The sequence below is a fragment of the Enterobacter sp. BRE11 genome (assembly GCF_031844285.1).
In the GTDB taxonomy this organism is placed as follows: Bacteria; Pseudomonadota; Gammaproteobacteria; order Enterobacterales; family Enterobacteriaceae; genus Pantoea.
Window position 1 is genome coordinate 1 of sequence record NZ_JAUZUX010000011.1, and the last position, 55,981, is coordinate 55,981.

The following is a 55,981-nucleotide window of genomic DNA, read 5'->3' on the forward strand; positions in this document are numbered from 1 at the left end:
AGCCTGAGCGCTGGTTTTTTTTACGCCAAAAAGTGAGGAAATTCACCATGTTTTTGGCGGTGGTTGCGGATTTTATTCATTATATTCAAACAGATAAGCTCTGGCACGCTTCTTGTAATAAAGCTGTAGAATTCACAAGAGGAGTAAAAACGTGGAAATTCTGTTTGTGCTGGGCTTTTTCCTGATGCTTCTGGTGACAGGCGTCTCGCTGCTGGGCGTGCTGGCGGCGCTGGTCGTCGCGACGGCAGTGATGTTCATCGGCGGCCTGTTTGCGCTTGTAATCAAATTGTTGCCCTGGCTGGTGCTGGCGCTGGTTGCCGCCTGGGTGTATCGCGCTTTTTACGGCGACGGTGGCGAACGGGCGCGTCGTAGGCTGCGTCGTAAAATCAGCAAGTTAGAACGACGCCGCGGCTATTAATTGCGGGTGCGATCACAGACTGACAGATTGCTTATGCTCGTTTCGCAATTAAACATATTTTTTACTTATGTTTTCTGCCAGGATGATCGCCGTTGAGTCGACATGAATTCATCGCCGCTGTCCCTACACCAGCGCGAACGATAAAAAGAAAAGGGGCTTCCTACGGGAAGCCCCGTTTGCGTTCAGGCATCAGGGAATAAGCAGGCTGGATCCCTGAGTGCTGCGGCTTTCCAGCGTGCGGTGCGCTCGCTCCGCCTCTTTCAGCGGGAACTTCTGCTGTTCCGGCACCTCAACCTTAATTGCGCCGCTGGCGAGCAGCGAGAAGAGATCGTTGCTCGCCTGCTCCAGCTCTTCGCGGTTGGTGATATAGCCGTAGAGCGAAGGACGGGTGACGAACAGCGAGCCTTTCTGGTTGAGAATGCTCAAATCTACGCCGGTCACTGGCCCGGAAGCATTACCAAAACTCACCATCAGCCCCTGACGACGCAGCGAATCCAGAGACGCTTCCCAGGTATCTTTGCCCACCGAGTCATACACCACCGCGACTTTTTTGCCGTCGGTCAACTGGCTGACGCGCTCGGCGATATTCTCTTCCCGGTAGTTGATGGTCGCCCAGGCGCCTGCCGCTTTCGCCAGCTTCGCCTTTTCCGCCGAACCGACGGTGCCGATAAGATGCGCGCCGAGCGCTTTCGCCCACTGGCAGGCGATCAGACCGACGCCGCCCGCCGCCGCATGGAACAGAAAGGTCTCGTCCGGCTTCACCCGGTAGGTCTGGCGCAGCAGATAGTGCACGGTCAGCCCCTTCAGAAAGCTGGCGGCAGCCTGGTCAAAGCTGATGGCATCCGGCAGCAGCATCAGGCGATCTTCCGCCACGTTGTGCAGTTCGCTGTAGGCACCCAGCGTCGCCTGGCAATAGACCACGCGATCGCCCGGCTTAAAGCGCGTGACCGCGCTGCCGACGCGCTTCACCACGCCCGCCGCTTCGGTGCCAAGGCCTGACGGCAGTGCGGGAACCGGATAAAGACCGCCGCGCACGTAGGTATCGATATAGTTAATGCCGATGGCGCGGTTCTCTACCTGCACTTCGCGTTCACCAGGATCGGCAGGATCGACATCTACCCACTGCAAAACCTCAGGCCCGCCCTGCGCGGTAAACTGAATACGCTTTGCCATTTTTACTCCTGTGATTGTTCAACATGAGGCGTGAGAGGTGCGCCGCCATAAGGTATACTGGCGCGTCCCCTCAGAAGATCGGTATTGCATTCACTATGGCAGGAAATAAACCCACCAACAAATCGAACGACACGTCCGACCGGCAGCTGGAAGGTATTAAAATGCCGCCGCACTCGATTGAAGCGGAGCAGTCGGTGCTGGGTGGGTTGATGCTGGATAACGAGCGCTGGGACAATGTTTCCGAGCGCGTCGTGGCGGAAGATTTCTTCAACCGCTCGCACCGCCTGATCTTTTCCGAGATGCAGCGTCTGCTGGAAGCGGGCCAGCCCATCGACCTGATCACGCTCTCCGAGTCGCTGGAAACGCGCGGTGAGCTGGAGATGGCGGGCGGGTTCGCCTATCTGGCGGAGCTGGCGAAAAATACCCCCAGCGCGGCGAACATTGGCGCCTATGCGGATATCGTGCGCGAACGCGCGGTGGTGCGCGAAATGATCTCGGTAGCGAATCAGATTGCCGACGCCGGTTACGATCCGCAGGGACGTAACAGCGACGAACTGCTCGACTTCGCGGAGTCCAACGTTTTTAAAATCGCCGAGTCGCGCGCCAGCAAAGATGAAGGGCCGAAGAACATCCAGGAGGTGCTGGAAGCTACGGTTTCGCGTATCGAATCCCTGGTCTCGACGCCGCACGACGGCGTGACCGGCGTCGACACCGGCTATCAGGACCTGAATAAAAAGACCGCCGGCCTGCAGCCGTCGGATCTGATTATCGTCGCGGCGCGACCGTCGATGGGTAAAACCACTTTCGCCATGAACCTGTGCGAAAACGCCGCCATGCTGCACGACAAGCCGGTGCTGATCTTCAGTCTGGAGATGCCCAGCGAGCAGATCATGATGCGTATGCTGGCGTCGCTGTCGCGCGTGGATCAGACGCGCATCCGTACCGGCCAGCTTGACGATGAAGACTGGGCGCGTATCTCCGGCACCATGGGCATCCTGCTGGAGAAGAAAAATATGTATATCGACGACTCCTCCGGCCTGACGCCGACCGAAGTACGCTCGCGCGCGCGACGCGTCTTCCGCGAAAACGGCGGGCTGAGCATGATCATGATCGACTACCTGCAGCTGATGCGCGTGCCGTCGCTCTCCGACAACCGTACGCTGGAGATCGCCGAAATCTCTCGCTCGCTTAAGGCACTGGCGAAAGAGCTCAACGTGCCGGTAGTGGCGCTGTCGCAGCTCAACCGCTCGCTGGAGCAGCGCGCCGATAAGCGTCCGGTCAACTCCGACCTGCGTGAATCTGGCTCTATCGAGCAGGACGCCGACCTGATTATGTTTATCTACCGCGACGAGGTTTACCATGAAAACAGCGATCTTAAAGGCATCGCCGAGATTATTCTGGGTAAACAGCGTAACGGTCCTATCGGTACGGTGCGCCTGACCTTTAACGGCCAGTGGTCGCGCTTCGACAACTATGCCGGTCCGGCTTACGACGACGAATAACCCCCTCTGTCGGCATGCACGATCTGTGCATGCTGCCTCGCATCATCAGAAAATAGTGTTGGACAACCTCGCCGTTAATCAGGTTATCTGTATTACAGCGCACGATTACGCACTGGAAGCAGCATGACTCATGTAGATGATTACGATCTGAAAATCCTGACCTTATTGCAGTCTAACGGCCGCCTGACCAACCAGGAGCTGAGCGATTTAGTGGGCCTGTCGGCTTCGCAATGTTCGCGTCGCCGCATTAACCTTGAACAGGCGAATTTGATCCTTGGCTATCATGCGCGTCTGTCGCCTGATGCGGTTGGACTGGGCATGGTGGGTCTGATTGAGGTGCGGCTGATTAACCACACCGCTGAATACGTTGACAGCTTTCACCGCATGGTTGAGCAAGAAGAGGCGATTGTCGACGCCTACAAAACTACCGGCGACGCCGATTACCTGCTGAAAGTCGCCGTAGCGGATCTCGCCTCGCTGAGCGCGCTGATAAGCCAGCTGGTGGCGGGCCATCAAAGCGTGTCGCATGTAAAAACCTCGGTGGTGCTGGGGCGCCTGAAAGAGAACGGGCTGATGATGGCGCCAGCGCACAAAATGCGCCAAAAGAGTGCATGATGTGCTTAATTGGTGCAGCCGTGCGCCAGATAATGCAAAAAATATGCGTCGAAATTCGAATTTGTGCATGAATTGACGGTTTATCCGCAAGGCGTGCACAAAAACAAGCAACAAAAGCGCCTTAGTTATCAACTGGATAATTACTTGCACCTGCCGAAGGCGACTCAACGCTGACGGTATGGTGCGTTTTTTGCATCTTAAGGCCACGCTTTATTTCGCTGAGAGTGCAATAAGATTTCCTATGGATAACGTCGTAGAACCTACCCGCATCCCCCATTCGCGTATCGAAGACGCGCTGGCCATTCTGCTCGGCACGCTGATGGTCTCCTTCGGCGTCATAATGCTCAAGCAGGCGGGCGCGCTAACCGGCAGCACCGCCGGCATCGCCTTCCTGATCAGCTACCTGTCGCCGCTCTCGTTCGGCAGCGCCTTTTTCCTGATCAACCTGCCGTTTTACTGGCTTGCAGTGCGCCGCATGGGTTGGGAATTCACGCTGAAAACTTTCTGCGCAGTGGGGCTGGTGTCGCTCTTTACCCATCTGCATCCACTCTTTGTCCACTTTTCCGCGCTCAATCCCTTTTATGCGACACTGTTCGGTAACGTAATCATGGGCATTGGGTTTATAGTGTTGTTTCGTCATAAAGCCAGCCTGGGTGGGATCAATATCCTGGCGCTGTGGCTGCAGGATCGCATTGGGCTGCGCGCCGGCAAACTGCAAATGGCTGTCGATACCTGCGTCGTGCTGGCGTCGCTGTTCGTCGTCAGCGGGCCGATGCTGCTGGCGTCGGTCGCGGGCGCAGTGATCCTTAACCTGATTATCGCCATGAACCATCGTCCCGGACGGTACATGGTTTAATGCTGCATACACCTCTGATTTTTACGACCACACATGGAGATCTGCACCGTGTTTCAAAACGTTGATGCCTACGCCGGCGATCCGATTCTGTCGCTAATGGAAACCTTTAAACAGGATCCGCGCACGAATAAAGTGAATCTCAGCATCGGCCTCTACTACGACGAGCAGGGCATTATTCCTCAGCTGCAGGCGGTCGCCGCCGCAGAAGAGCAGCTCAAGGCCGAGCCGCAGCAGGCGTCGCTCTATCTGCCGATGGAAGGCCTCAACGCGTACCGCAACGCCATTGCGCCGCTGCTGTTCGGCGCTGAACACCCGATGCTGAAGGCGGGCCGTATCGCGTCGATTCAGACGCTGGGCGGCTCCGGCGCGCTGAAAGTCGGCGCGGATTTCCTCAAGCGCTACTTCCCAAACTCCGGTGTCTGGGTCAGCGATCCAACCTGGGATAACCATGTGGCGATCTTCAACGGCGCAGGTTTCGAGGTTAAGAGCTATTCGTGGTACGACGCCGAGACCCACGGCGTAAAATTCGACGCCTTCCTCGCCGCGCTGAAAGCGCTGCCGAAGCAGAGCATCGTGCTGCTGCACCCCTGCTGCCATAATCCGACCGGCGCCGACCTCACTGACGCGCAGTGGGATCAAACCGTTGAGGTACTGAAGGCGCAGGAGCTGATCCCGTTCCTCGATATCGCCTACCAGGGCTTCGGCGCGGGTATGGAAGCAGACGCCTATGCCATTCGCGCTATCGCCGCCGCAGGCCTGCCGGCGCTGGTCAGCAACTCTTTCTCGAAAATCTTTTCGCTCTATGGCGAACGCGTCGGCGGCCTCTCTATCGTGTGTGACAGCGCCGAAGAGGCGGGACGCGTGCTGGGCCAGCTGAAAGCCACGGTGCGTCGCAACTACTCCAGCCCGCCGAACTTCGGCGCGCAGGTGGTGGCGCGCGTCCTCAACGATGATGCCCTGAAAGCGAACTGGCTGGCGGAAGTCGAGGCGATGCGCCTGCGTATTATCGCCATGCGCAAAACCCTGGTGGACGTGCTCAGCACCGCGCTGCCTGGCAAAAACTTCGACTACCTGCTGAAGCAGCGCGGCATGTTTAGCTACACGGGCCTGAGCGCGCAGCAGGTCGATCGGCTGCGTGAAGAGTTCGGCATCTATCTGGTGGGCAGCGGCCGTATCTGCGTCGCCGGACTAAACAGCAATAACGTGCAGCAGGTCGCGCAGGCGTTTGCCGCCGTGATGTGATCTCTCCAGGCGGGAGAGGGACCGAGCAGGCAGGGATGCCGAGTTTGCGTCTTTGCCATCTGCCTCTGACACCTGCATCCCTGTGCTGTTTCACAGGCAAACCGTCCGCTCAGGCTGACGGTTTTTTTTCGCCTTCAGGTTTACCTTTTCGCGACTTATTGCACACTTAAACGGTGTAACCAACTCAGGAACAAGGCATGTGGCATCAACAAACGCTCACGCTCGGTGAGAAATCACGCGGTTTTCATCTGGTCACTGACGAGATCGTCGGCCAAATTCCGGCGCTGGCTCAGGTACAAATTGGCCTGCTGCACCTGCTGCTGCTGCACACCTCAGCGTCGCTGACGCTGAATGAAAACTGCGATCCCACGGTGCGCAGCGATATGGAAAACCATTTTATGCGCCAGGTTCCGGAAGCGGCGTCTTACCAGCACGACTATGAAGGCCGCGACGATATGCCGGCCCATATTAAATCCTCCACGCTTGGCGTATCGCTGCTGCTGCCGGTTCAGCGCGGCAGGCTGGTGCTGGGCACCTGGCAGGGCATCTGGTTAGGGGAACACCGCATCCACGGCGGCGCGCGGCGCATTGTCGCCACTTTACAAGGGGAGTCGAAATGAATACGTCAGATCTGCTGACTTACTGTATGAGCAAACCGGACGCGGAGCAGAGCGTGCACAGCGACTGGAAAGCGACGCAAATTAAAAGCGGCGGGGTGCTGTTCGCCATGGTGCATGAGGTTGAGGGGCGTCCGGCGGTGTCGCTGAAAACGACGCCTGCGCTGGCGGACCTGCTGCGCGAGGAGCACAGCGACGTCTTTCCCAGCGAGCATCTAAATAAGACGCACTGGAGCACGCTGCTGCTGGACGGATCGCTGAAAGATTCGCAGATCTATTATCTGGTGGATGCCTCTTATCAGCAGGCTGGCGCGACCCGCGCGGCGGGCGTCTAAAAGAGGCGCACGGCCTGAAGCCGCGCGCCGGGTGTCGCTTACGCCGCCGCTTCGTCGCGCAGCGTATTGATATCGATAACAAAGCGGTACTTCACGTCGCTTTTCAGCATACGCTCGTAGGCGTCGTTGATCTGATTCATCGCAATCAGTTCGATATCAGACGTAATGCCGTGTTTGCCGCAGAAATCGAGCATCTCCTGCGTTTCGGCGATGCCGCCGATCAACGAACCGGCGATACTGCGGCGCTTCATGATCAGGTTAAATACCTGCGGCGCCGGGTGATCGTGCTCCGGCGCGCCGACCAGCGTCATATTGCCGTCGCGCTTCAGCAGGGCGATAAACGGGTTGAGATCGTGCTGCGCCGCCACGGTATTCAGGATAAAATCGAAGCTGTTGGCGTGCTGCGCCATCTGATCCGCATCTTTCGAGATCACCACTTCATCCGCGCCCAGGCGCTTGCCGTCTTCGATTTTTGACGGCGAGGTGGTGAACAGCACCACATGCGCGCCCATCGCGTGCGCAATTTTCACGCCCATATGGCCCAGGCCGCCCAGGCCGACGATACCGACTTTTTTGCCCGGACCGACGTTCCAGTGGCGCAGCGGCGAATAGGTGGTGATGCCGGCGCACAGCAGCGGCGCGACGCCTGCCAGATCCAGATTTTCCGGCACGCGCAGCACGAAGTTTTCATCAACGACCACCGCCGTTGAGTAACCGCCGTAGGTGACGTCGCCGGTTTCGCGATCCTGGCCGTTATAGGTGCCGACAAAGCCGACTTCGCAATATTGCTCCAGCCCTTCCTGACAGCTCGGACAGCTGCGGCAGGAGTCGACCATACAGCCGACGCCAACCAGATCGCCAACGTTATATTTGCTGGCGTGGCTGCCGACAGCGGTCACGCGGCCAACGATTTCATGTCCCGGCACGACCGGAAAAAGGGTGTTTTTCCACTCGTTGCGGGCCTGATGCAGGTCAGAGTGACAAACGCCACAGAACAACACGTCAATCTGTACATCATGCGCGCGCAGCTCGCGCGGTTTGTAATCGAACGGCGCCAGTGGGGATTTCGCGTCCTGAGCAGCATAGGCGTGCGTAATATTCATGGTGTCTCCAGGTTCGTTGTGTCGTGAATAGCGTTTTGAGTTCGGCGCGCAAAGCGCCGCGGTAAGAGGGCGCAGCCAGCAGGGCGCGCCAGTGAGAACCGTTAAAAGAATAGTGACAGAAGGCCAGCGCGGCTATGCCTATACATGCCTGAATCTTGCCTGATTCTGTTTTTATCGGAGGGAATATGCAGAAAAAAGGCCCGCTTGCGGCGGGCCTGAGAGGAGCAGTATAGGCTATGCGGGACGCTTCGCTTTTCGCTCTACGCCAGCCGCTCGCAGGAAATGTAAGCTAGGCGCTCTTTTTCGCCAGCAGCGGCTTCAGGAAGCGCGCGGTATGCGATTTCTCGCACTCCGCTACCGTTTCCGGCGTACCCGCGACGAGGATCTCGCCGCCGCCACTGCCGCCTTCCGGGCCGAGATCGACAATCCAGTCCGCCGTTTTGATTACGTCAAGGTTATGCTCAATCACCACGATGGTATTGCCCTGGTTGCGCAGCTGATGCAGCACCTCCAGCAACTGGGCGATATCGGCGAAGTGCAGGCCAGTGGTCGGCTCATCCAGAATGTAGAGCGTCTGGCCGGTGCCGCGTTTCGACAGCTCGCGTGCCAGCTTGACGCGCTGTGCTTCGCCGCCGGAAAGCGTCGTCGCTGACTGACCGAGACGAATATAGGAGAGCCCGACGTCCATCAGGGTCTGCAGCTTGCGCGCCAGCGCCGGAACGGCGTCAAAGAACTCGCGCGCCTCTTCGATGGTCATCTCCAGCACTTCGTGGATGCTCTTGCCCTTGTACTTAATCTCCAGCGTCTCGCGGTTATAGCGCTTGCCTTTGCACTGGTCGCAGGGCACGTAGATATCGGGCAGGAAGTGCATCTCGACCTTCAGCACGCCGTCGCCCTGGCAGGCTTCGCAGCGGCCGCCGCGCACGTTAAAGCTGAAGCGGCCCGGATTGTAGCCACGCGAACGCGCTTCCGGCACGCCCGCAAACAGCTCGCGCACCGGCGTAAAGATGCCGGTGTAGGTCGCCGGGTTGGAGCGCGGCGTACGGCCGATTGGGCTCTGGTCGATATCGATCACTTTGTCGAAATGCTCAAGCCCGTTAATCTCGCGGTAGGGCGCCGCTTCACCGGTGGTCGCACCGTTCAGGTGGCGCTGCGCAATCGGGAACAGCGTATCGTTGATCAGCGTCGATTTGCCCGAGCCGGAAACGCCGGTGATACAGGTAAACAGGCCGACCGGCAGCGTCAGCGTCACATCTTTCAGGTTGTTGCCGCGCGCGCCGCTGAGCTTCAGCGTTTTGGTCGGATCGCCTTTCACGCGCTCCTGCGGCACGGCAATCTCGCGCTTGCCGCTAAGGAACTGGCCGGTCAGCGACGCTTCCACCGCCATGATCTCGTGCACCGATCCTTCCGCCACGACCTGGCCGCCGTGCACGCCAGCGCCAGGGCCGATATCGATCACGTGGTCCGCCGCGCGAATGGCATCTTCGTCATGCTCAACCACAATCACGGTATTGCCGAGATCGCGCAGGTGGATCAGGGTGCTGAGCAGGCGCTCGTTGTCGCGCTGATGCAGGCCGATTGACGGCTCATCCAGCACATACATCACGCCCACCAGTCCGGCGCCGATCTGGCTCGCCAGACGGATACGCTGCGCTTCGCCGCCGGAAAGCGTCTCCGCGGAGCGCGACATCGACAGGTAGTTCAGGCCGACGTTCACCAGGAAGCTCAGACGGTCGCCAATCTCCTTCAGCACCTTCTCCGCGATTTTGGCGCGCTGGCCGCTCAGCTTCAGGTTGCGGAAGAAATCCATCGCGTGGCCGATGCTCATATCAGAGATGGTCGGCAGATTGGTGTTCTCGACAAACACGTGGCGCGCTTCGCGACGCAGGCGGGTGCCCTCGCAGCTGGCGCAGGCGCGATTGCTGATGAACTTCGCCAGATCCTCGCGCACTGCGGTGGATTCCGTCTCTTTATAGCGGCGCTCCATATTGTGCAGCACGCCTTCAAACGGATGGCGACGTACTGAGGTATCGCCGCGGTCGTTAATGTACTTAAACTCGATATTTTCTTTGCCAGAGCCGTAAAGAATCACCTGCCGCGCTTTATCGCTCAGGGTATTGAACGGCGCTTCGACGTCGAAATTGAGGTGCTCGGCCAGCGAACGCAGCATCTGGAAATAGTAGAAGTTGCGGCGATCCCAGCCGCGGATGGCGCCGCCGGCCAGCGACAGCTCACCGTTCTGCACCACGCGGTCAGGATCGAAATATTGCTGTACGCCCAGACCGTCACAGGTCGGGCAGGCGCCTGCCGGGTTGTTAAACGAGAAGAGGCGTGGCTCCAGCTCGCGCATGCTGTAGCCGCAGATGGGGCAGGCGAAATTAGCGGAGAAGAGCAGCTCTTCCGCGTTCGGGTCGTCCATATCGGCGACAATTGCCGTGCCGCCGGAAAGCTCCAGCGTGGTTTCGAAGGATTCGGCGAGACGCGTTGCCAGATCCTCGCGCACCTTGAAGCGATCGATCACCACTTCGATGGTGTGCTTTTTCTGCAGCTCCAGCTTCGGCGGATCGGAGAGATCGCACACTTCACCGTCGATCCGCGCGCGAATGTAGCCCTGCGCCGCCAGGTTCTCCAGCGTTTTGGTGTGCTCACCTTTGCGATCTTTCACCACCGGCGCCAGCAGCATCAGGCGTCGCCCCTCATCCTGCGCCAGCACATTGTCCACCATCTGGCTGACGGTTTGCGCCGCCAGCGGCACGTCATGATCCGGGCAGCGCGGCTCGCCGACGCGGGCGAACAGCAGACGCAGATAGTCGTGGATCTCGGTGATGGTGCCGACCGTCGAGCGCGGGTTGTGTGAGGTGGACTTCTGCTCGATAGAGATCGCGGGCGACAGACCTTCAATATGGTCGACGTCCGGCTTCTCCATCAAGGAGAGAAACTGACGCGCATAGGCAGAGAGCGACTCTACGTAGCGGCGCTGACCTTCCGCATAGAGCGTATCAAACGCCAGAGAGGACTTGCCGGAGCCTGAGAGGCCGGTGACCACTATGAGTTTGTCGCGAGGGATGATCAGGTTGATGTTTTTCAAATTATGGGTGCGGGCACCACGAACTTCGATCTTATCCATTCACCTTTCCCGGATTGAGCAGCACGCCGCGTGTCTTGCGGACACGATTAGCGTAAACAGGGTATTATGGCACAAAAAATAGACTGATTAAATATCCAGTATTTTTTGCATTTTGGGTGTAAAATGAGCGCTTCTGCGAGACGGCTCGAAAGTGGGAACGCCTGGCAGGACGTGGTAGAATTGATCGTTTAGACTCTTAAGTATCAACTCATCGGGAGAGAGCAACATGGCCAGTCGTGGCGTAAATAAAGTGATTCTTGTCGGGAATCTGGGTCAGGATCCGGAAGTGCGCTACATGCCGAATGGTGGCGCGGTTGCCAACATTACGCTGGCCACGTCGGAAAGCTGGCGTGACAAGCAGACCGGTGAAAACAAAGAGATTACCGAGTGGCACCGTGTGGTGCTCTTCGGCAAGCTGGCGGAAGTCGCTGGCGAATATCTGCGTAAAGGCTCGCAGGTGTATATTGAAGGCCAGCTGCGTACCCGTAAATGGCAGGATCAGAGCGGCCAGGATCGTTATACCACCGAAGTAGTGGTTAACGTTGGCGGCACCATGCAGATGCTGGGCGGCCGTCAGCAGGGCGGCGCCAGCGCAGGCGGCGCGCCGATGGGCGGCGGTCAGCAGAGCGGCGGCAACAACAACGGCTGGGGCCAGCCGCAGCAGCCGCAGGGCGGCAATCAGTTCAGCGGCGGCGCACAGTCGCGCCCGCAACCGCAGAGCGCGCCGGCGAGCAACAACAGCGAACCGCCGATGGATTTCGACGACGACATCCCGTTCTGATTGTTGCGCCATCGCATCACGATCGTAGGCCCCGTTTACGCGGGGCTTTTTTTCGCCTCTTTAAACGGCGGCAAAACCGCTATCGTCAGCCTCATCTAAACCGCAGCACAGCGCCTGCGGGAATCGCCCGGCAAAATGGGGCTAATCAGCCCATCGGGTTAATATGTCTGCCGTGCTGATGACCTGCGGCACATTTCCCGGCAGAGACAAACCTGCCCACACCTCATTGTGTTGCCCAATCAGCTGCTCCGCACTGGCGTAGGTGCGATCCGCCGTGGTGTGCGCATCGGCGGCGACGGTAATGCGATAGCCTGAGCCCGCGCCGACTTTAACGGTGGTATCGACACAGTAATCACTCGCGCAGCCGCAAATCACAAAACTATCGACGCCGAGCTGCGCCAGCACGGTGGCCAGTTCGGTTTGCCAGAAGCTGTCGCAGGCGGTCTTCGTCACGTAAAGCGAACTTGCCGGCTGGTGCAGCTCCGGCAGCAGTTCAAACGCCTCGGTGCCTGGCTGCATCTCGCCTTCACGGTGAGTGATGAAGATTGCCCGGTCGGCTGCGTCCGTCATTTGATTGATGCGCGCGACACGTCCGGCGCGATCGAAGCGCGGCGTGGCGAAAACGCCGTTTTGCATATCGACAATGACAAGCACTCGCTGGGCCATCTTCTTTCTCCTTGTGAACGGTGCGCTTCAGTGTCAACCAGCCGTGGCGAAAGAGCAAAACTCTTTTGCAATTCGCCAGCCTTCGCTGGCATGCTGAAAGCCTGTCTGGTTAACGAGGAGATTAAGGTGGAGGGCGTTCCGGCTATTTTTCCCTGCGAAAAAGATCGCGCGCAGTTTCGCCAGTTTGCCGAGCTGCCAGGCGTAGAACTCTACCAGGCGCATATCACCCGCTATGCTTTTGAGCCGCATACGCATGAGGCTTTCGGCATCGGCACTATTGAGGCAGGCGCGCAGCGATTTCGCTATCGCGGTGCGCAGTACACGGCGCCGACCCATTCGCTGGTCATGATGAATCCCGATGAGCTGCACACCGGCGAGTCCGCCTGCGACGAGGGCTGGCGTTACCAGATGATTTATATCCAGCCAGATGAAATGGCGCAGCTCACCGGCGACCGCGGCTGGTGGTTCAGCGATGCGCTGCGCACCGATCCGCATCTGGCACGGCCGCTGTCGCAGGCGCTGTCGGCGCTGTGGCTGGCCGATAGTTCACTGGCGCGGCAAAGCCTGCTGGGCGAAGTGCTGGCACAGCTGCGACCGCTGGCGCGCATGGCGCAAAAAGGCAAAGAAGAGGGGAGGCACCGCTTTGACCAGGTGCGCGATTATCTGCGCGACAATCTGGCCGAGCCGGTGAGGCTGGAAGAGCTGGCTTCGCTGGCAGGGCTCTCGCCGTGGCATTTCCTGCGCGCCTTCCGCGCCCACTTTCACGTGACACCGCATCAGATGCTGATGGCCTATCGGCTATATGAAGCCAAGCTGCTGCTGGCGCGCGGGCTGTCGGCCGCCAGCGTGGCGGCGAACGTCGGCCTGAGCGACCAGGCGCATCTCACCCGCGCCTTCGCCCAGCGTTACGGCATTACGCCGGTGCGCTATCAAAAACAGGTGCGCAGCGCTTAGGGCGAACCGCAATCTGCTACAAGATTTTTCCCTGCTTTTTCCGCCACACTTCCTGAAGCACTTTAATAAAGGAAGAGATGATGTTAGCTGGCGTGTTGTTTGCCCTTGCCGCAGGGCTGATGTGGGGACTGATATTTGTTGGGCCGCTGCTGGTACCGGACTATCCTGGCGCGCTGCAGTCTGCCGGACGCTATGTCGCGTTTGGTCTGATCGCGCTGCCGCTCGCCTGGCTGGATCGCCGTCGCCTGCGTAAGCTGCTGCCTTCTGACTGGCGCGAAGCGCTAAAGCTGTCGCTGGTGGGCAACCTTCTTTATTACTCTTTGCTCGCCAGCGCGATTCAGCGCACCGGCGCGCCGGTATCCACCATGATTATCGGCACGCTGCCGGTGGTGATGGCGATTACCGCCAACCTTCTTTACGGCCATCTGGAAGGACGCCTGGCCTGGCGCCGGCTGGCGCCTGCATTACTGGCGATCTTCGCCGGTCTGGCGTGCGTTAATATCGCCGAGCTGCGCGGGCAGGAGGGCGAGTGGGATTTAACCCGCTACCTGAGCGGCATCGCGCTGGCGGTGCTGGCGGTGGCGTGCTGGACCTGGTATCCGCTGCGCAACGCGCGCTGGCTGCGCACCCATCCGCAGCATAAGCCATCCACCTGGGCGACAGCGCAGGGGATCGTGACGCTGCCGCTGGCGCTGGTGATGTATGCGCTGGTAAGCGCCCAGCTGGCGTGGCAGCAGCCGAACTTTACGCTGCCGTTTGGCCCGCAGCCGCAGCGGTTTCTGCCGCTGATGCTGATGATTGGCCTGCTCTGCTCCTGGCTCGGCACCCTATGCTGGAATGCTGCCAGCCAGCGACTGCCGACGGTTTTCATGGGGCCGCTTATCGTCTTCGAAACCTTGTCCGGCCTGCTGTGGACCTTTATCTGGCGGCAAAGCTGGCCGCCGCTGCTGACGCTGAGCGGTATTTTCTGCCTGATCCTCGGCGTGATTTGGGCGATGCGCATCAAGCCTGCGCCGCTGTTGGCTTCGATTGAACATTAATTCCCCGGACAGCACCCTCTTTAACAGACGCTGACCCGTTGATTTCACCCCGTTTTAAGAATAATACGCAGAGCGGAGCGGCAAAATTTGCCGCTCTTTTGCTAATAAATCGCTAAAGCCGCCGCGTGCAGCGTAATAAAAAGCGATCCCGATCTCATTTTTCTCTCTTCTGAACGCGCACTTAACGCCTTTTTCCAGCCGTTATCACCTCTTCCGAACGGCCCTGTTTCATTCTAAACAGGCATTAAAGCCTTAATCAGTGGCGAACAATTCGCCATTTTGCTGCATATTTATCTTATGCCGGAGCGTTTTTATTGGTGTTTGGCCCTGAGAATAGCGTCTGATAAACCACCTTTTTTTCCAGAAAGAGGATGGCTATTAAGAATAATTCCCAATGAGAAAATTTACGAAACTTTAGCTTTGGCGATCTTTAGGCTGAATAATCTTATATGATTTGGCATCCGGATAAGAAAAGCGATAAGCACTGATAAACCATTCAGCCAGGAAAAATCCTGGCGTTTTTTTACCGCTCCGCTTATTCAGAGTTGATTAAATATTCTCCACTGGATGCAAACTTAGTGCCAGCCTATGTTGAAGTAAAAACGGCTGCTATCAGAAAAGCTGTTCAACGCGGCTTACTGGAAAAAGAGGATTTTAGCGCCGTGCATTAACATGCCTGATGCAAAGCAGGAAGCACCAATCTCATCGAAATGAGATTGGGCAAGAGGAGAAGTAGCGAGAAATGCGAGACTTTTGCTGGTGTTTATCAAAATTACCGTAAAAAATGAAAATCGATCCGGCTGCAAATCCATCAGGAATGCATGGAGCGAAAATTAAAGCCACGAATGGTATCTTAAAGTGTCATCATCTCTTCTGGTAAGAACAATCTCAGCGCTATGTCAGTTTACAGCAGTATTATTGGTTTTATCGATTTTCCGAACCTGATGGATAGTGATAAACGCTGCGGCTAATATCGAGCAGGCGGCAGCTGCGGCGCGTGCCGATGTCGAACGTGCTCTGCAGAAAGTTGACCGCCTGACGCTTCTCGTTGGTAGTAAAGAAGTTCTTCAATACGCTTTGCAGCATCTCCTTATCTGAGTTGAGCGTTTGCAGCTCGCGGGTAAGTGTTTGTAGTTTATCTTCTAACTCTTTGATTCTTCTTCCTTCTTCCGAAGACAGGCCGGAGAATTTCTTTTTCCAGCTATAGAAGGTGGCCTCAGAGATCCCCAGCTCGTCACAAATCTCCCTGACTTTAACCCCTGATTCAGAAGCTTTAATGGCATTTGTGATTTGCTCTTCGCTATATCGTGACTTTCTCATAAATGCTCTTACCTTTCTTATCGATTAATGGATGAGATGTACTGTATTAATATCTGGCACTGTAAATAAACTATTAATGCAGTATTAAAGTGCGCGATTAGAATTGCGTAGGTTAAATTAAGATATTTAGAATAAATATCATCATGGGATAAATCTTATTTTATTCTTATCCGATGGGCGCACCTTCCTGGTGGGGGATTTTTGTTATAGATTCTTCCCATCCCAAATACGAAAAATTTCTACGTACATTTGATATTTAGCACAACGTACTTGCTAAATTCACAGGGAAATGACTTACGAATGGGTTCTGTTTTCATCGTGAAATCGATTCCAGTTTAGCCATTCTGAGCCAAATTTAATCAGAATTATCCTGAAAAAATTCACCGAATCGTGTTCTGATTCTCATTTTTCGGACCAGCCTGGTTTGAAATCTTTAAATAACGCCAGGCCCACTGAGCGCTTGTTAATTCGTTACAGGGACGTTGTACCGAAGCGGTTGAAGTAAGTAATGCAAAGGATGAGTCAATGAAATTAAGCGTAATGTCTAATGCCGCCTGGATGATGTCTGAGAAGATCGTCTCGGTTTTTGGCGTCATATTTGTGACCTCCTACGTGGCGAAATCATTCGGGCCAACCGTATTTGGTCAGATGGCGTTTTCTACCTCTTTATTTTCAATGGTCCAGACCGTCGCCATCTTCGGTACCGAAACTATCTTGTTTAAGCGGATCAGCAAAAGCGCGCCGAAGGGGCTGCGTCTGATGAACGTAGCACGCACGCTGCGCATGATTTTGCTGTTGGTCACCGCGGTACCGGTGCTGGCCTGGGTGTGGTTTACCATGCCGCAAAATTTTCTGGCGTTCACGCTGGCGTCGTTCGTCGCTTCGGTATTCGTGACGCAGGATACTTTCAGCGTTTACAACAACGCGCGCCTCGCTTCCCGGCTCAATACCGTGGCGAACTCGCTCGGCATGCTGCTGAGCTTCACCATTAGCTTCGTTATCGCCTGGCTGCGTCTGAATCCGGCATGGCTGACGCTCTCTATCGTGGCCGTGACGCTGGTGCCTTACGTTATCAAGCGATACAACTTTTACCGCGAAGCGCAGGATATTGCGCCGCCGCAGGAGAAACGCAGCGCCTATCTGCGCTATCTGATGTACGCCGGCTTGCCGCTGGCGATCTCCAGCATCTTTATTTCAGTACAGGTAAAAGCGGCGCAGATGTTTTTAGCCGGCATCGCGTCGGCAAGCGACCTCGGGCTCTTTGCGGCGGCCAATACGATTGCGGCTTCGTGGATTTTTATCCCCGTGGCGCTCATAACTTCATGCTTCACTGAAATCTTCAGAGAACGCGGCGAAGTGGCTATTAAGCTGGCAGCGCGGCTTAACGGCTATGTCATGGGAGTTTCACTGATGATGCTGCTGGTTATCGCGCTGTTCGGCGAGAAAATCATCATCGCTTTGTACGGTTCAGAATACACACAGTCAGGAAGTCTCATTACGTTGTTGTCAATGGCGACCTGTTTCTCCGCTATGGGCACCGTAGCCTACCGCTACATGGTGAAAGAGGGTGGTTTCAACTATCTGTTGAAGAAAATCATCTGCCTGATGGTTATCAGCCTGCCGCTTTCATGGTGGCTGATCCAGGGCTACGGCATTATGGGCGCCGCATGGAGCGTCTTCGTGTCGGAACTCTTGTCCCTCACCGTAATGAATTACTTCTTCAAAAACGGCGTCATTCAAAGAATTCAGGTTTCCTCACTCAACTACAAAACCTACAAATGAGGTCAGATATGTTTAAGTTGAAAGATGAACTCAGAAGAAGTGTGCAGTACTTCATTAAGAAGATGCCCTGGGCATACCAGGACCGCATTTACTACTTCCACAAGTTCAAAAAATTGCCCAACTTGCGTCAACCTAAGGTCTTCAACGAAAAGGTGCTGTATCGCAAGTTCGTCTATGGCGACTACCAGATTTACGGCCGCCTTTCAGATAAGTATTCGGTGCGTGACTATATCGCCGAGAAGATTGGCAACGAGTATCTGATTCCGCTGGTGCATGAGTCGACCGATCCGGCATCGTTGAACAGCCTGCAATGCTGGAAGGGCACGGTGATCAAGCCGAACCACGCTTCCAACATGGTAGAGATCCTGCTGGAAGAGCCGGACGCGCTGCGCAAGCAGCAGATTATCAACAGCTGTTATAAGTGGCTGAAAACCGACTTCGCCAACGAGGCGCGCGAGATCCACTATCGCTATATCAAGCCGCGTATTCTGGTCGAGAAGTATATCGGCGACGGCAAAACGGCGCCGATTGATTACAAGTTCCATATGTTCAACAAGCGCGACGGCCGCTTTGAATATGTGCTGCAGGTGATCTACAACCGCTGCCAGCCGCAGCTCTCGATGAATTTTTACGTCAACAATCTGACCGAAGCGTTCCACAAGATTCGCGATACCGGCCTGGATGTAACGAAAATCGCTGACTCGCTGCAGCACGCGCTCGATCTGAGCAAAAAGCTGGCGAGCGATTTCGACTATGTGCGTGTGGACTGGTATATCCACGAAGATCATATCTACTTCGGCGAGCTGACCTTTACGCCGGGCGCAGGTCTGGTGACGGGACTGGATCGTGGGCTTAATCAGATGATGGGAGATATGTGGATTCAGGATCGCCGCGGCACGCAGATACCGGGCGTTTCGGTGCAGGACGTGAACATCCCTGCGCTGTTGAAGAAAGTTTGAGTCACACAGCAAAATAAAAAACCCCGCGCTGCGGGGTTTTTTATTACAGGCGGCTAACGAAGCCAAAACGAAGCTGGCATGGGCCGAAGAGCAAAGCGTCCCGCGCCATGGAAGGCGCGGGCCGAGCGAGCATGGATGCGTTAAGCGACTTTGCGATCGGGCCATGCCAGCTTCGTCAGCTCTGTGTAACCATAGCAAAATAAAAAACTCCGCTATGCGGAGTTTTTTATTGGCTAACGATTAAGGCATCGGCCAGTCGGGCGGGGTCTGGCTCATCACCTGAATAAAGGTATCCTTAGTCACCAGCATAAAGTGATGCACGTTTTCCATGCTCAGCGAGATGCCCAGCAGCCCCATCACGAACCAGCAGGTCATGCCGAGGCCGACGCCGCCGCACATAAACGCCATCACGTGATGGCTGCTCTGACGGAATTTAATTTTAAGGGTGCTGGCAAAAAACATCATGATTGCGCTGAGCAGTTCCCAGCGCATGACAATCAAGCTGGTGGTTAGGGTCGCCATCGACTTAAGCCTCTGAATCTAAGTGATTATCCCTGACGGTTACCGGACATCACTGGCGACGAAAAGCGTGGTCAGGGAAAGGCTTTTCGCCGTCATAAAGGGTGTAATGTGTGAGATGTGTCACATTATATCACCAGATTTGATTTTTTGAACAAACTTTGTACCTGGTATGGTAGAAAGTTTTTATCGCAATGTTGGCGGTGACATGAGGCTATCAGGCGAGGAAAACGGCAAGGTGCGCCCGCTAAGGGCGCCTGGGGCTTAGCGAACCGGGCAGCATTCCCCGGTGGTGCGCTGGGTATAGCTTGTCGCAGGTTCGCTGCAGTCGAAGCTCAGCATGCGTGGGCGCTGAATCGCCTGGCGACGCATAAAGTGGCGATAGGCGGTTGGCGTCTGCGAAAACTGACGGCGGAAAACGCGGGAAAAGGTCTGCTGTGAGTCATAGCCATACTGCATCGCGATATCAAATACCGGACGCTGCGTCTGGCGCAGCGCTTCCGCCGCCAGCGTCAGGCGACGTTCACGAATATAGCCGCCCAGCGTCTGTTTCGTCACGGTACGGAACATACGCTGCAGGTGCCATTTTGAGTAGCCAGACCTGGCCGCCACTTCATCGATAGAGAGCGTCTTATCCAGGTTTTGGTCGATCCAGCGCGTCAGGGAGTGAATGATCTCTTCTTGCATCATAATCTCGTCCTTTAGTTCTGAGGGATTCGTTATTTGACGGAGGCGAGTATAATTCCTCAAGTTAACTTGAGGTAAAGAGCCAGATGAAAAAAGATCGCAACTACCCGAAACCGGTTCTGACACCGGGCGAAGTCGCGCGCCGCAGCGGCGTGGCGGTCTCCGCGCTGCACTTTTATGAGAGCAAAGGGCTGATCTCCAGCACGCGCAACGGCGGCAACCAGCGCCGCTACAGCCGTGACGTGCTGCGGCGCGTCGCCATTATCAAAATCGCTCAGCGCATCGGCATTCCGCTCGCCACCGTCAGCGATAGCCTGATGCATATTCCCGCCAACAAGCGCATGTCGACCCACGAATGGGATGCCCTGAGGCAGCACTGGCGCGAGGAGCTGGATAAGCGCATTGAAACCCTGACGCGCCTGCGCAACGACCTCGACGGCTGCATCGGCTGCGGCTGCCTGTCGATGCGCGACTGTCCGCTGCGCAACCCCGGCGACCGGCTGGCGCAGCAGGGTTCCGGCGCGGTGCTGCTCGATCCGGAGCAGGATGAGAAAGGCGAGCCGCCGCGCTAAAGAGGATGAGCGCTATACTTGCCTGACATTCATAACAGGAATTCACTATGATTACCGTCCACCACCTTGAGCAGTCGCGCTCGCACCGCGTGCTGTGGCTGCTGGAAGAGCTGGAAGTGCCTTACCAAATCAAACGCTATCAGCGCGAGGCATCAATGCTGGCGCCGGAGGCGCTGAAAAAGGTCCATCCGCTCGGCAAGTCGCCGGTCATTACCGACGGCAACCAGGTGGTGGCTGAATCAGGCGCCATCCTTTCTTATCTGGAAGGCAAATATGACAGCGAACAGCGACTCACCTCTCTCGACGAGCAGGCGCGTCTGCAGGCGAATTACTGGCTGCACTACGCCGAAGGATCGCTAATGCCGCTGCTGGTGATGAAGCTGATCTTCGGCCGCCTCGGCAAGGCGCCGGTGCCCTGGCTGCTGCGTCCGGCGGGCGCGGCGCTGGGCAAGGGTATGCAGAAGGCCTGGCTTGATAAGCAGCTGGAGCCGCATCGTCAGATGATCGAGCACCATCTGGCCGCTCAGCCCTGGTTCGCCGGCAAGCGCTTCAGCATTGCCGATATTCAGATGAGTTTTCCTTTGCTGGCGCTGCAGTCGCGCGGCGGCCTGGAAGATATGCCCGCCACGGCGGCCTGGCTTGAAAGCGCACAGCAGCGCGCCGCCTGGCAGCGCGCCGTTCAGCAGGGCGGCGAGGTAATACCCGGCGGCTAAACGGCAAAAAAGCCCGCAACATCAGCAAGTAACGCGGCGACGTCCCTGATGCCGACGCCGCACCCACCTTCAGCCACTCTTTACACACCCTTTTGTATCCTGAATTAAGGCAAGGAAGCAGTTGAAAATCGGCTGCCAAACGCCGGATAATCCTCTGCCTTTTATCTCTCCGCATAGCGGAGAGTTATCCGCCGCGAAGTAAACGTTTGCCTGCCGTCTGGCGCGCCATTGCGCCGGATTGATAACCAGGGATTTTGCAGGCAGCGACGCAGGGCGTTTCACACAACAAAAAATTCTTGAGGCTCAACTATGTCATACGAATCACGCTCGTCCGCTGGCAAGCTGGACGCCTGGTTCTCTGTTTCTGCACGCGGCAGCAGCGTCCGGCAGGAAATTCTGGCGGGACTGACCACCTTCCTGGCGATGGTCTACTCGGTGATTGTGGTGCCCGGCATGCTGGGCAAAGCGGGCTTTTCGCCTGCGGCGGTCTTCGTCGCCACCTGTCTGGTCGCCAGCGTCGGTTCTATCGTGATGGGAGTGTGGGCTAACCTGCCACTGGCCATCGGCTGCGCCATCTCGCTCACCGCCTTTACCGCCTTTAGCCTGGTACTTGGCCAGCATATCAGCGTGCCGGTGGCACTCGGCGCGGTCTTCCTGATGGGGCTGCTGTTTACCTTTATCTCCGTGAGCGGCATCCGCGCCTGGATCTTGCGCAATCTGCCGATGGGCGTGGCGCACGGCACCGGGGTGGGCATCGGCCTGTTTCTGCTGCTGATCGCCGCCGACGGTATCGGGCTGGTGGTGAAGAACCCCGCGCCCGGCATGCCGGTGGCGCTGGGCCACTTCACCTCGTTTCCGGTGATGATGTCGCTGCTGGGGCTGGCGGCGATTGTCGGGCTGGAGAAGCGCCGGGTGCCAGGCGGCATTCTGCTCACCATCATTGCCATCTCGATTCTCGGGCTGATCTTCGATCCAGCAGTGAAGTTTCAGGGGCTGTTCGCCTTGCCCAGCCTGCGCGACAGCCAGGGCGAGTCGCTGCTGTTCAGCCTGGATATTATGGGCGCGCTACAGCCGGTGGTACTGCCGAGCGTGCTGGCGCTGGTGATGACGGCGGTGTTCGACGCCACCGGCACCATTCGCGCGGTGGCGGGGCAGGCGAACCTGCTGGATGAGAAGGGCCAGATCATCAACGGCGGACGCGCCCTGACCACCGACTCGGTCAGCAGCCTGTTTGCTGGCCTGGTCGGCGCGTCGCCTGCGGCGGTCTATATCGAATCCGCGGCCGGCACGGCGGCGGGCGGCAAGACCGGTCTGACGGCGATTGTGGTCGGCCTGCTGTTCCTGGTCATTCTGTTTATGTCGCCGCTCGCTTATCTGGTGCCCGCCTACGCCACCGCGCCCGCGCTGATGTATGTCGGCCTGCTGATGCTGAGCAACATAGCAAAAATCGACTTTGGCGATTTCGTTGACGCGATGTCTGGTTTGGTTACGGCAGTATTTATCGTGCTGACCTGCAATATCGTCACCGGCATCATGCTTGGTTTCGCTACGCTGGTGGTCGGCCGCCTGTTCGCGGGCGAGTGGCGCAGGCTGAACGTGGGCACCGTCGTCATCGCGGCCGCGCTGGTGGTTTTTTATGCCGGAGGCTGGGCGATCTAGTTGTAAACGCGGGCGGGGCCAGCCTCGTCCGTTACATTCTCCTGATTTTTGACCCGCCGCACGCGTGACGTGTCACTCTCTGCGCACTTTGCTTTACACTTTAGCGCTCACAACATTTTTTCTGACTTTACGATTCGCCTAAGGAAAGCATGGAAATCTTCTTCACTATTCTCATTATGACGCTGGTGGTGTCGCTCTCCGGGGTGGCCGCGCGCATCTTGCCGTTCCAGATCCCGCTGCCGCTGGTGCAGATCCTCGCTGGCGCGCTGCTCGCCTGGCCGACCTTCGGCCTGCATGTCGATTTCGACCCGGAACTCTTCCTGGTGCTGTTTATTCCGCCGCTGCTGTTTGCCGACGGCTGGAAGACGCCAATCAGCGAGTTCCTGCATCATGGACGGGAAATTATCGGCCTGGCGCTGGTGCTGGTGCTGATTACCGTGGTCGGCATTGGCTACCTCATCTACTGGACGGTGCCAGGCATTCCGCTGATCCCCGCTTTCGCGCTGGCGGCGGTGCTGTCGCCCACGGACGCCGTGGCGCTCTCCGGCATCGTCGGCGAGGGGCGCATTCCGAAGAAAATCATGTCGATCGTGCAGGGCGAGGCGCTGATGAACGACGCCTCTGGCCTGGTCTCGCTGAAGTTCGCCGTTGCGGTGGCGATGGGCACCATGGTCTTTACCTGGGGCGGCGCCAGCGTCGAGTTCCTCAAAGTCGCGATCGGCGGCCTGATTGCGGGCGTGGCGGTCTGCTGGCTCTACGGTAAATCGCTGCGCCTGCTGAGCCGCTGGAGCGGCGACGATCCGGCGACGCAAACCGTGCTGCTGCTGCTGCTGCCGTTCGCCTCCTACCTGATTGCGGAACATCTCGGCGTTTCCGGCATCCTGGCGGCGGTTGCGGCGGGCATGACCATTACCCGCTCCGGCATTATCCGTCGCGCGCCGCTGGCGATGCGCCTGCGCGCCAACAGCGTCTGGCAGATGCTGGAATTCGTCTTCAACGGCATGGTGTTCCTGATGCTCGGCCTGCAGCTGCCGGACATTATCGGCACCTCCATCGACGCCGCCAACGCCGATCCCAACGTCGAGCTCTGGATGCTGTTTACCGACATTATCCTGGTCTACGGCGCGCTGATGGTGGTGCGCTTCGGCTGGCTCTGGATTATGCAGCGTCTCAGCAAGCGCGTGCTGAAGAAGAAGCCGATGGAGTTCGCCAACTACTCGCTGCGTGAACTGCTGATCGCCACTTTTGCCGGCGTGCGCGGCGCCATTACCCTGGCGGGCGTGCTCTCTATCCCGCTGTTTCTGACCTCCGGCGAGCCGTTCCCGGCACGCTATGAGCTGGTCTTTATCGCGACCGGCGTGATCCTGTTTTCACTGCTGGTGGGTGTGGTGCTGCTGCCGCTGCTGCTGCGCGGCGTGGACGGCATTGATAAAGCCGGACACCGCCGCGAGCTGCAGAATGCCCGGGCGGTAATGGCGAGCGTGGCGATTGAAAGCCTGCATAAAATGGAAGAGCGGCTGGAGAACAGCAGCGAAGAGAATATCGATCCTGAGCTGCTGAAAGAGGTCAGCCTGCGCGTTATCGGCAATCTCCGCCGCCGCGCCGACGGCAAAAGCGATCTGGAGCAGGCGCTGTTCGCCGAGAACCTGGAGCGTCGCTTCCGCCTGACCGCGCTGCGTGCCGAGCGCGCCGAGGTTTATCACCTGCGCGCAACCCAGCAGATCTCCGATGAGAGCATGCAGCGGCTGCTGCGCGATCTCGACCTGCTGGAAGCGGTGCTGATCGAAAAAGAAGAGTAGGCCCCGCGCCGCGCCTAGACCGACAGGCGCGGCGCCTCATCCGGCCAGTGCTCGCGGCAGCAGGCGATCCACGCCTGCGCGCTGCGCGACAGATAGCTCCCCTCCCGCCAGATCAGTCCCAGACTCCACATCAGCTCCGACTCCAGCGGCAGCCACAGCAGCGACTGCTTATCCAGCCGCTGACAGATCGGCTCCGGCAGGATCGCCAGCCCCATCTCCGCCTGCACCATCGCCGCCAGAAAATCCCACTGTCCGCTGCGCACCGCGATATGCGGCGTGATGCCCAGGCGCTGGAACGCCTTCATCAGCTGGCGGTTCAGCGAGAACTCCTCGTTGAAAATCAGCAGCGGATGCGCCGCCAGCTCCGTCAGCGCGATATGGCTGCGGTTAAGCCAGGCGGCCTGGCGCGGCACCAGCACGCAGAGCGGATGGTGCATCAGGGGCAGCGTGTTCAGCGGCAGATCGGGATCGACAGGCAGCGCGGTCAGGGCAATATCCAGGCTGCCCGCCAGCACCGCCTGCTGCACCGTGAGGCCGCCAAATTCGGAGATGTTCAGGGTGACGCCAGGATAGCGGCGGCGAAACGCCGAGATCGAGCCGGCGATCTGCATGCCGACCATCGGCGGGATGCCGAGGCGCAGCTCGCCAGTTTTCAGCTGGTTAATGTCGCCGATCTCCGCCTCAAGCTGGTGGAATTCCTGCAGAATCGCTAGCCCGCGCTGGTAGACCGCCTGGCCGCTGTCGGTCAGATGCAGCTTGCGGCCGTCGCGCAGCAGCAGCGTGCAGCCCAGCTCCTCTTCGAGCTGGCGCAGCATTTTACTGATGGTGGGCTGCGTCACATAGAGCTTCTGCGCGGCGCGGGTAAAACTCTGCTGGCGCACCACCTCGGTGAAGTAGCGTAACGCACGGACGTCCATAACTATTCCCTTTTGGCATGATTGGAATAATTTTAATTCATTTTTTTCACCTTCTGTTGCGGATTTATACTAAGCGCCGAATCTGATGAGGGGAGAAAAGAGAATGGCGCTAGCGCTCAGCCCGCAGCCTGTGGGCAGGCTGCAACGACTCTGGCTGCCGCTGCAGCTGCTGCTGTATATCGGCATGTTTATCGCCTGCGATCGTCTGGTGAGCTGGCTGCACCTGCCGCTGCCCGCCAACATCGTCGGCATGCTGCTGCTGCTGGCCCTGATTGTCACGCGCGTGCTGCCGCTGCGCTGGGTCAGGGCGGGCTCGCGCTGGCTGCTGGCCGAAATGCTGCTGTTCTTTATTCCGGCGGTGGTGGCGGTGGTGAACTATGGCGACCTGCTGCGCGTCGACGGCTGGCGCATCTGCGTGGTGATTGCGCTCAGCACCGTACTGGTGCTCGCCTCCACCGCGCTGGTGGTCGATCGTCTCTACCGCTATGAAGTGGCGCGCGCGGCGCGCAGGGAACAGCGCGATGCGTGATGTTATCCTGAGCCTGCTCTGCCTGGCGGTCACGCTGCTGATTTACTTTCTCAACAAGCGTCTCTATCGCCGCTGGCGCACGCTGCTGCTGATGCCGCTGGTGGCGACGCCGGTGCTGCTGGTGGCGCTGCTGCTGCTGACGCACGTCTCCTGGCAGGACTATATTGCCGAAAGCCACTGGCTGCTCTGGCTGCTTGGCCCGGCAACGCTGGCTTTCGCCGTGCCGGTGTATGAAAACATGGCGATTATTCGCCGTCACTGGCTCTCGCTGAGCGCCGGGGTACTGACCGCCACGCTGGTGGCGGTGTGCAGTTCGGTGTGGCTGGCGCGCCTGCTGACGCTGCCTGAGTCGATCCAGCGCAGCCTGGCGGTGCGCTCCATTACCACGCCTTTCGCGCTGGCGGCGGCAAAGCCCATCGGCGGCCAGCCCGATCTGGTGGCGCTGTTTGTGGTGATCACCGGCGTGTTCGGTATGGCGATCGGTGACGCGCTGTTTCTGCGCATCGCGATTAAGCAGGGCGTGGCGAAAGGGGCGGGCTTTGGCGCGGCGTCGCACGGGGCCGGCACGGCGCGCGCCTATCAGCTCGGCGAGCAGGAGGGCGTGGTCGCCAGCCTGGTGATGATGCTTTCCGGTGTCGTAACGGTGGTGCTGGCGCCGCTTATCGGCCGCCTGATGTGGGCCGCCTGACCACAAATTTGTTGATCGACATGTCTGTTTACGTAAAGGTTGCCAAATAGAGTTGTCAGAGGATTTCAGGCTGTTACCCTTTGCGCCGAAATCATTGTCCTTTCATGGAGTGGAATCATGTTTAAGCAACTTATTACCGGGAGCGCACTGGGTCTGGTACTGCTGAGCGGCGCAGCGCAGGCTATCGAAGGCAGCGTGGATGTCGGCGAGCACAACACTAATCTGAACGTCGGTCTGGGCACTACCTCGCCCGGCCTGTTCCTTAAAGGCAACTGGCTGCGCAGCGATCACGACGGCAGCACCTACGGCCTGGGTCTGGGTTACAACGTCGATATCGGCGGACTGCGTCTGGCGCCGACCGCCAAGACCATTTTCACCCATCCGGAAGATGGTAAAGATGGCTTTGCCGTGGCGCTGGGCGGCGGCGCGCAGTACAGCTTCAACAGCATGTGGGGCCTGTACGGCGAGTACTACTACGCGCCAGAAGGTCTGACCGACCATCTCGACAGCTACCAGGAAGCCGCTGGCGGCCTGAGCTTTACGCCGATTTCGCTGCTGAACCTGCGCGTGGGCTATCAGTACATTGAGCTTAATAACAAAGGCGGTCGTAAAGACAACGTGCTGGTGGACGGCCCGTACGTCGGCGCTTCGCTGCGTTTCTAATCAGCGTAATAAACACGTTTGAGCCGGTTGCTTGCGCGACCGGCTTTTTTATTGTCAGGGCTGACGCTTTTTCACCGCTTTTGGCAGACGCGACTGATGAATAATCGCGATGACCTGAATGCCCTCGGGCACCCGAAGAAAATAGAGGTAATGACTTTCGTACGGCCAGTAAAAGACGCCTGGCCAGGTCTCATTGCTGATGTCGATGCCGACCTGATGGCTGGCGAGCATTTGCATCGTCACACGCATGCCCTGCAAATACGCCTGAGTGATGACAGCTCTCCATCGCGTTAATGAATGGGCTTTGACCTCTTTTAAATCCTCCTTCGCTTCATCCGTAAGCCTGAACTGTCCCATTACAGATCCTTCATCAGCTCCTCAAAGACAGCCTCACCGTCGTGCAATTGACCGTTTTCCGCCTGAGCGATAGCGTGCGCCAGTTTAGCCCGCAGGCTTTCTAGCTTAAATTGCTCAAAGGCTTCGTAATCTTCAGCTGGCAGGCAGACAAAGGCGGCGCGGCCATTTTTAGTGATAATAACGGCCTCGTGCTGCGCTTTGTTCATCAGCTCGCCAAAACGCGTTTTTGCCTGGTTAGCGGTAAAACTCAGCATGGTAATTCCTTAATCGTGCGAATCGTGCGATTCGCACTTATTTTAGCCTCTCTGCTGAGAAAAACGCCAGCGTCTGTTCACGCTGGCGGGAAAGATATGACTTAGTGCGACTTGCCCTGCGAGATGCCGATACCGGTCTGCGAGCGGATAAACTGCGCCCGGAAGCGGCCGCGCTCCTGCGCGCCCTGCGGCGAATGGTCGGTAACGGAGAAGAGCCAGGTGCCGACAAAGGCGACGATCATTGAGAAGAGCGCCGGATACTCATAGGGATAAACCGGGGATGCGTGGCCCAGCACCTGCACCCAGACCGTCGGGCCGAGGATCATCAGCACCACCGCCGTGATCAGCCCAAGCCAGCCGCCGATCATTGCGCCGCGCGTGGTCAGCTTCGACCAGTACATCGACAGCAGGATGATCGGGAAGTTACAGCTGGCGGCGATAGAGAAGGCCAGACCGACCATAAAGGCGATGTTCTGCTTCTCAAACAGGATGCCCAGCGCAATCGCCACCACGCCCAGTACCAGGACGGTAATCTTCGACACGCGCAGCTCTTCGCGCTCGGTCGCCTGGCCTTTGCGAATGACGCTGGCGTAAAGGTCGTGCGAGACCGCCGACGCGCCCGCCAGCGTCAGCCCGGCGACCACCGCCAGGATGGTGGCGAAGGCCACGGCGGAGATAAAGCCGAGGAAGGTGCTGCCGCCTACCGCGTTCGCCAGATGCACCGCTGCCATATTGGTGCCGCCGATCAGCGCGCCGCTGGCGTCTTTGAAGGCGGGGTTCGCCCCGACCAGCAGAATCGCCCCGAAGCCGATAATAAACGTGAGGAAGTAGAAGTAACCCATAAAGCCGGTGGCCCAGAAAACGCTTTTACGCGCCTCGCGCGCGTCCGCCACGGTAAAGAAGCGCATCAGTATATGCGGCAACCCGGCGGTGCCGAACATCAGCCCCAGCCCGAGCGAGAGCGCGGAAATCGGATCCTTCACCAGCCCGCCCGGCTGCATGATGGCCGCGCCTTTCGGGTGCACCGCCATCGCCTGGGTAAAGAGATTATTAAAGCTGAAGCCGGTCGCCTTCATCACCATGATCGCCATAAAAGAGGCGCCGAACAGCAGCAGCACCGCTTTGATAATCTGCACCCAGGTGGTCGCCAGCATGCCGCCGAACAGCACGTAGAGCACCATCAAAATCCCCACCAGCACCACGGCGATATGGTAGTCGAGGCCGAACAGCAGCTGGATCAGCTTGCCCGCGCCCACCATCTGCGCAATCAGGTAGAGCGCCACCACCACCAGCGAGCCGCAGGCAGAGAGGGTGCGAATCGGCTTCTGCTGCAGGCGGTAAGAGGCGACGTCGGCGAAGGTGTAGCGGCCCAGGTTGCGCAGGCGCTCGGCGATCAGAAACAGGATCATCGGCCAGCCTACCAGGAAGCCGAGCGAGTAGATCAGCCCGTCGTAGCCGGAGGTGTAAACCAGCGCGGAGATACCAAGAAAGGAGGCGGCGGACATAAAGTCGCCCGCCATCGCCAGCCCATTCTGGAAGCCGGTAATATTGCCGCCGGCGGTATAGTAGTCGTTGCGCGAGCGGGTGCGCTTCGACGCCCAGTACGTAATGCCCAGCGTGGCGGCGACGAACACCACGAACATGCCGATCGCCTGATAGTTGGTGGCCTGCTGCTGCACCGCGCCGGTCAGGGCGTCCGCCAGCGCAGAGGCGGGCAGCAGCGCCAGCAGCCAGAGAGAAAGACGCTTCATGGTTTTACCTCGCTGAGGATCTGCTTCGTCAGGCGATCGAACTCGCCGTTGGCGCGCCAGACGTAAACGCCGGTCAGCACAAAAGAAATCACAATCAGGCCCACGCCGATGGGAATGCCGCGCGTCACGCTGGTGCCGTCATGTAGCGGCGTGCCGAGCCAGCCGGGCGCGAAGGCGATCAGCAAAATAAAACCGACGTAGAGCACCAGCATAATCAGCGACAGCAGCAGGGCGAATCGCTGGCGCTTCTGCACCAGCTCCTGAAAGTGCGGATGACGCTCAATTCGTTGATTGAGCGCCTCCTGCGTGGAAAGGGCGTCGTTCATCACAGTTTCTCCAGAGGTTATGCAGGCGGCAGCCTCACGCTGCTGCGCGAGAAAGGCCTGGTCAGATATTGTTATGTGACTTCAGAAACACACTGCGTAAGGAAAGGGCGGCGGGAAGAAGAGACTTCCCGCCGGTAAGACGGTTTACGGCATACGGAGCGCCTGCTTCTCCTCCAGCAGTTTATCCACGACGCCCGGATCGGCCAGCGTTGATGTATCGCCTAAATTGCTGGTGTCGCCCGCGGCGATCTTGCGCAGAATGCGGCGCATTATCTTGCCGGAGCGGGTTTTCGGCAGCGAGTCGGTCCAGTGCAGAATATCGGGCGTGGCGATGGCGCCGATCTCTTTCCGCACCCAGCTGCGCACCTCGGTATAAAGCTCCGGCGACGGCTCTTCGCCATGGTTCAGCGTGATATAGGCGTAGATCGCCTGGCCTTTAATGCTGTGCGGAATGCCCACCACCGCCGCTTCGGCGATTTTGGGATGCGCCACGAGCGCAGACTCGATCTCGGCGGTGCCGAGACGGTGGCCGGAGACGTTGAGCACGTCGTCGACGCGGCCGGTGATCCAGTAGTAGCCATCTTCGTCGCGGCGCGCGCCGTCGCCGCTGAAATAGCAATTTTTGAAGGTAGAGAAGTAGGTCTGCTCAAAGCGGTCATGATCGCCGAACAACGTACGCGCCTGGCCCGGCCAGGAGTCGGTGATCACCAGATTGCCTTCCGCCGCGCCCTCCTGCGGATTGCCTTCGTTATCCACCAGCGCAGGCTGCACGCCGAAGAAAGGTTTGGTCGCGGAGCCCGCTTTCAGCTCGATGGCGCCCGGCAGCGGCGCGATCATAAAGCCGCCGGTTTCGGTCTGCCACCAGGTATCGACAATCGGGCAGCGGCCGTCGCCAATCTTGTTGTAGTACCACTCCCAGGCTTCCGGGTTAATGGGTTCGCCCACCGAGCCCATAATACGCAGGCTCTTGCGGCTGGTGCCCGCAATCGCCTTGTCGCCTTCCGCCATCAGGGCGCGGATCGCCGTCGGCGCGGTGTAGAGCAGGGTCACATTGTGTTTATCCACCACCTCCGCCATGCGGCTCGGTTTCGGCCAGTTCGGCACGCCCTCGAACATCAGCGTGGTGGCGCCGCACGCCAGCGGCCCGTAGAGCAGATAGCTGTGACCGGTGACCCAGCCGACGTCGGCGGTACACCAGTAGATATCTTCCGGGTGATAATCGAAAACATATTTGAAGGTGGTCGCCGCATAAACCAGGTAGCCGCCGGTGGTGTGCAGCACCCCTTTCGGCTTGCCGGTAGAGCCAGAGGTATAAAGGATAAACAGCGGATCTTCCGCCTGCATCTCGGCAGGGGCGTGCTGCTCGCTCGCTTTATCCATTAACTCGGACCACCAGAGGTCGCGGCCATCCTGCCAGTCGATCGACCCGCCGGTGCGCTTCAGCACTACCACATTTTTCACGCTGGTGACGGCAGGGTTTTTCAGCGCGTCGTCGACATTTTTCTTCAGTGGGATAGGGCGTCCAGCGCGCACGCCTTCATCTGCGGTAATCACCAGTTTCGCGCTGGAGTCCACCACGCGGCCCGCCACGGCATCTGGCGAAAAACCGCCAAATATCACCGAATGCACCGCGCCGATGCGCGCGCAGGCGAGCATCGCCACCGCCGCTTCGGGCACCATTGGCATATAGATCGCCACCACGTCGCCTTTTTTCACCCCCAGCGACAGCAGCACGTTGGCGAAGCGGCACACCTGGTTATGCAGCTGACGAAAGGTCAGGGTCTTGCTTTCGCTGGCATCATCGCCTTCCCAGATAATGGCGGGACGATCGCCGCGCTTTTCCAGGTGGCGATCGAGGCAGTTGGCCGCCAGATTGAGCGTGCCGTCCTCATACCAGCGAATAGAAATGTTGCCCGGCGCGAAAGAGCTGTTTTTCACTTTGCTATAGGGCTTGATCCAGTCAAGGATTTTCCCCTGTTCGTCCCAGAATGCATCCGGGTCACTGACGGAGTGCTGATACATCGTCTGATACTGCTCGGCAGTGATCAGGGCGTTCGCGGCAATGTCGGCAGGTATCGGGTGTTTATATTGTTGGCTCATGGCGGATCTCCTTGAAGATGTTAATAATATGTCAATCAAAGGTTAAGTGAAGCCTGAGCCAGTGCTTTGTTTCTTTTTTGCGCCTTAGATCACGACAGCGCGCGCCCCACCTGCAATCGCTTGCAAAATCGTCGAACAAACGGCGCCATCTGCTCTTATCGCTGGCGAAAAAGAGAGCAAACGCACCCGTTGCCTTTTTGCGCAGCGCTGCATAGCTATGCGGTAAATCAGGTAACTATTACTTTTTAGAACAGCAGGTTAGAGTTTTTATAACTAAACAGCATTTTATGCTATAAGAGTGGCTAATCTTTAATCGAACACGCCAGGGGTTGCATTTACCACAGTGAAAATGGTACTTATCTCGCCCCTGCTCAGCAGGACTCAACCAGACGGCGTCTGAAAAAAGTACGGGAATTTTCGCATTTTCGTCGAGGACGCTGTCCTCAATAACCCTCTAATTTACCGGGCTTTTGCTCACTTCCCTGTGTGTATCCTTCTCTGCACCTTCGCAGCGTAGCAATAGGGGTTTTGACTGAGGAAATAACGCGTTATGAAAGGTTTTAAAATAAGCCTGGCCTGGCAGATTCTGATTGCGCTGGTGCTCGGCATCGTTGTCGGTTCAGTGCTGCATAATCAGCCAGACGATCGTGAATGGTTAATCACCAACATTCTCAGCCCGGCGGGCGATATCTTTATTCATCTGATCAAGATGATCGTTGTGCCTATCGTGATTTCATCGCTGATTGTCGGCATCGCCGGCGTGGGCGATGCCAAAAAACTGGGACGAATCGGTGTCAAAACCATCGTCTATTTCGAAGTGATCACCACCCTTGCCATTGTGGTCGGCATTACGCTGGCTAACGTGTTTCAACCCGGCACCGGCATTGATATGTCAACGCTGGCAACGGTGGACATCTCTAAGTATGAAGCCACGACCGAAGCGGTGCAGAACGGGCCTCACAGCCTGGTCGCCACCATTCTGTCGCTGATCCCGCAGAATATCTTCGCCTCGCTGGTGAAGGGCGACATGCTGCCGATTATCTTCTTCTCGGTGCTGTTCGGCATGGGCCTGTCGGCGCTGCCGTCGGAGCAGCGCGATCCGCTGGTTAATATCTTCCGCAGCGTGTCGGAAACCATGTTTAAAGTGACGCACATGATTATGCGTTACGCGCCGGTGGGCGTCTTCGCGCTGATCGCCGTGACCATCGCCAACTTCGGCTTCACCTCGCTTTGGCCGCTGGCGAAGCTGGTACTGCTGGTTTACGCCGCGATTCTCTTCTTCGCGTTTGTGATCCTCGGCGGCGTGGCGCGCTTCTGTAAGCTGCGCATCACCACCCTGATGCGTATCCTGAAAGATGAGCTCATCCTCTCTTACTCAACCTCCAGCTCGGAAACCGTGCTGCCGCGCATCATGCAGAAGATGGAGGCCTACGGCGCACCGAAGGCGATCACCAGCTTCGTGGTACCGACCGGCTACTCCTTTAACCTTGACGGCTCAACGCTCTATCAGAGCATCGCCGCCATCTTTATTGCGCAGCTTTACGGCATCGACCTGTCGCTGACCGACGAAATCATCCTGGTGCTGACGCTGATGGTGACCTCCAAGGGCATCGCAGGCGTGCCTGGCGTGTCATTCGTGGTGCTGCTGGCGACGCTGGGCAGCGTCGGCATTCCGCTGGAAGGCCTGGCCTTTATCGCGGGCGTCGACCGCATTATGGATATGGCGCGCACCGCGCTTAACGTCATCGGCAACGCGCTGGCGGTGCTGGTTATCGCCCGCTGGGAGAACCAGTTCGACGCCGAGCAGGCGAAGGCCTACGAGCTGAAGCTGCGCGCGCAAACGGCCAGCTAACGTTTCTTACAGGCGACTCCTCTTGCAAACAAGCGGATAAGACGGCCCGAAGAGCAAAGCGTCCCGCAACAAGGATGTTGCGGGCCGAGCTGCCAGGGATGGCGCTTTTTGCGTCTTTGCGATCGGGCCGTCTTATCCGCGCAGGCTCCGGCTTTCCAGGCAACATCAGGCCATGTAACAGGGTTCAGACAACGTCTGAACCCTTTTTTTATCCCGTAAATATGTTAAAACCGGGCCTGGATAAATCATGCCCGGAGCACCTCCCATGACAATCGACCTCAGCCAGCTCATCACCGAAGGCCGCAACCCGGCCAGCCAGAACATCGACGAGCTCTCCACCGACGCCATGCTGCGCGTCATCAACAACGAAGATAAAAAAGTGGCGCTGGCGGTCGACGCGATCGTGCCGCAGATCGCCCAGACGGTCGACGCCATCGTCGCCGCCTTCGCGCAGGGCGGCCGACTCATCTACAGCGGCGCAGGCACCTCCGGGCGACTCGGCATCCTCGACGCCAGCGAATGCCCGCCGACCTTCGGCACGCCGCGCGACCAGGTGGTAGGGCTCATCGCCGGCGGCCACAGGGCGATACTGCAGGCGGTAGAAAACGCGGAAGACGACCGCGAGCAGGGCGCGCAGGATCTGCGCGACATCCAGTTCAGCGCGAAAGATGTGCTGGTGGGCATCGCCGCCAGCGGCCGCACCCCCTACGTGCTGGGTGCGCTGGAGTATGCCCGGACGCTTGGCGCCACCACGGCGGCGCTCACCTGTAACCCCAACAGCGCCATGGCGCAGGCGGCGGACATCGCGATCACGCCGGTGGTCGGCCCGGAAGTGGTCACCGGATCCTCGCGCATGAAAGCAGGCACCGCCCAGAAGCTGGTGCTCAACATGCTCACCACCGGCGCGATGATCCGCAGCGGCAAAGTCTACGGCAACCTGATGGTCGACGTAGAAGCCACCAACCAGAAACTGGTGCAGCGCCAGATCAACATCGTTATGCAGGCCACCGACAGCGACGAAGCGAGCGCCAGCCGCGCGCTGGCGGCCTGCGACGGCCACTGTAAAACCGCCATTCTGATGCTGCTGGCTGACATTGACGCTGAAGAAGCCCGCGCGCGGCTCAACAGGCATCAGGGCTTTATCCGCCGCGCGCTGCAGGGCTAAAAACGCGATTATTAAAAAGGGCTAACGAATGGCGATTAAGCGGCTGGCGGGTCAAATGCTCGCCAGCTGCTTTTTTAGCGGTGAAAATTAATTACTACCTCTAAAGCCAGGGTCTTTTGCTGCCGAAAAGATAAAAAAACATAACGGATAATTTTCCGGAATTCAGCAGCCCTCTCAAGGACCACCATGCGCAACAATCAGCCTGTCACCCAGCGCGAATTCGTGTTTGACGATGACGCAACGTTAATGTCGACCACCGATATCAACAGCATCATCACCTACGCCAACGACGCCTTTATCGAGGTCAGCGGCTTTACGCCGGAAGAGGTCAACGGCCAGCCGCACAACATGGTGCGCCATCCCGACATGCCGCCGGAGGCGTTTGCCGACATGTGGGCGACGCTGAAGCAGGGCGAACCCTGGTCGGCGCTGGTGAAAAACCGCCGTAAAAATGGTGACCACTACTGGGTGCGCGCCAATGCGGTGCCGGTGGTGCGCGACGGCAAAGTACAGGGATTTATGTCGGTGCGCACCAAACCCGGCGAAGCGGAAATTCGCGCCACTGAAGCGCTCTACCGTGATTTTCGCGAAGGTCGCGCAAAAGGGCGCCGCTTCCATAAAGGGCTAATCGTCCGCACCGGCTGGCGTCGCGTCGGGTCGCTGCTGAAAACGCTGCCGCTGCGCTGGCGCATCCGCCTGCCGCTGATAACGCTGCTGCCGCTGGCGGCCCTCAGCGCCGCGCTGCTCGGCATGACGCCCGCCTCGCTGGGCTGCTTTAGCGGCGGCATGGCGCTGCTGCTGCTGCTGACCAGCCTGTGGATGGAACAGCAAATCTCGCGCCCCATCGAACGCATGTGCCAGCAGGCGCTCAGCGTCGCCACCGGCGCCAGCCATAAGGTCGAGCAAATCGATCGCGTCGATGAGGTGGGGATGACGCAGCGCGCGATCGGCCAGCTCGGCCTGATGTTCCGCTGGCTGGTGGATGACGTCAGCGGCCAGGCGATTAACGTGCTGAGCGCCAGCGACGCCATCGCCAACAGCAACAGCGAGCTAAGCCGCCGCACCGAACAGGCGGCGGCCAACGTGCAGCAGACTGCCGCCACCATGAATGAAATGACCGCCACGGTGAAAAGCAACACCGAAACGGCGGGCGAGGTGAATACGCTCTCGGCGCGCACCAGCCAGGCGGCGAGCAAGGGCGGCGACGTAATGCAGGAGATGGTGGGCATGATGGCAGAAATCGCCGAAAGCTCGCAGCGCATCGCCAGCATCACCAGCGTGATTGACGGCATCGCCTTCCAGACCAATATCCTTGCGCTCAACGCAGCGGTGGAGGCGGCGCGCGCGGGCGAGCAGGGCAAAGGCTTCGCGGTGGTGGCGGGAGAAGTCCGCAACCTGGCACAGCGCAGCGCGAAGGCCGCCAGCGAAATCAAAAGCCTGGTGGAAACCAGCGCCAGCCGGGTTGAGCTCGGCAGTCGACACGCCGATGCGGCGGGACGCACCATGCAGGACATCGTCGCGCAGGTGCAGAACGTCTCGTCGCTGATCGCGCAGATCAGCGCCGCCACCGCCGAGCAGTCCACCGCGCTGAGCGAAGTCTCGACGGCGGTCGAGGATCTTGACGACATCACCCACCGCAACGCGGCGCGCGTGCAGGAGAGCGCCGAAGCGTCCGGCCGCATGGCGCACCAGGCCAACCGCCTGGTGGAAGCGATCAGCGTCTTCCGCTAAGAGGCGCGCGCCTCCTCCCGCCCGGCGCGCAGCGCGCCGGGCGGCTGACCAACAATACGCTTAAAGGCGCGGCTAAAAGCGGCGAGCGAGCCGTAGCCGAGCTGAAACGCCACCGCTTCCACCGCTTCGCCGTTATTGACGATGCGCTGCACCGCCAGCCGCATGCGCAGCTCAGTCAGATAGCGCAGCGGCGTCATGGTGGTGGCGTTCTGAAAGCGCTCGGCGAATACCGAACGCGAGCAGCCCGCCACGCGCGCCAGCCGCTCTACCGTCCAGTTCTCTCCCGGTTCGCGGTGCATGGCGGCGATCGCCTTGCTCAGGCGCGGATCGCGCATCGCCTGCACCAGCCCGCTGCCCTGGCCGCAGCCGTTCTCTACCCAGCCGCGCACGATCAGCGCTGCGACCACGTCTGCCAGCCGCGACAGAATACCGGCGAAGCCGGCGTGGCGCGTGCGCGACTCGCGCTCCATGGCGTCGAGAATCGGCTGGATCTCCGGATACTGCGACAGCAGGGTGCTTACCAGCATGATATCCGGCATGGTATTGATCAGCGGCTGCATGCCGCCCAGCTCGAACTTCATACAGGCGCTGAAAAGGATCACGCTCTCCCCGTCGTCGCAGGCGTCAGCGGGCGCGCCGATGGCGCAGACGCTGTCGCAAATCGGCTTACTGCTGAAGGCGGCGATATTCGCGCAGTCGGCGTCGGGCGAGGAGAGCAGGCTGTGAGGTTTGCCGTGAGGGATCAGCAGCGCGTCACCGGTATTGAGGGTGAACATCGCGCCCGATGCGCCACGCACCAGCAGCGGGCCTCGCCCGACGAAGTGAAACTGCGCGCGGCCCGGCGCATGCTCATAGCGCAGCCCGAAGGGCGCCGCGAGCTGAATGCGCTGATAGGTCACGCCGTGCAGCCGCATGCCCATCAGCAGCTCGCTGGTCAGATCTTCAAAGTGGCTCATTGCATTCCAGACGAATTATCAATAATGAAGGTGTTGCCATCATAGATCGTCTTGCCTGCTCCCTCTATGCTCCAGCCTTAATAAATTTTTGATGGAGAAGCTGCATGAGTCTGAGTACAGAAGTGGCTGATGAGGTTTCCGTACCTGTGCGTCCCGCCTGGGGCGCGGTCTTTTCAATGGCGTTTGGGGTCTTTGGCCTTATTACCGCCGAATTTCTGCCGGTCAGCCTGCTGACGCCGATCGCCGCCTCGCTGCAGGTGTCGGAAGGACAGGCGGGACAGACGGTAACGGTAACCGCGCTGGTAGCGCTGCTGACCAGTCTGGTGGTGGGCAGCGTCACGCGGCGACTCGATCGTCGCGTGGTCATGCTCGCTTTTACGCTGCTGCTGGTCGCCTCGGCGCTGCTGGTGGCGCTGGCGAGCAACCTGACGCTGATCCTGCTGGCGCGCGTGCTGCTCGGCATGGCAATAGGCGGTTTCTGGACGCTCTCCACCGCCATCACTATGCGTCTGGTGCCCAGCGATCAGGTGCCGCGCGCGCTCTCAATCGTCTTCAGCGGCATTTCGCTGGCGACCATTATCGCTGCGCCGCTCGGCAGCTATCTTGGCGGCCTGATCGGCTGGCGCAATATTTTTATGCTGACCGCCGGTCTGGGCCTGCTGGCGCTGATCTGGCAGAGCTTTACCCTGCCGGCAATGCCACCGGAGAATAAGGCGCGCAGCGGCGGCGTGCTCGACCTGCTGCGCAGCGGGCTGATGCGCTGGGGCATGCTGGCGGTGATTATGATGTTTACCGGCCACTTCGCCTTCTTTACCTACCTGCGTCCCTTCCTGGAGAGCAGCGCGCAGCTTAATCTCAACCAGCTCTCTCTGGTGCTGCTGGCGTTTGGCGTGGCTAACTTTTTCGGCACCTCGCTGGCGGGCTATCTGGTAACGCGCAGCGTCTCGCTAACGCTGAGCGCGATGGCGCTGGTGATGAGCGCCACCGCGCTGCTGCTGGTGAGCTTTGCTGACGTCGCCTGGCTGGTTGGCGCGGGCGTGGCGCTGTGGGGCCTGGCGTTTGGTTCAATGCCGACCGGCTGGTCCACCTGGATCTCGCGCGCGGTGCCGGACGACGCCGAATCGGGCGGCGGCCTGCTGGTGGCCACCATCCAGCTGGCGATCACCGCCGGCGCGGCGGCGGGCGGATGGATGTTTGACCTGCAGGGCGCGGGCGGCGTCTTTCTCGCCAGCGGCGTGCTGATGCTGCTCGCCTCGCTCACCATCTTCACGCGCGTGCGACATCACGGCTAACAGGCCAAAGGGTAGCGAAATATGCTGCCCTTTTTCTTTATCCCAGCGGGTTAACCTTTTGCGGCGCCGCTACACCCAATGTGCGATTTGATTGTCAGTAAATTTGATAAAGAAGGGCAATTATCTCCGCTATCCGCCGTCTCTTCCCCGGTCTATTATTCATATCAACAAGGCGACACGCCTTATCTGACTAAACATCTACTGAGGAATTGACCATGAAAACCATCAAAACTTTTGCTGCTGTAATCGCTCTCTCCGTTCTTCCGCTGACCAGCTTCGCACAGAGCGTGACCGCGACTGACTCTACCCTTGACGGTGCGGAAGCGAAAATCGCGGCGCAGGCGAAAGAAGCGGGCGCCTCGTACAAAGTGACCGAAGCCTACAATAATAACGGCGTGCACATGACGGCTGAGCTGCTGAAATAAGTCTGACCGGCTGTTGCTGACAGGACGCCTTCGGGCGTCCTGGCGGCGTTCAGGCGGGTGAAAACGCTTCCCTTTCGGCGATAAATCCTTATGATTTGCCAAAAAAACGTTCTTCGCTGGCCTTAAGGCCCTTTCCTTCTTTTACAGGGTTTGCAATGTGAGCTTTCCAGCACTGCCTGACGGCGGTGAATTTTTGCTATGGAGAGATCATGACATCCTTATCCTCTGCGCTGCGCGTGACGCTACTCGCCACCGCACTCTTTTCCGCCTCCGGCATGCTGGCGCATGCGGACGAACGTATCCAGCCGATCAGCAAGGGCGCCTATGAGCTCGCCTTTAGCCCCCGCGACAATGCGCTGTTTCTCGCCGCGTCGCAGGGCAGCGACGCGCCGGGCGGCGCGGTGTTCCGCCTCGACCCGCAAAGTCTGGCCGTAAAGCAAACCATCCCCACCGAGCTGAAAAGCTTCGGCGCCGCGATCAATCCGCAAACCAACGTGCTCTATATCGGCCATACGGTCAACAGCGCGCTGACCGCCATCGACGCCGCCAGCGGCAAGGTGCTTAACACCCTGGTGCTGGACGGGCGCAAGCGCAGCGACAGCGTACGTCCGCTGCAGCCGCGCGAAATCGCCGTTGATGTGAAAACCAACCGCGTTTACGTCACCGGACTGGGGCCGCAGAGCGTGGTCTGGGTAGTGGACGGCAAAACCCTGCAGCTTATTAGCGTGGTACCGAACACCGGCAAAATGGCCACAGGCCTGGCGGTCGACAGCGAGCGGCAGAAACTCTACGTCACCAACGCCGACGGCGAGCTCATCACCATCAATACCCGCACCAACGCCGTTGAACAGCGTCAGAAAATCGGCGACGACAACGCGCATTTCTTCCTGAATATCGCGCTGGATACGCAGGGGCAGCGCGCCTTCCTCAGCGATTCGAAACAGCCGCAGGTGCTGGTGGTCGATCTGCGCGATCGCAAGGTGATCCGGGCGATCGCCGCGCCAGAGTCGCTGGCGCTGCTGTTCAATCCGCAGCGCGACGAGCTCTACGTCACCCACCGCAAAGCGGGGGAGGTCAGCATCATCGACGCCAGCAGCTATCAGGTGAAACGCACGGTGAAAACGGCGGGCCTGCCTAACAGCCTCGCGCTCTCCGCTGACGGCAAGGCGCTCTACGTCAGCGTCAAGCAGCCGGGATCGCGCAAAGCGCCGCCCAAAAATCCCGACAGTGTGATGCGCATCGCGCTTTGATTTCCCCCGCAGCCTCAGGGGCGGCCATCGGCCGCCCTTTGCATTTCTTCGGCTACCTTTAAAGCGTGCCGCTGCCTGGCGGCATCAACACCATTGGAGAGGATGCAATGAGCCAGTTCCTGATGAATGAAAAAAATAATCTGGTCAACGAAGCGATCGAGGGGGTGCTGCTGAGCACGCCGTGGCACAACCTTAGCCGCCTCGACTTAGGCGACGACATTCGGGTGGTGGTGCGCAACGACTGGGATAAAAGCAAGGTGGCGCTGATTTCGGGCGGCGGCTCGGGGCATGAACCGGCGCACGCCGGCTTCGTCGGCAAGGGGATGCTGACCGCCGCAGTCTGCGGCGATATTTTCGCTTCGCCCAGCGTCGACGCGGTGCTGAGCGCGATTATCAACGTTACCGGCGACGCGGGCTGCCTGCTGATCGTGAAAAACTACACCGGCGACCGGCTCAATTTCGGCCTGGCGGCGGAGAAGGCGCGCGCGCTGGGCTACAAGGTCGAGATGGTAATGGTGCAGGACGATATCGCCCTGCCGGACAATCCCCAGCCGCGCGGCATCGCCGGCACCGCGCTGATCCATAAAATCGCCGGCTACGCCGCAGAGCAGGGGCAGTCGCTGGCGCAGGTGAAAACTCTGGCGCAGCGCGCCATTAAGGGCACGGCGAGCATCGGCGTCGCCTTTTCCACCTGCCATATTCCCGGCGAAACGCGCGACAACCGGGTGAAAGCGGGCGAGAGCGAGCTGGGCATGGGCATTCACGGCGAGCCGGGCGTTATCACGCTGGACACCCAGAACAGCCAGCAGCTGGTGAGCATCATGACGGAGAAGCTGGCCAGCAGTCTCTCTTCCGGCACCCGCGCGGTGCTGATGGTGAACAACCTCGGCGGCTTCTCAATGCTGGAGCTGGCGCTGGTGACGCGCGACGTGCTGAAAAGCCCGCTGGCGGCGCAGATCAGCCACTTGATCGGCCCGGCGACGCTGGTGAGCGCGCTCGATATGAAAGGCTTCTCGCTGACGGTGCTGCAGGTGGAGGCGGCGTTTCTCGAAGCGCTGAAAGCGCCGGTTGAGGTGCTGGGCTGGGCGCCTGTGCATGCGGTGGAGCCGGTCACGACGCTGAGCAGCCAGCATGTGGTGAGCAAGCTGGAGTTTACCCCCTCTCAGGACGCGCGGACGGCGCAGGTGGTGGAGCGCGTGGCGCAGACGCTGATCGACCTTGAAGCCGAGCTGAACGCGCTGGACGCGAAGGTCGGCGACGGCGATACCGGCTCGACCTTCGCCGCGGGCGCGCGCAAGGTGAAGCGCGCGCTGGAGGCGCAGCAGCTGCCGCTGGCGGATCTGCCGTCGCTGTTCGCGCTGGTGGGCGAGCAGCTGGCGACGGTGATGGGCGGATCGAGCGGCGTGCTGATGTCGATCCTCTTTACCGCGGCGGGCCAGCGCCTGGCGCAGGGCGGTACGCTGCCGGAGGCGCTGACGCAGGGGCTGGAGCAGATGAAGCACTACGGCGGGGCGCAGATTGGCCACCGCACGCTGGTCGATGCGCTGGAGCCCGCGCTGGAGGCGCTGTCGGCGGGCAAAACGCTGGCGGAGGCGGCAGAGGCGGCGGCCCGGGGCGCCGACTCCACCGCGCAGATGCAGAGCGCCAGAGCGGGGCGCTCATCCTACCTGAATCAGCAGACGCTGGAGGGGGTGAAAGATCCCGGCGCTTACGCCGTGGAGAAGGTTTTCGCCGCGCTGGCGGGTTAACCTTCGCGCAGCCACTTGACCGTCTGGCGACCCTGGCGGGTCGCCATCACATACGGCGTCACAATATTCCCGTCTCGACGCTGAAACGGCGCTGTTCGCCCGGCGCCAGCCACAGCAGCGTGCCGGCGCGCTGCGCGGCGTTGAAGCCCTCCGGTCGACAGGTGGCTGGCAGAATATAGGCCGCCACCTGCTGATCGCAGTTGTGCAGCATCCAGCGCGTGGCGTGTGGAAACTGTCGACTGCTGAAGCGCGTCATCAGCGCAAAGCCCTGCGGCGAATGGAGCTCGAACTGCATCTCGTCGCCATACTGCGGCAGATCGTCGGCGAAGAAGACGATCTCCGGATCGCACATCTCCGGCCGGTCCAGCCGCTGAAACGCCTGCGGATCGCGCGCCAGGGTAGCGGTGTAGCTCTGCCACTGCGGCGTCGGCTTCACGTGCGCTGGCACCGAGGTGCGCAGCTGGAAAGCGTGCTGCGGGATCGACTGCTTGAACTCGCCGCCATCAATCCATGCGCTGTTGAGATGGCACATATACTGCAGCGGCATCGACGTGCCAGCCAGGTTGGCTACGTTCATCTCAATATGCAGGCGCGGCTGTCCGGCCTCAATACGCACCGCCGGCGCCGCCAGGTAGTGATGGCCAAAACCTTTCACATATTCGGTTTCGCCCTCAAGCGACAGGCGATCCGCCTCCAGCACCAGCCAGGCGCTGTCCATACGCGCGCAGGCCATTTCGCCATGCAGAGGGTGGTTATCCTCTTCGGCCGGGCAGCCGTTTGCCAGCAGCCCGGAGTGGAAGGCAAAGCAGCCGTAGGTGTCGATAATCGAACTGCCCGGCAGCGGCTGCTTAAAGCTGTGGCCCATGGTCAGCGTCCGGCCGTCGAAACAGGCGTCCCAAATCATCTGGCCGTAAAAGGGCAGCACCGTTACCGTGCCGCGCTGATTGCTGATACGCACCGCTTCGATCCCGGCCGGATAGCGGAAAAGCTCGACGTGGAACTCGGCGTTTTGCAGCAGCGTGGTCGGCGTGGCGTGAAACTGTTCGCGACAGAGCGGCAGACGGGTTTTCATGGCATCTCCTCGACTAAACGGCCGGTTTGCAGCGCCTGCTTTTTATGGCGCAGCTCGCCCCAGAAATAGAAGCCTACCCAGGCAAAGCAGAGCAGCGAGACGCCAAACGCCAGCTGCATTGACCCCAGACGATCGGAAGCGAAGCCCTGAATGGCCGGGATAAAAGCAGCGCCGACAATCGACATCACGATAAACGCGCCCGCCACTTCGGTGTACTTGTTCTCGACGGTGGCCAGAGTGTTGGCATAAATCGTCGCCCAGCAGGGACCGAACAGCACGCTGACAAACACCGCCGCATAGACCGCGGTGAAGTTCGGCACGAACATCACCCACGCCAGGGTCAGCACGCCGAGCGCCGAATAGGCCATCAGCACCTTCTCGGCGCGGAAGCGCGTCATCAGGAAGTTGGCGACGAACTTGCCGATAAAGAAACAGATAAAGCTGTAGATCATAAAGTTAGAGGCGTGACGTTCGTTGGCGGCGCCAAGCGTGAGCGCCAGGCGAATCGTGAACGACCACACCGCCACCTGCATGCCGACATAGAGGAACTGCGCCGCGATGCCGCGCTTAAAGTGGCGGTTACCGGCCAGATAGCGCAGCGTTTCGCCGAGCGACGGCAGCGCTTTCTCGTTCGATGCCGGTTTGCAGCGTGGGTAGCGCGTAAACAGGAACAGCAGCATCACCACCACCAGCACCATCACCAGATATTTATAGGGCTCCAGCGTATGCTCCAGCATGCTGAGGCGGAAAGCGTGCGCCTGTTCGGCGTTCATCCCGGCCAGCTGGCTCTGCAGGCTGTCGCCCTCCTGGAACACCAGATATTTGCCCAGCACGATGCCCATCAGCGCGCCGACCGGGTAGAAGGTCTGGCTGACATTAAGGCGCAGCGTGGCGCGATCGCGGTGGCCAATCATTGCGCTATAGGTATTGGCGGCGGTTTCCAGAAAGCTCAGGCCGATGGCGATAGCGAAAATGGCCGCGAGAAACATGGTGTAGGTAGCCATATGCGAGGCGGGATAGAACAGCACGCAACCGGCAATATAGAGCGCCAGCCCCATCAGGATCGCCAGCTTATAGCTCGCTCTGCGGATCACCAGCGAAGCCGGAATGGCGATGAGAAAGTAGCCGCCATAAAAGGCGCTCTGCACCAGCGCGCTGGCGAAGTCGCTGAGGGCGAAAACGCTTTTGAACTGGGTGATCAGGATATCGTTCAGGCTCGCGGCGCAGCCCCACAGCGGGAAGAGGCACGAGAGCAAAATGAACTGGAACAGCGGCGTTTTATTTAAGTAGCCGTCGGGTTGCTGAACAATGTTCTGCTGCATAGCTCGACCTCAGTTAACGTTAAGAAAACGCTGGAAGGTTTCCGCGTCGGGATAGGAGCGCTGCGTGCCGCGGCCGGTCACGCTGCAGGCGGCGTAGGCGGAGGCCTGCGCCATCGCCGCCGCGATATCGCCGCTTTGCACCAGCGCCTGGGCGAAACAGCCGATAAACGCATCGCCTGCGCCGCTGGTGTCGACCGCTTTCACCGCCATCGGCGCCACCTGGTGCAGGCTGTCGCCGCTCATCCACAGCGAACCGCGCGCCCCCATGGTGATGATCAGGTTCTTCAGCCCGCGCTTGAGCAGCGTCTGCCCAGCCAGTTTGATCTCTTCATCGGTGGCAACCGGCATGCCGGTCAGGATCTCCAGCTCGGTTTCGTTGGGCATAAAGAAGTCGCACTTGCAGGCGTAAGCGATATCGAGATTTTCCACCGCCGGCGCCGGATTGAGGATCACTTTGATGCCGTGCTGGCGGGCGAAATCGATGGCGTAGTAGACGGTTTCCAGCGGGATCTCCAGCTGCAGAATAATCAGCTGGCACGCTTTTAGCGCCTCGGCGGCGGCGTCGATATCAGCTGCGCTGAGCTGCTGGTTGGCCCCTTTGATAATCAGGATGCGGTTCTGCGACTGCTCATCGACAAAGATCGGCGCCACCCCGCTCGAGGTTCCCGGCGCGGTGGTGACGAAGCGCGTATCCACGCCCTGACGCTGCAGGTTGGCGACGGTTTCCGGCGCGAAGAGATCGTCGCCGACCTTGCTCACCATCATCACGCGTCCGCCCATCTTCGCCGCCGCCACCGCCTGGTTCGCGCCTTTCCCGCCGCAGCCAAGGGCAAAATCTGGCGCCTCCAGCGTTTCGCCTGCTTTAGGCAACTGACTGGTATAGGTAATAAGGTCAACCATGTTGGACCCGATAACCGCGATATCCATTGTTTGCTCCCAGGTGAATTTGTCAGGTTTTAATGTTATTAAAATCACATTAGCAGCTTGTTAAAGCTAATGGTGTGACAAATTTCACAACCTGAAAGCGCGATGCAAACGGTTAAATCGCATTTTACGGCAGAAGTGGGTGTGATTATTTTAACAATGCAAAAAGGTTTTGAGGAGGCAAGACCAGATTCGCGCGAAGCGCGTAAAGGAAAGGAAAATGGCGAGGCGCCTGACGCGCCGTTGGGGTAAGCCATGCACAACGCTTTATCACGCTGTGCATGGTTAAGGACAGCCTGTTACTCGTTGTCCGCCGCTTCGCGCAGCATCTCCTGATGCGGAACATCCTGCAGGATCTGCTCGAAGCTGCGCAGACGCTTATAGATCGACATCAGCTCAACCAGCGTCGACCAGGAGGTGATCAGATACTGGAACGACGAGCGCACCTGGTCGAACGCATTGGTAATCCGGCTAAGCAAGCCGAAGGTAATGGTGCCCGCTACGATTGACGGGAACAGCACAAAGAGACCGAAAACATTATCAACCTGCAGGTAGAGAATGCGGGTGATATTAAAGTAGAGGTAGTGAAAATAGAGGCGGAAGTAGTTAAAGCGGACGCGGCTAAACAGCGCCTGTACCGTTGGCGGCGTCGCGCGATCGGCATGATCCTCGCCGTAGACCAGCTCTTTACGATAGGCCGCCTCAACCTGCTGATTGCGGAACTCCAGCCCCGGCAGCTTAATGCCCACCAGCGCCAGCAGCGCGGTGCCGAAGAGCGACCAGAGCAGCGCAATGATGACCAGCGCATAGGGAATATTGCCAAGCAGCGGCACATCCTTAACGTGATGCGACAAACTGATGAGCACCGGCAAAAAGGCCACCAGCGTCATAATCGCCTGAAGAAAGCTGACGCCCCAGTCCTCCAGTGTGCTGGCGAAGCGCATGGTATCTTCTTGCACGCGCTGCGCCGCGCCTTCGACCTTACGCAGGCGCTGCCAGTTGTGCATGTAATAGTTGTTCATCGCGGTGCGCCAGCGGAACACCCAATGACTGATGAAAAAGGAATTCGTTACGCCAACCACCACCGAAATCAGGGCGATGCCAAGAAAATCGCCCAGGCCGCTGTAAAAGCGGCTAATGGGCACCGAACCCGCTTTGGTTAGCGCCTGCTGGATCAGATCGTAAAACGGGCCGTACCAGGCGTTAATACCGACGCCGACCTGCACGCCGAACCAGGTAACGAAGATGATCAGTGCCGATCCCCATACTGACCAGCGCTGCCACGGGTGATTATCGATCGCGTGCCAGGCCAGGGCGAATATCGCCACGATCAGCCAGTAATAGCCATAAAACCAGAGCTGGCTGGGGGCGACAAAGCGCGCGGCGGTGGCTGGCAGCGGCTGCTGCATGGCGGCATGCAGCGCTGGCCAGCGTGACGGAAAATCATCGGCAAAGCCGAACCAGGCAAAAATCGCGATCAGACTCCAGATCGCCGCCGAGCTGAAAAACAGCGCTGGCCGGGGAAAAAAGGACTTAAACATAAACTCTCCGCTGTTGTGTGCACTCTTTTATAACGTCTTTTAGCGTTATCTGTCTGTTGAGTGTTGTTTCTGGTGGTGACAGTGATCGTCTGCGGCAGGTAAAGCATTCCGGCGAGATGTTAATGAATTTGTCTGAATTTGTTTCGATGAACTAAATGTTTCACCACAACAGTGTTACACTAGCGCCTGCTGTTACCGGTAACAGTCCTGCTGTAACCCTTAATCCGCATAAAAAAACCATTACAACGCAACTGTTTAACTTTCATGCCGCATTATAGGCGGTACTGAGGCAATGTCATGTCAGAACAAAAACGTGGGCAGACGCGCAGGGATTTTCTGCTAAAGACCATTGCACTGGCGCCAGCGATGGCGGCAGGCAGCGCCGTTGTCGGCGGCTTTAGCGTGGCGCCTGCGGTGCAGGCTGCCGATCCCGCGGCGGCGCAGCCAGCGCGTGATTACCAGCCCAACTGGTTTACCGCTGAAGAGTTCGCCTTTATCAAGGCGGCCGTCGCTCGACTGATCCCCAATGACGAGCGCGGCCCAGGCGCGCTGGAAGCGGGCGTGCCGGAATTTATCGATCGCCAGATGAACACCCCTTATGCCACCGGCGCCAACTGGTATATGCAGGGGCCGTTCAATCCGGACCTGCCGAAAGAGCTGGGCTATCAGCTGCCGCTGGTGCCGCAGCAGATCTACCGTCTGGGACTGGCCGACGCCGACGACTACAGCAAGCGCCAGCACGGCAAGGTCTTCGCCGAACTCAGCGGCGAGCAGCAGGATGCGCTGCTACAGGCGATGGAGAGCGGCCAGGCCGATTTCCGCCAGCTGCCCGCAAAAACCTTCTTCGCCTTTCTGATCCAGAACACCCGCGAAGGCTTCTTCAGCGACCCCATCCACGGTGGCAACCAGAATATGGTGGGCTGGAAGCTGATTGGTTTTCCTGGCGCACGCGCCGACTTTATGGACTGGGTGGAGCGCGGCGAGCGTTATCCCTTCCCGTCAGTCTCTATTCGCGGGGAGCGCGCGTAACCATGGCAAACGAAATGAAAAAAGCAGATGCGGTAATTGTGGGTTTCGGCTGGGCCGGGGCAATTATGGCGAAAGAGCTGACCGAAGCTGGCCTAAACGTGGTTGCGCTGGAGCGCGGCCCGCATCGCGATACCTATCCAGACGGATCCTATCCGCAGTCGATTGACGAGCTGACCTATAACGTCCGCAAAAAGCTCTTCCAGGATCTGTCGAAAAGCACCGTGACTATCCGTCACGACGCCTCGCAGACGGCGGTTCCCTACCGCCAGCTGGCGGCGTTTTTGCCCGGCACCGGCACCGGCGGCGCAGGGCTGCACTGGTCTGGCGTACACTTTCGCGTCGACCCAACCGAGCTGCGCCAGCGTAGCCATTATGAAGAGCGCTACGGCAAAAACTTTATCCCGGAAGGGATGACCATCCAGGATTTCGGCGTCACCTATGACGAGCTGGAGCCGTTCTTCGACAAGGCGGAAAAAGTCTTCGGCACCTCCGGCACGCCGTGGAGCATTAAAGGGCAGGTGATTGGCAAGGAGAGCGGCGGCAACCCATTCGCGCCAGATCGCTCCGACAAATTCCCGCTGCCTGCTCAGAAGCGCACTTATTCGGCGCAGCTGTTTGCCGAGGCGGCGAAATCAGTAGGCTATCACCCCTACGATCTGCCCTCGGCTAACACCTCTGGCCCCTACACCAACCCCTACGGCGCGCAGATGGGACCGTGCAACTTCTGCGGCTACTGCAGCGGCTACGCCTGCTACATGTACTCGAAAGCGTCGCCGAACGTGAACATCCTGCCCGCGCTGCGCCAGGAGCCGAAGTTTGAGCTGCGCAACAACGCCTACGTGCTGCGCGTGAACCTGACCGACGATAAAAAGCGCGCCACCGGCGTCACCTACGTCGATGCGCAGGGGCGTGAAGTGGTGCAGCCAGCGGATCTGGTGATCCTCTCAGCGTTCCAGTTCCACAATGTGCACCTGATGCTGCTTTCCGGCATCGGCAAGCCCTACAACCCGATCACCAATGAAGGCACCGTCGGCCGTAACTTCGCCTATCAGAACCTCTCCACGCTCAAGGCGCTGTTCGACAAAAACACCACCACCAACCCGTTTATCGGCGCGGGCGGTGCGGGCGTCGGCGTCGACGACTTCAACGCCGACAACTTCGACCACGGGCCGCACGGCTTCGTCGGCGGTTCGCCGTTCTGGGTCAACCAGGCGGGCACCAAGCCGATCTCCGGCCTGCCGACGCCGACCGGCACGCCGAACTGGGGCAGCAAATGGAAGGCAGCGGTGGCGGATACCTACACGCACCATCTCTCGATGGATGCCCACGGGGCGCATCAGTCCTACCGCGCCAACTATCTCGACCTCGATCCCAACTACAAAGATGCCTATGGCCAGCCGCTGCTGCGCATGACCTTTGACTGGCAGGATAACGACATCAAGATGGCGCAGTTTATGGTCGGCAAGATGCATAAGATCGCCGAAGCGATGAGTCCGAAGATGATTATCGGCGGCGCGAAAAAGCCGGGCAGCCATTTCGACACCACGGTCTATCAGACCACGCATATCAGCGGCGGCGCCATTATGGGCGAGGATCCCAACACCAGCGCGGTTAACCGCTACCTGCAGAGCTGGGACGTGCCGAACGTCTTTGTGCCGGGCGCATCGGCGTTCCCGCAGGGCCTGGGCTACAACCCGACGGGCATGGTGGCGGCGCTGACCTACTGGTCGGCGAAAGCGATCCGCGAACAGTACCTGAAAAATCCAGGTCCACTGGTGCAGGCATAAGGAAATGGCGATGAAAAACAGCTTACTGGTCCTGGTACTGGGCACGATGACCTTTGCCGCGCTGGCGGACGATAACGGCGGCGATCGGATACAGCGCGGCGAGTATCTGGCGCGCGCGGGCGACTGTATCGCCTGTCATACCAGCAAAGAGGGCAAACCCTTTGCCGGCGGCCTGCCGATGGCGACGCCGATCGGCACTATTTACTCCACCAATATCACGCCGGACAAGAAAACCGGCATTGGCGACTACAGCTATGACGACTTCCAGAAGGCGGTGCGTCACGGCGTGGCAAAAAATGGCGATACGCTTTATCCGGCGATGCCTTACCCTTCCTACGCGGTGGTGAGCGACGAGGATATGCAGGCGCTCTACGCCTACTTTATGCACGGCGTTGCGCCGGTCGAGCAGGCTAACCACAAAAGCGATATTCCGTGGCCGCTGTCGATGCGCTGGCCGCTGGCGATCTGGCGTACAATGTTCGCGCCGGACGTCAAAGCGTTTCAGCCGATGGCGCAGGAAGATGCTGAGCTGGCGCGCGGCCGCTATCTGGTGGAAGGCCTGGGCCACTGCGGCGCCTGCCATACGCCGCGCAGCATCACCATGCAGGAGAAAGCGCTGAACAACAGCGAAGGCAGCGACTATCTGGCGGGCAGCAGCGCGCCGATTGATGGCTGGACCGCCAGCAACCTGCGCGGCGATAACCGCGACGGGCTGGGACGCTGGAGCGAAGAGGATCTGCGCCAGTTCCTGCGCTATGGCCGTAACGACCATACCGCCGCGTTCGGCGGCATGACCGAGGTGGTGGAGCACAGCCTGCAGCATCTCAGCGATGAGGATATTGCGGCGATCGCCCACTACCTGAAGTCGCTCGGCGCGAAAGACCCAGGCCAGGTGGCGTTTAGCGTCGATGACGCCACGGCGAAAGCGCTGTGGAAAGGCGACGACAGCGCGACCGGTGCCTCGGTTTACGTCGACAGCTGCGCGGCCTGCCATAAAACGGACGGCAGCGGCTATCAGCGCTTTTTCCCGGCGCTGCGCGGCAATCCGGTGGTGATGGCCGAGGATCCCACTTCGCTGATCCATATCGTGCTGGCAGGCGGCACCTTGCCAGGCGTGAAAGGCGCGCCGTCAACCATCACCATGCCCGCGTTCGGCTGGCGGCTAAGCGACCAGCAGGTCGCGGACGTGGTGAACTTTATCCACACCAGCTGGGGCAACGGCGGCAAGTCTGACGTCACCGCGAAGGATGTGGCAAAGCTGCGTAAAGATAAGACCATCCAGCCTTATCAGGGCAGCGCGGATATCCATCAGCTCGAAAATCAGTAACCCTCAACTAAAGCCCGGCTGACGCCGGGCTTTTTTCATGCCGCTTTCGCTTCTCTCTTAAATATTCTCCAGATCGATGCCGCGCGTCTTCGGCCCGTAAATCCCCACTGACATCATCACCATCAGCATGCTCGCCACGATAAAGGCGATGACGCCCTGGCTGCCTGCATACTGCAAAATCAGGCCGATCAAAATACTGCTGAACGCCGTCGACAGGCGGCTGAAGGAGTAGCAAAAGCCGACCGCGCGGGCGCGAATATGCGTAGGGAAAATCTCTGTCTGGTAGGCGTGATAGCTAAAGGTCAGCCAGGCATTGGAGTAAGTAATTAAAAAGCCGCAGAGTATCAGCATCACCGGGTGGGTCTGAAACGCGAACAGCGTGCCGAATACCACCGTCATCAGGCAGGAGAAAACGATCTGCCATTTGTTCTCAAATTTATCGGCGTAGCGGCTGCAGATCAGCGAGCCGAGCGGGTAGGCGAGGGTGATAAAAAAGGCGTAGAGCAGGCTGTGGGTGACGGTCGTGCCTGTGCCCGACAGCAGCGCGGGCAGCCAGTTGCCAAAGCCGAAAAAGCCGATCGCCTGAAAGAAGTTCATTACCACCAGCATCAGGGTGCGCTTGCGCCAGGCTGGCGACCAGATCTCGCTAAACCGGCCGCGCTTCGGCAGCTGCGCCGCCGCGTCATCCGGCGGGAAGCCTGCGCCGGGCGCGACGCCGCAGCGTTTCTCCATCGCGCTCAGCACCTGATGCGCCTCCTGGTGACGGCCCTGCTGCGCCAGCCAGCGCGCCGACTCTGGCAGATCCTTACGAATAAACCAGATAATCAGCGAACAGAGGGCGCCCGCGATCACCACCCAGCGCCAGCCTTCCAGGCTGAGCAGCGTCTGCGGCACCAGCCACCAGGAGATCAGCGCCATCGTCGGCACGGAGAGAAACTGCACGAAAAACGAAAAGGCGAAGGCGCGGCTGCGCATATGCGTCGGCACCCACTCCGAAAGGTAGGTGTCGATGGTGACCAACTCGATGCCGAGGCCGATGCCCACCAGAAAGCGAAACAGAATAATCATCTCCGCGCTCTGCTGAAAGGCCATCAGCAGCGAGAAAGTGCCGTACCACGCCAGCGCGCACATAAAGGTCAGGCGTCGGCCGAAGCGGTCGGCATAAGGCGCGAGCAGGCTGGCGCCGACAAACAGGCCGAGAAAGGTGGCAGAGGCAAAAGCGGCCTGATCGGCGATGCCAAACACGCCCGCGCTGCCGGTGTGGAAGACGCCGGCGGCCAGCAGCCCGGCGCTGATATAGCCGGTCTCAAACAGATCGTAGAGTTCAAAGAAACCGCCGAGCGCCAGCAGCGTAATAAAACGCCACAGGCCGCGCGATGAGGGCAGGGCGTCGATGCGCCCCGCTAAGCTGTTGTTCGGCGTCGGCGCAGCGAACCCCGGCGCCATCCCTGGAGTGCAGGTGGTTGTCATTATTTTATAAACCTCGGTGTGACGGTGTTTGCCTGTCTCGCTAACGGCGTGGCGATCTTGTAAAAAGAATGACCGTTAGCAAGCGAAGAGAGTGCAGAATAATCAATTCGGCGATCCTTGCCGAGAGGGTTGTTGGTGAGTTTTTAGCAACATACGTTGCACTTTTCGCCGTCCCTGGCGAAGAGGCTACGGCATCTGCGGCCAGACGCCCGGTCCGATAGGCAGCCCCAGCGCATACCAGGCGAGCAGCAGCGCGATCCAGGTGATAAAGAAGACCACCGGATAGGGGAAGATCAGCACGTAGTAGGTGCCGAGCTGGGCATCTTTCTGGTAGCGCTGCAGGAAAGAGAGGAACAGCGGCAGAAAGGGCGACATCGGCGCCAGCGGCAGCACCGCCGAGTCGGCGATGCGGAAGATCATCTGCGCGAAAGCGGGGTGAAAGCCGAGCAGCATAAACATCGGCACGAACACCGGGGCGAGAATCGACCAGATCGCCGAGCCGCTGGCGATAAACATACAGAGAAACGCCGACAGGAACATCAGGCCGAGAAAGGCGGGCGCGCCGCTGATGCCTGCGCTCTCCAGCACGTCGGTCAGCCCGATGGCCATAAACTTGCCCATGTTGCTCCAGTTGAAGAAGGCCACGAACTGCGACAGCGGGAAGACCATCACAATAAAGCCCGCCATGTTTTTCATCGGTTCCATCAGCAGATGCGGAATATCGTCCGGACGGCGAATCTGCTTCGTAACCGCGCCATAAACGATCGCCACCACAAAGAAGAACAGGATGATGACGGGCACGATGCCCTTGATGAAGGGCGACGGCACGATGCCGCCGGTCTCAGGATCGCGCAGCGGCGCATGCTCCGGCACCACCAGCAGCGCCATCACGCCGATAAAGAGCAGCGCCGCGATGCCCGCCGCGCGCAGGCCGCGATTCTCCAGCGGCGTCAGGGCCGCCAGCCGCTCGCTGCTGCCCTCTTTCCACTGCGGCAGGCGCGGCTCGATAAACTTGTCGGTGAGAAGGGCACCCGCTACGGTGAGCACGATCACCGATGTCGCCATAAAAAACCAGTTATCGATCACGCTGACGAGCACCGTGTCGCTCACCGCCTTCGCCGCTTCGGTGCTGATGCCGGAGAGCAGCACGTCGGTGGTGACAATCAGCAGGTTGGCGGTAAAGCCGGAGGCGACGCCGGCGATCGCCGCCAGCAGGCCCGCCACCGGATGGCGACCCACAGCGAGGAAGATCAGCGCGCCGAGCGGCGGCATCACCACCAGCGCGGCATCGGAAGAGATATGGCTGAAAAAGGCGATAAACAGCACCATATAACTGGCGTAGCGGCGGCTGACGCGCGACGCCATCTTCACCATCAGCGACTGCAGCAGGCCCACTTTTTCCGCCAGGCCGGCGCCGAGCACCAGCGCCAGAATTGAGCCGAGCGGGGTAAAGCCGCTGAAGTTTTTGATGATGTTGGGCAGGATCCACTGCAGGCCCGCGACGCTCAGCAGGTTGTTGACGCGCACCATCTCGCCGCTGACCGGGTTTTTCACCGCCAGATCGAGAGTGCTGATAATGGCGGTCGCTACCATCAGCACCACTATCAGATAAACAAACAGCAGGAAGGGGTTGGGAACTTTGTTGCCGACCCGCTCAATCCAGCCGAACACTTTCCCAGGGCTGCGACTCTCCGACATTACGGTCATGATATTCCTCGTCTTGTATGGTCGTGTTTGCGTTTTTTTATTGTGTTATCGGTCCGCGCCCAGCGGCGCGGCCGCGGCTCAGTTGGCCAGTTTTGAAGGCGTAATGCCTTCGGGAATCGGACAGCTATAGGGCTGCGCGCGGCGCGCCCGTTCAAATTCGGCGCGACAGCGCGCCAGCGCCTGCTCATCGGTCAGCAGCTCCAGCACGGTGGCGGCCATGACTTTGCCCGCCAGCAGCATGCCTTTGTGTGCGATGCTGGTGCGGCCCTGCGCCACCAGCTGCCAGGTGTGCAGCGGCGTACCGAAGGCGAAGCAGGGCGAAAAGCACTGCGCGACGGGCGTGACCCAGCTGACGTCGCCGACGTCGGTAGAGCCGTAGAGCAGCTCGCGCGTCGCCGCGCAGGGCGCGACTTCATCCATCAGCAGCTTGTCGCCGTGCGCCTCAATCCACGCCGCGCCCGCCTCGCCGCCGGTGCGTGCCGCGTTAAGCCGCGCGTTGTGCAGATCCTCCTCGCTCAGCGTGGCGCGGATCTCGGCGGCGAAGGCGCGCTCTTCCTCGCTGTAATGCGGCAAACCGAAGTGATGCAAATAATGCTCCATCACCGCTTCCAGCGCGCGATTTGGCACGTAGTTGGAACACGCCTTGTCGAAGCGCACCGTCACCTGGGTGTCGGTCATCAGCGCCGCGCCCTGAGCGATATTGATGACGCGCTGGTAGATCGCCTGCGCCTGCGGCAGCTCGGGCGCGCGGATCAGGTAGAGCACTTCGGCGTCCGCCTGCACCACGTTGGGCGAGACGCCGCCGCTGTTGGTCACCGCATAGTGCAGCCGCGCCTCCTGCACGATATGTTCCCGCAGGAAGTTTGCGCCGGTGTTCATCAGCGTCACCGCATCAAGCGCGCTGCGCCCGAGGTGCGGCGAGTTGGCCGCGTGCGCCGCCACGCCTTTGAAGTGAAACGCCGCCTGGATATTGGCGAGGGTGCTGAGGTTGAACAGGCCGCTAAAGCCTTCGGGATGCCAGGTGACGGCGGCGTCGACATCGTCGAACAGCCCCTCGCGCACCATAAAGGTTTTGCCCGATCCGCCCTCTTCGCCGGGACAGCCGTAGAAACGCACCGTGCCGCGTCCGCCGTGCTGTTGCATCCAGGCTTTCAGGGCGCACGCCGCCGCTACGCCAGCGGTGCCGAGCAGGTTATGGCCGCAGCCGTGACCGTTGCCGTTCTCCTCCAGCGGCTCCGGCCGCGCGCAGCCCGCCCGCTGGCTGAGTCCGGCCAGCGCATCGAACTCGCCGAGAATGGCGAGCACCGGCTGGCCTTCGCCCGCGCTGGCGATAAAGGCGGTCTCAATATGGCCGACGCC

At 59.4% G+C, this 55,981-nt stretch carries 52 protein-coding genes (1 of these 52 cut by a window edge); 31 read left to right on the forward strand and 21 right to left on the reverse strand.

Annotated elements, in window-relative coordinates; all coding sequences use genetic code 11:
* Positions 1–185, forward strand: a 185-nt coding sequence (locus Q9R34_RS12975) for a hypothetical protein (RefSeq protein WP_485894202.1), incomplete at its 5' end; no start/stop codon positions are given.
* Positions 152–418, forward strand: coding sequence for an envelope stress response protein PspG (gene pspG, locus Q9R34_RS12980; protein WP_485894204.1), 267 nt, complete (start codon positions 152–154; stop codon positions 416–418). The genes Q9R34_RS12975 and pspG, both read left to right, overlap by 34 nt.
* A 189-nt stretch (positions 419–607) precedes the next feature.
* On the opposite strand, the gene Q9R34_RS12985 is transcribed toward pspG, so the two are convergent.
* A complete protein-coding gene (locus tag Q9R34_RS12985; protein WP_434124161.1) occupies positions 608–1,591 on the reverse strand; it encodes a quinone oxidoreductase in 984 nt (327 codons plus the stop codon).
* A 95-nt stretch (positions 1,592–1,686) separates the two neighbouring features.
* Between Q9R34_RS12985 and dnaB the strand changes: the two genes are divergently transcribed.
* The 6 genes from dnaB to Q9R34_RS13015 all read left to right on the forward strand — a co-directional run bounded on the left by dnaB (position 1,687) and on the right by Q9R34_RS13015 (position 6,758).
* Positions 1,687–3,093: a replicative DNA helicase gene (gene dnaB / locus Q9R34_RS12990; RefSeq protein ID WP_485894206.1), complete on the forward strand. Its 1,407-nt coding sequence runs from the start codon at positions 1,687–1,689 to the stop codon at positions 3,091–3,093.
* Positions 3,094–3,216: 123 nt separating this feature from the next.
* Positions 3,217–3,708, forward strand: coding sequence for an Lrp/AsnC family transcriptional regulator (locus Q9R34_RS12995; protein WP_434124162.1), 492 nt, complete (start codon positions 3,217–3,219; stop codon positions 3,706–3,708).
* A 241-nt stretch (positions 3,709–3,949) separates the two neighbouring features.
* Complete coding sequence (locus Q9R34_RS13000) at positions 3,950–4,564, forward strand: YitT family protein (protein WP_048781400.1); 615 nt, start codon at positions 3,950–3,952, stop codon at positions 4,562–4,564.
* 48 nt (positions 4,565–4,612) lie between these two features.
* Positions 4,613–5,806, forward strand: coding sequence for an amino acid aminotransferase (locus tag Q9R34_RS13005; protein WP_485894209.1), 1,194 nt, complete (start codon positions 4,613–4,615; stop codon positions 5,804–5,806).
* A gap of 197 nt (positions 5,807–6,003) precedes the next feature.
* Positions 6,004–6,426: a secondary thiamine-phosphate synthase enzyme YjbQ gene (locus Q9R34_RS13010; protein WP_485894211.1), complete on the forward strand. Its 423-nt coding sequence runs from the start codon at positions 6,004–6,006 to the stop codon at positions 6,424–6,426.
* Complete coding sequence (locus tag Q9R34_RS13015) at positions 6,423–6,758, forward strand: MmcQ/YjbR family DNA-binding protein (RefSeq protein WP_033749157.1); 336 nt, start codon at positions 6,423–6,425, stop codon at positions 6,756–6,758. The genes Q9R34_RS13010 and Q9R34_RS13015 overlap by 4 nt, the downstream gene beginning before the upstream one ends.
* 38 nt (positions 6,759–6,796) lie before the next feature.
* On the opposite strand, the gene Q9R34_RS13020 is transcribed toward Q9R34_RS13015, so the two are convergent.
* Both Q9R34_RS13020 and uvrA read right to left on the reverse strand, forming a co-directional pair.
* A complete protein-coding gene (locus Q9R34_RS13020) occupies positions 6,797–7,861 on the reverse strand; it encodes an NAD(P)-dependent alcohol dehydrogenase (RefSeq protein WP_434124166.1) in 1,065 nt (354 codons plus the stop codon).
* A 289-nt stretch (positions 7,862–8,150) separates the two neighbouring features.
* Entirely contained in the window at positions 8,151–10,988 is a 2,838-nt protein-coding gene (uvrA, locus tag Q9R34_RS13025) for an excinuclease ABC subunit UvrA (protein WP_434124167.1), read from the reverse strand.
* Between the two features lie 226 nt (positions 10,989–11,214).
* On the opposite strand from uvrA, the gene ssb1 reads away from it, so the two are divergent.
* Entirely contained in the window at positions 11,215–11,769 is a 555-nt protein-coding gene (gene ssb1, locus Q9R34_RS13030) for a single-stranded DNA-binding protein SSB1 (protein ID WP_434124168.1), read from the forward strand.
* A gap of 141 nt (positions 11,770–11,910) precedes the next feature.
* On the opposite strand, the gene Q9R34_RS13035 is transcribed toward ssb1, so the two are convergent.
* Positions 11,911–12,435, reverse strand: a complete 525-nt coding sequence (locus Q9R34_RS13035) for an isochorismatase family protein (protein WP_485894215.1) — start codon at positions 12,433–12,435, stop codon at positions 11,911–11,913.
* Between the two features lie 126 nt (positions 12,436–12,561).
* Here Q9R34_RS13035 and Q9R34_RS13040 point away from each other — a divergent pair, with 126 nt between their 5' ends.
* Positions 12,562–13,389 (forward strand): AraC family ligand binding domain-containing protein, encoded by an 828-nt coding sequence (locus Q9R34_RS13040; RefSeq protein ID WP_485894430.1) that lies wholly within the window; start codon positions 12,562–12,564, stop codon positions 13,387–13,389.
* A gap of 80 nt (positions 13,390–13,469) precedes the next feature.
* Positions 13,470–14,429, forward strand: coding sequence for a DMT family transporter (locus Q9R34_RS13045; protein WP_485894217.1), 960 nt, complete (start codon positions 13,470–13,472; stop codon positions 14,427–14,429).
* 924 nt (positions 14,430–15,353) lie between these two features.
* On the opposite strand, the gene Q9R34_RS13050 is transcribed toward Q9R34_RS13045, so the two are convergent.
* Entirely contained in the window at positions 15,354–15,749 is a 396-nt protein-coding gene (locus Q9R34_RS13050) for a transposase (protein ID WP_033749162.1), read from the reverse strand.
* A gap of 525 nt (positions 15,750–16,274) precedes the next feature.
* Here Q9R34_RS13050 and Q9R34_RS13055 point away from each other — a divergent pair.
* Together Q9R34_RS13055 and Q9R34_RS13060 are read left to right on the forward strand one after the other, a co-directional pair.
* Entirely contained in the window at positions 16,275–17,531 is a 1,257-nt protein-coding gene (locus Q9R34_RS13055) for an MATE family efflux transporter (protein WP_434124170.1), read from the forward strand.
* An 8-nt stretch (positions 17,532–17,539) separates the two neighbouring features.
* Positions 17,540–18,490, forward strand: a complete 951-nt coding sequence (locus tag Q9R34_RS13060) for an ATP-grasp fold amidoligase family protein (protein ID WP_434124171.1) — start codon at positions 17,540–17,542, stop codon at positions 18,488–18,490.
* Positions 18,491–18,730: 240 nt separating this feature from the next.
* Here Q9R34_RS13060 and Q9R34_RS13065 read toward each other — a convergent pair whose 3' ends face one another.
* Together Q9R34_RS13065 and soxS are read right to left on the reverse strand one after the other, a co-directional pair.
* Positions 18,731–19,012: a YjcB family protein gene (locus Q9R34_RS13065; protein WP_434124172.1), complete on the reverse strand. Its 282-nt coding sequence runs from the start codon at positions 19,010–19,012 to the stop codon at positions 18,731–18,733.
* A 261-nt stretch (positions 19,013–19,273) separates the two neighbouring features.
* The gene (soxS, locus tag Q9R34_RS13070) at positions 19,274–19,699 is read right to left on the reverse strand and encodes a superoxide response transcriptional regulator SoxS (protein ID WP_485894221.1); all 426 of its coding nucleotides are present in this window, start codon (positions 19,697–19,699) and stop codon (positions 19,274–19,276) included.
* A gap of 83 nt (positions 19,700–19,782) precedes the next feature.
* Here soxS and soxR point away from each other — a divergent pair, with 83 nt between their 5' ends.
* The 4 genes from soxR (at position 19,783) to Q9R34_RS13090 (ending at position 24,439) form a co-directional block, all read left to right on the forward strand.
* Positions 19,783–20,268 carry a redox-sensitive transcriptional activator SoxR gene (gene soxR, locus Q9R34_RS13075; protein ID WP_485894223.1) on the forward strand — a complete coding sequence of 162 codons (486 nt, stop codon included), beginning with the start codon at positions 19,783–19,785 and terminating at the stop codon, positions 20,266–20,268.
* A gap of 47 nt (positions 20,269–20,315) precedes the next feature.
* Positions 20,316–20,981, forward strand: a complete 666-nt coding sequence (locus Q9R34_RS13080) for a glutathione S-transferase family protein (protein ID WP_434124174.1) — start codon at positions 20,316–20,318, stop codon at positions 20,979–20,981.
* 309 nt (positions 20,982–21,290) lie between these two features.
* Positions 21,291–22,640: an NCS2 family permease gene (locus Q9R34_RS13085; protein ID WP_434124175.1), complete on the forward strand. Its 1,350-nt coding sequence runs from the start codon at positions 21,291–21,293 to the stop codon at positions 22,638–22,640.
* A gap of 149 nt (positions 22,641–22,789) precedes the next feature.
* Positions 22,790–24,439 carry a Na+/H+ antiporter gene (locus tag Q9R34_RS13090; protein WP_434124176.1) on the forward strand — a complete coding sequence of 550 codons (1,650 nt, stop codon included), beginning with the start codon at positions 22,790–22,792 and terminating at the stop codon, positions 24,437–24,439.
* Positions 24,440–24,453: 14 nt separating this feature from the next.
* On the opposite strand, the gene Q9R34_RS13095 is transcribed toward Q9R34_RS13090, so the two are convergent.
* The gene (locus Q9R34_RS13095; RefSeq protein WP_485894226.1) at positions 24,454–25,356 is read right to left on the reverse strand and encodes a LysR family transcriptional regulator; all 903 of its coding nucleotides are present in this window, start codon (positions 25,354–25,356) and stop codon (positions 24,454–24,456) included.
* A 103-nt stretch (positions 25,357–25,459) separates the two neighbouring features.
* Between Q9R34_RS13095 and Q9R34_RS13100 the strand changes: the two genes are divergently transcribed.
* The 3 genes from Q9R34_RS13100 (at position 25,460) to Q9R34_RS13110 (ending at position 27,236) form a co-directional block, all read left to right on the forward strand.
* The gene (locus Q9R34_RS13100; RefSeq protein WP_434124178.1) at positions 25,460–25,885 is read left to right on the forward strand and encodes a CidA/LrgA family protein; all 426 of its coding nucleotides are present in this window, start codon (positions 25,460–25,462) and stop codon (positions 25,883–25,885) included.
* The gene (locus Q9R34_RS13105) at positions 25,878–26,573 is read left to right on the forward strand and encodes an LrgB family protein (protein ID WP_485894229.1); all 696 of its coding nucleotides are present in this window, start codon (positions 25,878–25,880) and stop codon (positions 26,571–26,573) included. The genes Q9R34_RS13100 and Q9R34_RS13105 overlap by 8 nt, the downstream gene beginning before the upstream one ends.
* 117 nt (positions 26,574–26,690) lie before the next feature.
* On the forward strand, positions 26,691–27,236 hold the full coding sequence (locus Q9R34_RS13110) for a YfaZ family outer membrane protein (protein WP_485894231.1): 546 nt from the start codon (positions 26,691–26,693) through the stop codon (positions 27,234–27,236).
* A 54-nt stretch (positions 27,237–27,290) separates the two neighbouring features.
* Here Q9R34_RS13110 and Q9R34_RS13115 read toward each other — a convergent pair whose 3' ends face one another.
* The 5 genes from Q9R34_RS13115 to acs form a co-directional block, all read right to left on the reverse strand.
* On the reverse strand, positions 27,291–27,593 hold the full coding sequence (locus Q9R34_RS13115) for a type II toxin-antitoxin system RelE/ParE family toxin (protein ID WP_485894233.1): 303 nt from the start codon (positions 27,591–27,593) through the stop codon (positions 27,291–27,293).
* The gene (locus Q9R34_RS13120; protein ID WP_434124182.1) at positions 27,593–27,847 is read right to left on the reverse strand and encodes a type II toxin-antitoxin system Phd/YefM family antitoxin; all 255 of its coding nucleotides are present in this window, start codon (positions 27,845–27,847) and stop codon (positions 27,593–27,595) included. The genes Q9R34_RS13115 and Q9R34_RS13120 overlap by 1 nt, the downstream gene beginning before the upstream one ends.
* Positions 27,848–27,948: 101 nt before the next feature.
* Positions 27,949–29,598 (reverse strand): cation acetate symporter, encoded by a 1,650-nt coding sequence (locus Q9R34_RS13125; protein WP_434124183.1) that lies wholly within the window; start codon positions 29,596–29,598, stop codon positions 27,949–27,951.
* Positions 29,595–29,924 carry a DUF485 domain-containing protein gene (locus Q9R34_RS13130; protein ID WP_434124184.1) on the reverse strand — a complete coding sequence of 110 codons (330 nt, stop codon included), beginning with the start codon at positions 29,922–29,924 and terminating at the stop codon, positions 29,595–29,597. The genes Q9R34_RS13125 and Q9R34_RS13130 overlap by 4 nt, the downstream gene beginning before the upstream one ends.
* A 144-nt stretch (positions 29,925–30,068) precedes the next feature.
* Positions 30,069–32,024 carry an acetate--CoA ligase gene (gene acs / locus Q9R34_RS13135; RefSeq protein WP_485894236.1) on the reverse strand — a complete coding sequence of 652 codons (1,956 nt, stop codon included), beginning with the start codon at positions 32,022–32,024 and terminating at the stop codon, positions 30,069–30,071.
* 550 nt (positions 32,025–32,574) lie between these two features.
* On the opposite strand from acs, the gene gltP reads away from it, so the two are divergent.
* The 3 genes from gltP (at position 32,575) to Q9R34_RS13150 (ending at position 36,772) form a co-directional block, all read left to right on the forward strand.
* Positions 32,575–33,876 carry a glutamate/aspartate:proton symporter GltP gene (gltP, locus tag Q9R34_RS13140; protein ID WP_033749181.1) on the forward strand — a complete coding sequence of 434 codons (1,302 nt, stop codon included), beginning with the start codon at positions 32,575–32,577 and terminating at the stop codon, positions 33,874–33,876.
* A gap of 265 nt (positions 33,877–34,141) precedes the next feature.
* A complete protein-coding gene (murQ, locus tag Q9R34_RS13145; protein ID WP_485894239.1) occupies positions 34,142–35,041 on the forward strand; it encodes an N-acetylmuramic acid 6-phosphate etherase in 900 nt (299 codons plus the stop codon).
* Positions 35,042–35,227: 186 nt separating this feature from the next.
* Entirely contained in the window at positions 35,228–36,772 is a 1,545-nt protein-coding gene (locus Q9R34_RS13150; protein ID WP_485894240.1) for a methyl-accepting chemotaxis protein, read from the forward strand.
* Here Q9R34_RS13150 and Q9R34_RS13155 read toward each other — a convergent pair.
* Positions 36,769–37,728, reverse strand: a complete 960-nt coding sequence (locus tag Q9R34_RS13155) for an AraC family transcriptional regulator (RefSeq protein WP_485894242.1) — start codon at positions 37,726–37,728, stop codon at positions 36,769–36,771. The genes Q9R34_RS13150 and Q9R34_RS13155 overlap by 4 nt on opposite strands.
* A gap of 104 nt (positions 37,729–37,832) precedes the next feature.
* Between Q9R34_RS13155 and Q9R34_RS13160 the strand changes: the two genes are divergently transcribed.
* The 4 genes from Q9R34_RS13160 to Q9R34_RS13175 all read left to right on the forward strand — a co-directional run bounded on the left by Q9R34_RS13160 (position 37,833) and on the right by Q9R34_RS13175 (position 42,443).
* Entirely contained in the window at positions 37,833–39,020 is a 1,188-nt protein-coding gene (locus tag Q9R34_RS13160) for an MFS transporter (RefSeq protein ID WP_434124191.1), read from the forward strand.
* Positions 39,021–39,235: 215 nt separating this feature from the next.
* A complete protein-coding gene (locus Q9R34_RS13165) occupies positions 39,236–39,445 on the forward strand; it encodes a YdgH/BhsA/McbA family protein (protein ID WP_485894245.1) in 210 nt (69 codons plus the stop codon).
* Between the two features lie 209 nt (positions 39,446–39,654).
* Positions 39,655–40,695 carry a 7-bladed beta-propeller protein YncE gene (gene yncE / locus Q9R34_RS13170; protein ID WP_434124194.1) on the forward strand — a complete coding sequence of 347 codons (1,041 nt, stop codon included), beginning with the start codon at positions 39,655–39,657 and terminating at the stop codon, positions 40,693–40,695.
* A 107-nt stretch (positions 40,696–40,802) separates the two neighbouring features.
* Complete coding sequence (locus Q9R34_RS13175) at positions 40,803–42,443, forward strand: dihydroxyacetone kinase subunit DhaK (protein WP_485894247.1); 1,641 nt, start codon at positions 40,803–40,805, stop codon at positions 42,441–42,443.
* 58 nt (positions 42,444–42,501) lie between these two features.
* Here Q9R34_RS13175 and Q9R34_RS13180 read toward each other — a convergent pair whose 3' ends face one another.
* From Q9R34_RS13180 to rbsK, 3 genes are read right to left on the reverse strand one after another with little or no spacing between them, the layout of a single operon-like run.
* Complete coding sequence (locus Q9R34_RS13180) at positions 42,502–43,515, reverse strand: aldose 1-epimerase family protein (protein WP_485894249.1); 1,014 nt, start codon at positions 43,513–43,515, stop codon at positions 42,502–42,504.
* A complete protein-coding gene (gene fucP / locus Q9R34_RS13185) occupies positions 43,512–44,837 on the reverse strand; it encodes an L-fucose:H+ symporter permease (protein WP_485894251.1) in 1,326 nt (441 codons plus the stop codon). The genes Q9R34_RS13180 and fucP overlap by 4 nt, the downstream gene beginning before the upstream one ends.
* A gap of 9 nt (positions 44,838–44,846) precedes the next feature.
* On the reverse strand, positions 44,847–45,764 hold the full coding sequence (gene rbsK, locus Q9R34_RS13190; RefSeq protein WP_485894253.1) for a ribokinase: 918 nt from the start codon (positions 45,762–45,764) through the stop codon (positions 44,847–44,849).
* A gap of 102 nt (positions 45,765–45,866) precedes the next feature.
* Between rbsK and Q9R34_RS13195 the strand changes: the two genes are divergently transcribed.
* On the forward strand, positions 45,867–46,013 hold the full coding sequence (locus tag Q9R34_RS13195; RefSeq protein WP_485894255.1) for a hypothetical protein: 147 nt from the start codon (positions 45,867–45,869) through the stop codon (positions 46,011–46,013).
* A gap of 47 nt (positions 46,014–46,060) precedes the next feature.
* Here the strand turns inward: Q9R34_RS13195 and sbmA are convergent, their stop codons facing one another.
* Positions 46,061–47,302 (reverse strand): peptide antibiotic transporter SbmA, encoded by a 1,242-nt coding sequence (gene sbmA, locus Q9R34_RS13200; RefSeq protein WP_485894257.1) that lies wholly within the window; start codon positions 47,300–47,302, stop codon positions 46,061–46,063.
* Positions 47,303–47,599: 297 nt separating this feature from the next.
* Here sbmA and Q9R34_RS13205 point away from each other — a divergent pair, with 297 nt between their 5' ends.
* From Q9R34_RS13205 to Q9R34_RS13215, 3 genes are read left to right on the forward strand one after another with little or no spacing between them, the layout of a single operon-like run.
* A complete protein-coding gene (locus tag Q9R34_RS13205) occupies positions 47,600–48,331 on the forward strand; it encodes a gluconate 2-dehydrogenase subunit 3 family protein (RefSeq protein ID WP_434124201.1) in 732 nt (243 codons plus the stop codon).
* 2 nt (positions 48,332–48,333) lie between these two features.
* Positions 48,334–50,118: a GMC family oxidoreductase gene (locus Q9R34_RS13210; RefSeq protein ID WP_485894260.1), complete on the forward strand. Its 1,785-nt coding sequence runs from the start codon at positions 48,334–48,336 to the stop codon at positions 50,116–50,118.
* Positions 50,119–50,128: 10 nt separating this feature from the next.
* Positions 50,129–51,445, forward strand: a complete 1,317-nt coding sequence (locus tag Q9R34_RS13215) for a c-type cytochrome (RefSeq protein WP_485894262.1) — start codon at positions 50,129–50,131, stop codon at positions 51,443–51,445.
* Positions 51,446–51,502: 57 nt separating this feature from the next.
* On the opposite strand, the gene Q9R34_RS13220 is transcribed toward Q9R34_RS13215, so the two are convergent.
* The 3 genes from Q9R34_RS13220 to Q9R34_RS13230 all read right to left on the reverse strand — a co-directional run.
* Positions 51,503–52,915, reverse strand: coding sequence for an MFS transporter (locus tag Q9R34_RS13220; RefSeq protein ID WP_485894264.1), 1,413 nt, complete (start codon positions 52,913–52,915; stop codon positions 51,503–51,505).
* Between the two features lie 186 nt (positions 52,916–53,101).
* Positions 53,102–54,622 carry a p-aminobenzoyl-glutamate transporter gene (gene abgT, locus Q9R34_RS13225; protein WP_485894266.1) on the reverse strand — a complete coding sequence of 507 codons (1,521 nt, stop codon included), beginning with the start codon at positions 54,620–54,622 and terminating at the stop codon, positions 53,102–53,104.
* Between the two features lie 78 nt (positions 54,623–54,700).
* Positions 54,701–55,981 carry the 3' portion of a M20 family metallopeptidase gene (locus tag Q9R34_RS13230; RefSeq protein ID WP_485894268.1) on the reverse strand. It continues 162 nt past the right edge of the window, so only the last 1,281 of its 1,443 coding nucleotides appear in the window; its start codon lies off the right edge, out of view; the stop codon is at positions 54,701–54,703.

Excerpts from the sequence above, each read along its gene's own strand:
- Q9R34_RS12985 (WP_434124161.1), bottom strand. The coding sequence starts at position 1,591 with ATGGCAAAGCGTATTCAGTTTACCGCGCAGGGCGGGCCTGAGGTTTTG.
- dnaB (WP_485894206.1), top strand. The coding sequence starts at position 1,687 with ATGGCAGGAAATAAACCCACCAACAAATCGAACGACACGTCCGACCGG.
- Q9R34_RS12995 (WP_434124162.1), top strand. The coding sequence starts at position 3,217 with ATGACTCATGTAGATGATTACGATCTGAAAATCCTGACCTTATTGCAG.
- Q9R34_RS13000 (WP_048781400.1), top strand. The coding sequence starts at position 3,950 with ATGGATAACGTCGTAGAACCTACCCGCATCCCCCATTCGCGTATCGAA.
- Q9R34_RS13010 (WP_485894211.1), top strand. The coding sequence starts at position 6,004 with ATGTGGCATCAACAAACGCTCACGCTCGGTGAGAAATCACGCGGTTTT.
- Q9R34_RS13015 (WP_033749157.1), top strand. The coding sequence starts at position 6,423 with ATGAATACGTCAGATCTGCTGACTTACTGTATGAGCAAACCGGACGCG.
- Q9R34_RS13020 (WP_434124166.1), bottom strand. The coding sequence starts at position 7,861 with ATGAATATTACGCACGCCTATGCTGCTCAGGACGCGAAATCCCCACTG.
- uvrA (WP_434124167.1), bottom strand. The coding sequence starts at position 10,988 with ATGGATAAGATCGAAGTTCGTGGTGCCCGCACCCATAATTTGAAAAAC.
- ssb1 (WP_434124168.1), top strand. The coding sequence starts at position 11,215 with ATGGCCAGTCGTGGCGTAAATAAAGTGATTCTTGTCGGGAATCTGGGT.
- Q9R34_RS13035 (WP_485894215.1), bottom strand. The coding sequence starts at position 12,435 with ATGGCCCAGCGAGTGCTTGTCATTGTCGATATGCAAAACGGCGTTTTC.
- Q9R34_RS13045 (WP_485894217.1), top strand. The coding sequence starts at position 13,470 with ATGTTAGCTGGCGTGTTGTTTGCCCTTGCCGCAGGGCTGATGTGGGGA.
- Q9R34_RS13050 (WP_033749162.1), bottom strand. The coding sequence starts at position 15,749 with ATGAGAAAGTCACGATATAGCGAAGAGCAAATCACAAATGCCATTAAA.
- Q9R34_RS13055 (WP_434124170.1), top strand. The coding sequence starts at position 16,275 with ATGAAATTAAGCGTAATGTCTAATGCCGCCTGGATGATGTCTGAGAAG.
- Q9R34_RS13060 (WP_434124171.1), top strand. The coding sequence starts at position 17,540 with ATGTTTAAGTTGAAAGATGAACTCAGAAGAAGTGTGCAGTACTTCATT.
- Q9R34_RS13065 (WP_434124172.1), bottom strand. The coding sequence starts at position 19,012 with ATGGCGACCCTAACCACCAGCTTGATTGTCATGCGCTGGGAACTGCTC.
- soxS (WP_485894221.1), bottom strand. The coding sequence starts at position 19,699 with ATGATGCAAGAAGAGATCATTCACTCCCTGACGCGCTGGATCGACCAA.
- soxR (WP_485894223.1), top strand. The coding sequence starts at position 19,783 with ATGAAAAAAGATCGCAACTACCCGAAACCGGTTCTGACACCGGGCGAA.
- Q9R34_RS13080 (WP_434124174.1), top strand. The coding sequence starts at position 20,316 with ATGATTACCGTCCACCACCTTGAGCAGTCGCGCTCGCACCGCGTGCTG.
- Q9R34_RS13085 (WP_434124175.1), top strand. The coding sequence starts at position 21,291 with ATGTCATACGAATCACGCTCGTCCGCTGGCAAGCTGGACGCCTGGTTC.
- Q9R34_RS13090 (WP_434124176.1), top strand. The coding sequence starts at position 22,790 with ATGGAAATCTTCTTCACTATTCTCATTATGACGCTGGTGGTGTCGCTC.
- Q9R34_RS13095 (WP_485894226.1), bottom strand. The coding sequence starts at position 25,356 with ATGGACGTCCGTGCGTTACGCTACTTCACCGAGGTGGTGCGCCAGCAG.
- Q9R34_RS13100 (WP_434124178.1), top strand. The coding sequence starts at position 25,460 with ATGGCGCTAGCGCTCAGCCCGCAGCCTGTGGGCAGGCTGCAACGACTC.
- Q9R34_RS13105 (WP_485894229.1), top strand. The coding sequence starts at position 25,878 with ATGCGTGATGTTATCCTGAGCCTGCTCTGCCTGGCGGTCACGCTGCTG.
- Q9R34_RS13110 (WP_485894231.1), top strand. The coding sequence starts at position 26,691 with ATGTTTAAGCAACTTATTACCGGGAGCGCACTGGGTCTGGTACTGCTG.
- Q9R34_RS13115 (WP_485894233.1), bottom strand. The coding sequence starts at position 27,593 with ATGGGACAGTTCAGGCTTACGGATGAAGCGAAGGAGGATTTAAAAGAG.
- Q9R34_RS13120 (WP_434124182.1), bottom strand. The coding sequence starts at position 27,847 with ATGCTGAGTTTTACCGCTAACCAGGCAAAAACGCGTTTTGGCGAGCTG.
- Q9R34_RS13125 (WP_434124183.1), bottom strand. The coding sequence starts at position 29,598 with ATGAAGCGTCTTTCTCTCTGGCTGCTGGCGCTGCTGCCCGCCTCTGCG.
- Q9R34_RS13130 (WP_434124184.1), bottom strand. The coding sequence starts at position 29,924 with ATGAACGACGCCCTTTCCACGCAGGAGGCGCTCAATCAACGAATTGAG.
- acs (WP_485894236.1), bottom strand. The coding sequence starts at position 32,024 with ATGAGCCAACAATATAAACACCCGATACCTGCCGACATTGCCGCGAAC.
- gltP (WP_033749181.1), top strand. The coding sequence starts at position 32,575 with ATGAAAGGTTTTAAAATAAGCCTGGCCTGGCAGATTCTGATTGCGCTG.
- murQ (WP_485894239.1), top strand. The coding sequence starts at position 34,142 with ATGACAATCGACCTCAGCCAGCTCATCACCGAAGGCCGCAACCCGGCC.
- Q9R34_RS13150 (WP_485894240.1), top strand. The coding sequence starts at position 35,228 with ATGCGCAACAATCAGCCTGTCACCCAGCGCGAATTCGTGTTTGACGAT.
- Q9R34_RS13155 (WP_485894242.1), bottom strand. The coding sequence starts at position 37,728 with ATGAGCCACTTTGAAGATCTGACCAGCGAGCTGCTGATGGGCATGCGG.
- Q9R34_RS13160 (WP_434124191.1), top strand. The coding sequence starts at position 37,833 with ATGAGTCTGAGTACAGAAGTGGCTGATGAGGTTTCCGTACCTGTGCGT.
- Q9R34_RS13165 (WP_485894245.1), top strand. The coding sequence starts at position 39,236 with ATGAAAACCATCAAAACTTTTGCTGCTGTAATCGCTCTCTCCGTTCTT.
- yncE (WP_434124194.1), top strand. The coding sequence starts at position 39,655 with ATGACATCCTTATCCTCTGCGCTGCGCGTGACGCTACTCGCCACCGCA.
- Q9R34_RS13175 (WP_485894247.1), top strand. The coding sequence starts at position 40,803 with ATGAGCCAGTTCCTGATGAATGAAAAAAATAATCTGGTCAACGAAGCG.
- Q9R34_RS13180 (WP_485894249.1), bottom strand. The coding sequence starts at position 43,515 with ATGAAAACCCGTCTGCCGCTCTGTCGCGAACAGTTTCACGCCACGCCG.
- fucP (WP_485894251.1), bottom strand. The coding sequence starts at position 44,837 with ATGCAGCAGAACATTGTTCAGCAACCCGACGGCTACTTAAATAAAACG.
- rbsK (WP_485894253.1), bottom strand. The coding sequence starts at position 45,764 with ATGGATATCGCGGTTATCGGGTCCAACATGGTTGACCTTATTACCTAT.
- Q9R34_RS13195 (WP_485894255.1), top strand. The coding sequence starts at position 45,867 with ATGCAAACGGTTAAATCGCATTTTACGGCAGAAGTGGGTGTGATTATT.
- sbmA (WP_485894257.1), bottom strand. The coding sequence starts at position 47,302 with ATGTTTAAGTCCTTTTTTCCCCGGCCAGCGCTGTTTTTCAGCTCGGCG.
- Q9R34_RS13205 (WP_434124201.1), top strand. The coding sequence starts at position 47,600 with ATGTCAGAACAAAAACGTGGGCAGACGCGCAGGGATTTTCTGCTAAAG.
- Q9R34_RS13210 (WP_485894260.1), top strand. The coding sequence starts at position 48,334 with ATGGCAAACGAAATGAAAAAAGCAGATGCGGTAATTGTGGGTTTCGGC.
- Q9R34_RS13215 (WP_485894262.1), top strand. The coding sequence starts at position 50,129 with ATGAAAAACAGCTTACTGGTCCTGGTACTGGGCACGATGACCTTTGCC.
- Q9R34_RS13220 (WP_485894264.1), bottom strand. The coding sequence starts at position 52,915 with ATGACAACCACCTGCACTCCAGGGATGGCGCCGGGGTTCGCTGCGCCG.
- abgT (WP_485894266.1), bottom strand. The coding sequence starts at position 54,622 with ATGACCGTAATGTCGGAGAGTCGCAGCCCTGGGAAAGTGTTCGGCTGG.